56 protein-coding genes (2 of these 56 only partly in view) are annotated in these 54,342 nt (G+C 70.7%); 24 read left to right on the forward strand and 32 right to left on the reverse strand.

All coding sequences use genetic code 11. The features are described from left to right. Positions 1-140, reverse strand: the beginning of a protein-coding gene (locus ACAZ03_RS14240) for a hypothetical protein (RefSeq protein WP_373354607.1). It extends 415 nt beyond the left edge of the window; only the first 140 of its 555 coding nucleotides appear in the window; it begins with the start codon at positions 138-140; its stop codon lies off the left edge, out of view. A 144-nt stretch (positions 141-284) separates the two neighbouring features. Then, positions 285-2,225: a DUF5054 domain-containing protein gene (locus ACAZ03_RS14245; protein WP_373354609.1), complete on the reverse strand. Its 1,941-nt coding sequence runs from the start codon at positions 2,223-2,225 to the stop codon at positions 285-287. A 401-nt stretch (positions 2,226-2,626) separates the two neighbouring features. Between ACAZ03_RS14245 and ACAZ03_RS14250 the strand changes: the two genes are divergently transcribed. From ACAZ03_RS14250 to ACAZ03_RS14265, 4 genes are all read left to right on the forward strand, one after another. After that, on the forward strand, positions 2,627-3,409 hold the full coding sequence (locus ACAZ03_RS14250; protein ID WP_373354611.1) for a ZIP family metal transporter: 783 nt from the start codon (positions 2,627-2,629) through the stop codon (positions 3,407-3,409). Between the two features lie 179 nt (positions 3,410-3,588). Beyond that, positions 3,589-4,152: an AAA family ATPase gene (locus tag ACAZ03_RS14255; protein WP_373354613.1), complete on the forward strand. Its 564-nt coding sequence runs from the start codon at positions 3,589-3,591 to the stop codon at positions 4,150-4,152. Beyond that, the gene (locus tag ACAZ03_RS14260) at positions 4,149-4,760 is read left to right on the forward strand and encodes a uracil-DNA glycosylase family protein (RefSeq protein WP_373354615.1); all 612 of its coding nucleotides are present in this window, start codon (positions 4,149-4,151) and stop codon (positions 4,758-4,760) included. Before ACAZ03_RS14255 ends, ACAZ03_RS14260 begins: the two co-directional genes overlap by 4 nt. After that, positions 4,757-5,527: an SseB family protein gene (locus tag ACAZ03_RS14265; protein WP_373354617.1), complete on the forward strand. Its 771-nt coding sequence runs from the start codon at positions 4,757-4,759 to the stop codon at positions 5,525-5,527. Before ACAZ03_RS14260 ends, ACAZ03_RS14265 begins: the two co-directional genes overlap by 4 nt. A 305-nt stretch (positions 5,528-5,832) precedes the next feature. Here ACAZ03_RS14265 and ACAZ03_RS14270 read toward each other — a convergent pair whose 3' ends face one another. The 4 genes from ACAZ03_RS14270 to ACAZ03_RS14285 are packed head-to-tail and all read right to left on the reverse strand — an operon-like array spanning position 5,833 to position 9,850. Beyond that, the gene (locus tag ACAZ03_RS14270; RefSeq protein ID WP_373354619.1) at positions 5,833-6,948 is read right to left on the reverse strand and encodes an ABC transporter ATP-binding protein; all 1,116 of its coding nucleotides are present in this window, start codon (positions 6,946-6,948) and stop codon (positions 5,833-5,835) included. 1 nt (position 6,949) lies between these two features. Next, complete coding sequence (locus ACAZ03_RS14275; protein ID WP_373354621.1) at positions 6,950-7,747, reverse strand: ABC transporter permease; 798 nt, start codon at positions 7,745-7,747, stop codon at positions 6,950-6,952. Further along, positions 7,744-8,724, reverse strand: coding sequence for an ABC transporter permease (locus ACAZ03_RS14280; protein WP_373354622.1), 981 nt, complete (start codon positions 8,722-8,724; stop codon positions 7,744-7,746). Before ACAZ03_RS14280 ends, ACAZ03_RS14275 begins: the two co-directional genes overlap by 4 nt. A 4-nt stretch (positions 8,725-8,728) precedes the next feature. Next, on the reverse strand, positions 8,729-9,850 hold the full coding sequence (locus ACAZ03_RS14285) for a PotD/PotF family extracellular solute-binding protein (RefSeq protein WP_373354624.1): 1,122 nt from the start codon (positions 9,848-9,850) through the stop codon (positions 8,729-8,731). Positions 9,851-10,017: 167 nt separating this feature from the next. Here ACAZ03_RS14285 and ACAZ03_RS14290 point away from each other — a divergent pair, with 167 nt between their 5' ends. Continuing rightward, the gene (locus ACAZ03_RS14290) at positions 10,018-11,652 is read left to right on the forward strand and encodes an amidohydrolase (RefSeq protein ID WP_373354626.1); all 1,635 of its coding nucleotides are present in this window, start codon (positions 10,018-10,020) and stop codon (positions 11,650-11,652) included. A 90-nt stretch (positions 11,653-11,742) separates the two neighbouring features. Here ACAZ03_RS14290 and ACAZ03_RS14295 read toward each other — a convergent pair whose 3' ends face one another. Next, entirely contained in the window at positions 11,743-12,972 is a 1,230-nt protein-coding gene (locus tag ACAZ03_RS14295; RefSeq protein ID WP_373354628.1) for an asparaginase, read from the reverse strand. 389 nt (positions 12,973-13,361) lie between these two features. On the opposite strand from ACAZ03_RS14295, the gene ACAZ03_RS14300 reads away from it, so the two are divergent. The 4 genes from ACAZ03_RS14300 (at position 13,362) to ACAZ03_RS14315 (ending at position 17,272) form a co-directional block, all read left to right on the forward strand. Continuing rightward, a complete protein-coding gene (locus ACAZ03_RS14300) occupies positions 13,362-13,718 on the forward strand; it encodes an ArsR/SmtB family transcription factor (RefSeq protein WP_373354630.1) in 357 nt (118 codons plus the stop codon). Then, positions 13,696-14,817, forward strand: a complete 1,122-nt coding sequence (locus tag ACAZ03_RS14305) for a permease (protein ID WP_373354631.1) — start codon at positions 13,696-13,698, stop codon at positions 14,815-14,817. The genes ACAZ03_RS14300 and ACAZ03_RS14305 overlap by 23 nt, the downstream gene beginning before the upstream one ends. Before the next feature lie 183 nt (positions 14,818-15,000). Beyond that, the gene (locus ACAZ03_RS14310) at positions 15,001-15,654 is read left to right on the forward strand and encodes an ABC transporter ATP-binding protein (RefSeq protein ID WP_373354633.1); all 654 of its coding nucleotides are present in this window, start codon (positions 15,001-15,003) and stop codon (positions 15,652-15,654) included. Continuing rightward, entirely contained in the window at positions 15,638-17,272 is a 1,635-nt protein-coding gene (locus ACAZ03_RS14315; protein WP_373354634.1) for a capsule biosynthesis protein, read from the forward strand. Before ACAZ03_RS14310 ends, ACAZ03_RS14315 begins: the two co-directional genes overlap by 17 nt. 149 nt (positions 17,273-17,421) lie before the next feature. Here ACAZ03_RS14315 and ACAZ03_RS14320 read toward each other — a convergent pair whose 3' ends face one another. From ACAZ03_RS14320 to ACAZ03_RS14335, 4 genes are read right to left on the reverse strand one after another with little or no spacing between them, the layout of a single operon-like run. Next, entirely contained in the window at positions 17,422-18,171 is a 750-nt protein-coding gene (locus ACAZ03_RS14320; protein ID WP_373354636.1) for a phosphotransferase, read from the reverse strand. After that, a complete protein-coding gene (gene glcF, locus ACAZ03_RS14325) occupies positions 18,168-19,541 on the reverse strand; it encodes a glycolate oxidase subunit GlcF (RefSeq protein ID WP_373354638.1) in 1,374 nt (457 codons plus the stop codon). Before glcF ends, ACAZ03_RS14320 begins: the two co-directional genes overlap by 4 nt. Continuing rightward, on the reverse strand, positions 19,541-20,578 hold the full coding sequence (locus tag ACAZ03_RS14330) for an FAD-binding protein (RefSeq protein WP_373354640.1): 1,038 nt from the start codon (positions 20,576-20,578) through the stop codon (positions 19,541-19,543). The genes glcF and ACAZ03_RS14330 overlap by 1 nt, the downstream gene beginning before the upstream one ends. An 11-nt stretch (positions 20,579-20,589) precedes the next feature. Continuing rightward, a complete protein-coding gene (locus ACAZ03_RS14335; protein WP_373354642.1) occupies positions 20,590-22,068 on the reverse strand; it encodes an FAD-linked oxidase C-terminal domain-containing protein in 1,479 nt (492 codons plus the stop codon). Between the two features lie 196 nt (positions 22,069-22,264). On the opposite strand from ACAZ03_RS14335, the gene ACAZ03_RS14340 reads away from it, so the two are divergent. From ACAZ03_RS14340 to ACAZ03_RS14365, 6 genes are all read left to right on the forward strand, one after another. Beyond that, positions 22,265-22,981 carry a DUF599 domain-containing protein gene (locus ACAZ03_RS14340; protein WP_373354643.1) on the forward strand — a complete coding sequence of 239 codons (717 nt, stop codon included), beginning with the start codon at positions 22,265-22,267 and terminating at the stop codon, positions 22,979-22,981. A gap of 9 nt (positions 22,982-22,990) precedes the next feature. Continuing rightward, positions 22,991-23,422 (forward strand): Fur family transcriptional regulator, encoded by a 432-nt coding sequence (locus ACAZ03_RS14345; protein ID WP_373354644.1) that lies wholly within the window; start codon positions 22,991-22,993, stop codon positions 23,420-23,422. Positions 23,423-23,550: 128 nt separating this feature from the next. Continuing rightward, positions 23,551-24,756, forward strand: a complete 1,206-nt coding sequence (locus ACAZ03_RS14350; protein ID WP_373354646.1) for an ABC transporter substrate-binding protein — start codon at positions 23,551-23,553, stop codon at positions 24,754-24,756. Further along, positions 24,753-25,646 carry an ABC transporter permease subunit gene (locus ACAZ03_RS14355; RefSeq protein ID WP_373354647.1) on the forward strand — a complete coding sequence of 298 codons (894 nt, stop codon included), beginning with the start codon at positions 24,753-24,755 and terminating at the stop codon, positions 25,644-25,646. Before ACAZ03_RS14350 ends, ACAZ03_RS14355 begins: the two co-directional genes overlap by 4 nt. A gap of 316 nt (positions 25,647-25,962) precedes the next feature. Further along, positions 25,963-26,739, forward strand: coding sequence for an ABC transporter permease (locus tag ACAZ03_RS14360; protein ID WP_373354649.1), 777 nt, complete (start codon positions 25,963-25,965; stop codon positions 26,737-26,739). Continuing rightward, positions 26,736-27,761, forward strand: coding sequence for an ABC transporter ATP-binding protein (locus ACAZ03_RS14365; protein ID WP_373354651.1), 1,026 nt, complete (start codon positions 26,736-26,738; stop codon positions 27,759-27,761). The genes ACAZ03_RS14360 and ACAZ03_RS14365 overlap by 4 nt, the downstream gene beginning before the upstream one ends. Positions 27,762-27,784: 23 nt before the next feature. On the opposite strand, the gene ACAZ03_RS14370 is transcribed toward ACAZ03_RS14365, so the two are convergent. The 3 genes from ACAZ03_RS14370 to ACAZ03_RS14380 form a co-directional block, all read right to left on the reverse strand. Further along, on the reverse strand, positions 27,785-28,894 hold the full coding sequence (locus ACAZ03_RS14370; protein ID WP_373354653.1) for a DUF2235 domain-containing protein: 1,110 nt from the start codon (positions 28,892-28,894) through the stop codon (positions 27,785-27,787). Beyond that, positions 28,881-31,175, reverse strand: coding sequence for a xanthine dehydrogenase family protein molybdopterin-binding subunit (locus ACAZ03_RS14375; protein ID WP_373354654.1), 2,295 nt, complete (start codon positions 31,173-31,175; stop codon positions 28,881-28,883). The genes ACAZ03_RS14370 and ACAZ03_RS14375 overlap by 14 nt, the downstream gene beginning before the upstream one ends. A 97-nt stretch (positions 31,176-31,272) precedes the next feature. Continuing rightward, positions 31,273-32,397, reverse strand: a complete 1,125-nt coding sequence (locus ACAZ03_RS14380; protein ID WP_373354656.1) for a type III PLP-dependent enzyme — start codon at positions 32,395-32,397, stop codon at positions 31,273-31,275. A gap of 129 nt (positions 32,398-32,526) precedes the next feature. Here ACAZ03_RS14380 and ACAZ03_RS14385 point away from each other — a divergent pair, with 129 nt between their 5' ends. Continuing rightward, a complete protein-coding gene (locus ACAZ03_RS14385; protein ID WP_373354657.1) occupies positions 32,527-32,967 on the forward strand; it encodes an Lrp/AsnC family transcriptional regulator in 441 nt (146 codons plus the stop codon). A gap of 49 nt (positions 32,968-33,016) precedes the next feature. Here ACAZ03_RS14385 and ACAZ03_RS14390 read toward each other — a convergent pair whose 3' ends face one another. The 3 genes from ACAZ03_RS14390 to ACAZ03_RS14400 all read right to left on the reverse strand — a co-directional run bounded on the left by ACAZ03_RS14390 (position 33,017) and on the right by ACAZ03_RS14400 (position 35,948). Then, positions 33,017-34,303: a homoserine dehydrogenase gene (locus tag ACAZ03_RS14390; protein ID WP_373354659.1), complete on the reverse strand. Its 1,287-nt coding sequence runs from the start codon at positions 34,301-34,303 to the stop codon at positions 33,017-33,019. A gap of 30 nt (positions 34,304-34,333) precedes the next feature. Continuing rightward, a complete protein-coding gene (locus ACAZ03_RS14395) occupies positions 34,334-34,603 on the reverse strand; it encodes a hypothetical protein (protein WP_373354661.1) in 270 nt (89 codons plus the stop codon). 379 nt (positions 34,604-34,982) lie between these two features. Next, a complete protein-coding gene (locus ACAZ03_RS14400; RefSeq protein ID WP_373354663.1) occupies positions 34,983-35,948 on the reverse strand; it encodes a zinc ABC transporter substrate-binding protein in 966 nt (321 codons plus the stop codon). Between the two features lie 83 nt (positions 35,949-36,031). Between ACAZ03_RS14400 and ACAZ03_RS14405 the strand changes: the two genes are divergently transcribed. Genes ACAZ03_RS14405 through ACAZ03_RS14415 form a run of 3 tightly spaced genes read left to right on the forward strand, consistent with a single transcriptional unit; the run spans position 36,032 to position 38,048 of the window. Continuing rightward, positions 36,032-36,505 carry a transcriptional repressor gene (locus ACAZ03_RS14405; RefSeq protein ID WP_373354664.1) on the forward strand — a complete coding sequence of 158 codons (474 nt, stop codon included), beginning with the start codon at positions 36,032-36,034 and terminating at the stop codon, positions 36,503-36,505. Next, complete coding sequence (locus ACAZ03_RS14410) at positions 36,502-37,266, forward strand: ATP-binding cassette domain-containing protein (protein ID WP_373354666.1); 765 nt, start codon at positions 36,502-36,504, stop codon at positions 37,264-37,266. Before ACAZ03_RS14405 ends, ACAZ03_RS14410 begins: the two co-directional genes overlap by 4 nt. Beyond that, positions 37,266-38,048 carry a metal ABC transporter permease gene (locus ACAZ03_RS14415; RefSeq protein ID WP_373354667.1) on the forward strand — a complete coding sequence of 261 codons (783 nt, stop codon included), beginning with the start codon at positions 37,266-37,268 and terminating at the stop codon, positions 38,046-38,048. The genes ACAZ03_RS14410 and ACAZ03_RS14415 overlap by 1 nt, the downstream gene beginning before the upstream one ends. Before the next feature lie 335 nt (positions 38,049-38,383). Here ACAZ03_RS14415 and ACAZ03_RS14420 read toward each other — a convergent pair whose 3' ends face one another. After that, positions 38,384-39,637 (reverse strand): MGH1-like glycoside hydrolase domain-containing protein, encoded by a 1,254-nt coding sequence (locus tag ACAZ03_RS14420; protein ID WP_373354669.1) that lies wholly within the window; start codon positions 39,635-39,637, stop codon positions 38,384-38,386. A gap of 167 nt (positions 39,638-39,804) precedes the next feature. Here ACAZ03_RS14420 and ACAZ03_RS14425 point away from each other — a divergent pair, with 167 nt between their 5' ends. Continuing rightward, positions 39,805-40,416, forward strand: a complete 612-nt coding sequence (locus ACAZ03_RS14425; protein WP_373354670.1) for a CDP-alcohol phosphatidyltransferase family protein — start codon at positions 39,805-39,807, stop codon at positions 40,414-40,416. 119 nt (positions 40,417-40,535) lie between these two features. Beyond that, the gene (locus ACAZ03_RS14430; RefSeq protein WP_373354671.1) at positions 40,536-41,255 is read left to right on the forward strand and encodes a sugar transferase; all 720 of its coding nucleotides are present in this window, start codon (positions 40,536-40,538) and stop codon (positions 41,253-41,255) included. A 293-nt stretch (positions 41,256-41,548) separates the two neighbouring features. Here the strand turns inward: ACAZ03_RS14430 and metF are convergent, their stop codons facing one another. Further along, complete coding sequence (gene metF, locus ACAZ03_RS14435) at positions 41,549-42,409, reverse strand: methylenetetrahydrofolate reductase [NAD(P)H] (protein ID WP_373354672.1); 861 nt, start codon at positions 42,407-42,409, stop codon at positions 41,549-41,551. A gap of 98 nt (positions 42,410-42,507) precedes the next feature. Here metF and ACAZ03_RS14440 point away from each other — a divergent pair, with 98 nt between their 5' ends. Continuing rightward, positions 42,508-43,413, forward strand: coding sequence for a LysR family transcriptional regulator (locus ACAZ03_RS14440; RefSeq protein ID WP_373357087.1), 906 nt, complete (start codon positions 42,508-42,510; stop codon positions 43,411-43,413). Between the two features lie 38 nt (positions 43,414-43,451). Here ACAZ03_RS14440 and ACAZ03_RS14445 read toward each other — a convergent pair whose 3' ends face one another. The 10 genes from ACAZ03_RS14445 to ACAZ03_RS14490 form a co-directional block, all read right to left on the reverse strand. Then, positions 43,452-44,282, reverse strand: coding sequence for a purine-nucleoside phosphorylase (locus tag ACAZ03_RS14445; protein ID WP_373354674.1), 831 nt, complete (start codon positions 44,280-44,282; stop codon positions 43,452-43,454). A gap of 39 nt (positions 44,283-44,321) precedes the next feature. Further along, the gene (locus ACAZ03_RS14450; protein ID WP_373354676.1) at positions 44,322-45,293 is read right to left on the reverse strand and encodes an ABC transporter permease; all 972 of its coding nucleotides are present in this window, start codon (positions 45,291-45,293) and stop codon (positions 44,322-44,324) included. 4 nt (positions 45,294-45,297) lie between these two features. Next, positions 45,298-45,936 (reverse strand): LysE family translocator, encoded by a 639-nt coding sequence (locus tag ACAZ03_RS14455; RefSeq protein WP_373354678.1) that lies wholly within the window; start codon positions 45,934-45,936, stop codon positions 45,298-45,300. Beyond that, the gene (locus ACAZ03_RS14460; protein ID WP_373354679.1) at positions 45,933-47,054 is read right to left on the reverse strand and encodes an ABC transporter permease; all 1,122 of its coding nucleotides are present in this window, start codon (positions 47,052-47,054) and stop codon (positions 45,933-45,935) included. The genes ACAZ03_RS14455 and ACAZ03_RS14460 overlap by 4 nt, the downstream gene beginning before the upstream one ends. A 1-nt stretch (position 47,055) precedes the next feature. Beyond that, complete coding sequence (locus ACAZ03_RS14465) at positions 47,056-48,660, reverse strand: ABC transporter ATP-binding protein (RefSeq protein WP_373354681.1); 1,605 nt, start codon at positions 48,658-48,660, stop codon at positions 47,056-47,058. Positions 48,661-48,728: 68 nt separating this feature from the next. Then, positions 48,729-49,724 carry a BMP family protein gene (locus tag ACAZ03_RS14470; protein WP_373354683.1) on the reverse strand — a complete coding sequence of 332 codons (996 nt, stop codon included), beginning with the start codon at positions 49,722-49,724 and terminating at the stop codon, positions 48,729-48,731. A gap of 179 nt (positions 49,725-49,903) precedes the next feature. Continuing rightward, positions 49,904-50,314: a GNAT family N-acetyltransferase gene (locus tag ACAZ03_RS14475; protein WP_373354685.1), complete on the reverse strand. Its 411-nt coding sequence runs from the start codon at positions 50,312-50,314 to the stop codon at positions 49,904-49,906. Positions 50,315-50,323: 9 nt separating this feature from the next. Continuing rightward, positions 50,324-50,881, reverse strand: coding sequence for a tRNA (adenosine(37)-N6)-threonylcarbamoyltransferase complex dimerization subunit type 1 TsaB (gene tsaB, locus ACAZ03_RS14480; protein ID WP_373354687.1), 558 nt, complete (start codon positions 50,879-50,881; stop codon positions 50,324-50,326). Further along, a complete protein-coding gene (locus ACAZ03_RS14485) occupies positions 50,881-51,333 on the reverse strand; it encodes a GFA family protein (protein ID WP_373354688.1) in 453 nt (150 codons plus the stop codon). The genes tsaB and ACAZ03_RS14485 overlap by 1 nt, the downstream gene beginning before the upstream one ends. Then, positions 51,323-51,886 (reverse strand): NifU family protein, encoded by a 564-nt coding sequence (locus ACAZ03_RS14490; protein WP_373354689.1) that lies wholly within the window; start codon positions 51,884-51,886, stop codon positions 51,323-51,325. The genes ACAZ03_RS14485 and ACAZ03_RS14490 overlap by 11 nt, the downstream gene beginning before the upstream one ends. 183 nt (positions 51,887-52,069) lie before the next feature. Between ACAZ03_RS14490 and ACAZ03_RS14495 the strand changes: the two genes are divergently transcribed. Next, positions 52,070-52,414 carry a VOC family protein gene (locus tag ACAZ03_RS14495; protein ID WP_373354691.1) on the forward strand — a complete coding sequence of 115 codons (345 nt, stop codon included), beginning with the start codon at positions 52,070-52,072 and terminating at the stop codon, positions 52,412-52,414. On the opposite strand, the gene ACAZ03_RS14500 is transcribed toward ACAZ03_RS14495, so the two are convergent. The 3 genes from ACAZ03_RS14500 to ACAZ03_RS14510 all read right to left on the reverse strand — a co-directional run bounded on the left by ACAZ03_RS14500 (position 52,397) and on the right by ACAZ03_RS14510 (position 54,197). After that, a complete protein-coding gene (locus ACAZ03_RS14500) occupies positions 52,397-52,777 on the reverse strand; it encodes a VOC family protein (RefSeq protein WP_373354693.1) in 381 nt (126 codons plus the stop codon). The two genes, ACAZ03_RS14495 and ACAZ03_RS14500, sit on opposite strands and share 18 nt — an antisense overlap. Further along, positions 52,774-53,229, reverse strand: a complete 456-nt coding sequence (locus tag ACAZ03_RS14505) for a universal stress protein (RefSeq protein WP_373354695.1) — start codon at positions 53,227-53,229, stop codon at positions 52,774-52,776. The genes ACAZ03_RS14500 and ACAZ03_RS14505 overlap by 4 nt, the downstream gene beginning before the upstream one ends. A gap of 113 nt (positions 53,230-53,342) precedes the next feature. Beyond that, positions 53,343-54,197 (reverse strand): LysR family transcriptional regulator, encoded by an 855-nt coding sequence (locus ACAZ03_RS14510; protein WP_373354697.1) that lies wholly within the window; start codon positions 54,195-54,197, stop codon positions 53,343-53,345. A gap of 120 nt (positions 54,198-54,317) precedes the next feature. Between ACAZ03_RS14510 and ACAZ03_RS14515 the strand changes: the two genes are divergently transcribed. Continuing rightward, positions 54,318-54,342: the beginning of a DUF1127 domain-containing protein gene (locus ACAZ03_RS14515; protein ID WP_373354699.1), read on the forward strand. It continues 185 nt past the right edge of the window; the window shows 25 of its 210 coding nt (coding positions 1-25); its start codon is at positions 54,318-54,320; its stop codon lies beyond the right edge, outside the window.

Raw genomic sequence — 54,342 nt, forward strand, 5'->3', positions numbered from 1 at the left:
CGGGCCTTGGCCTCGCCGGAGACGCGGTCACGAACCTCGCCGGCGCGGGCCACGGCTTCGTCCTTCAGGGACGCGCCCGTCTGGCGAAGCTCGTCCAGCGCCTCTGAATGAGGTCCGGATTGTGATGTGTGATCTGTCATGATGTGTGCCCCCCTCAGGCCACGAGGTTGACGACGGCCAGGACAACGACGACCAGGCCAATGACGTAAATGATGGAATGCATGTGTGCCTCCCTCAGCGTGTGAGATTTGGCTCCACAACGTGCCGCCGGCGGCGTTTGTTCCTCAGAGGGTCGCGACCGCCGGGGCTTCGAGCGCCAGGGCGAAGCGGAACGAGAGGTCTCCCTCGCACCATTGCGGGTAGGCGCCCGCCGCCTTGTTGTTGTAAAGAACGAACCTCCCGCCCGCGCCGGAGGCCGGCAGGCCGGTGACATGCGGCAGGAAGGGCTGGCCGCCCGGGCAGTAGAGCGGCGCGTCGAAGGTCGTCAGCCGGTAGTGCCAGCCCGTCGCCGCGAGGCCGCGGACGCCGGTGATGGCATGGAGCTGGCGGTTGCCGTCGCTGACGACGTTCCGCGGCTCGATCTCCACCCCCATCTTGCACAGGAGCTTCGGTTCCAGCCCGTGATGCGGCGCGAAGGTGAAGAACCCGGCCTCCGGCAGGCGGTTCGCGCCCTTGCCGATCAGGTGCAGATCCACCTCGATGCCCTCGCCGCGGGCGCGATAGCCGATCAGCACCCGTTCGGGCGCGCCGAAGGCGGTGATGGCCTCGGGGGCGAGCCGGGCGCCCACCCAGAGCGTGTCGCCGACCATCGCCGCGCGCGGGTCCTGCATCTCGAAACGGCCGCTGGTGCCGGTCGCGGCGGCGGCGAGGCCGGCCTTCTCGTAGGCCGGGCGGAAGGCGTGCTCGGTGAGGAAGCTGGCGAGGTAGCCCTCGATATCCGCCGCCGAGAAGCCCTCGTGCACGAAGCCGAAGAGCCCCGGCCCGTCGGGCCGGGCGGCGAAGATCGTCTCGCTGCCGCGGCGGAGCGAGCGCAGGACGCCGCTCGACGTGTCGAAGCTCAGCGTCAGCGCGCCGAGCCGGTGCTCGCCGGCCAGCGGCGCCTCGGGGCGCAGATCGGGCGCGGCGGGCGGCGGCGAGAGGACGGCGCGGATCTCGGGCGGCAGGGCGCGCGTGGCTTTCAGGATCACCGCGTCCTTCTCGGCCCAACTGTCTTCCAGGAGCCGGAAGGCCCCGCCGGCAGCGCGGGCGGCCGAGAAGGCGCGCCGGTCCCAGGCATCGCTGTCGCGCAGGAACACGGCGGAATCGAGCCCCCAGCTCGGCTCGGCGAGTTCCAGCAGCGTCGCGCCCAGCCGGTGCCGCTCCTCCCCCTCCGGCAGGGCGGCATGGAGCCGCTGGGCCGCGAGGAAGGCGGCGAGCCGCTTCGGCGCGGCGCCCGGCCCGTGGATCATCGTGTCGCCGATTTCGGCGGTGACGAGCGGCAGCCGGTCGCGCACGGGGGCCAGCGCCTCCCAGAAATCCTCCAGCGTCGCGGCGCGCGGCTCGAGCCCGTAGCGCTCGCCGAGCGCCTGACAGGTGGCGATGACCTCGGCCACGTCGGGCGGCGCCCCGTTCGGCGCAACGCGGGCGCTGGCGAGGCCGATCTCCAGCCCCATCGGGCGGATGGTCGCGGCATCGTATCCGGCCATGGCGACGACGATCTCGGAGCCCTTGGGGCTCCGCCAGCGGAAGACCGGCGGCACGTCGGGCGTCGGCAGCGCCGGGTCGACCTGCAAATGCAGGAAGTCGACTCCTGCGGCGGCGAGGATGTCGACCGCGCCGATGGACAGGCCCTGCAGCCCGGTCATCGCGGCGCAGCGCGTCCGCCGGCCGAAGCGGCCGTCGAGGCGGAGCGCGATGCCCAAGGCTTCGGCAAAGAGTTCGGGCGAGGTCAGCTCGGCATGAAGCGTGAAGGGCAACGCGTGCCAGGCGACGCGGCCCTCCTCGATGGCCTGCTCGAGCCGGGCGACCTCCTCGGGCTCCTGCGTGGCGAGGTGATCGGCGATGACCCAGGCATCGACCGTCCAGACGAAGCCGGGGGCGCCATCGCCGTCGCGCGCGACGAGGGCGGCGGTATCGAGCGCCATGGGGATGATGTGCTCGTGCCAGCGGCGCCGGACATTCATGGCCAGTGCCGAGCGGCCGAGGCGCAGATCCGGCTTGAAGAGCACATATAACGGGCCAGACACCGGCGCCCCCTATCCCAGCAGCGGCGCCCTCTGTCACCGGGAAAAGGGCCCCGGCGACACCCCCTTGGCGGCCGCGAAACGCCGGGGTTCTGGCGAATCTCGTAGGCGGAACCGCAGGCTACGACAATCGGCAAGGCGACACTGACGCGATGGTCAATATGCTTTTGCGCCCGGCGCCGTGGCGCCGCGGCATCAGACCAGCGGCCCCGTGCGGGGGGATGTGATGGGCCTAGGCGCCGGGGCAGGCCCATATGTCGGCTGACATACGGCCGCCGGCGACGCCCGCCGCCGCGCCTGCCGCCCTCCCGCAGTCGTTCGTGCCCTTGCCCCTTGCGGCCCGCGGCGAAATTCGCCCTTTATCTGCTCACTTGGCACGGACCGGCCCGGATCGGAGGCACTTCTTGGACCATCTCTCGCCGATCCTTCTGGGATTTCTCGGCAGCCTTGCCGCGGGGCTCATGACCGCTCTCGGCGCGCTGCCCGTCCTCTTCGGCCGGGTGCCGGGGCGGGCGATGCGCGATGCGCTTCTCGGGTTCGCGGCCGGGGTCATGCTCTCCGCCTCGTTCTTCTCGCTCATCATCCCGGCTCTCGATGCGGGCACCGAGCGCTACGGCGACGGCGCGCTGCCGGCGGCGATCGTCGTGGTGGCGATCCTGCTCGGCATGGGGCTGGTGGCGCTGATGAACGAGAAGCTGCCGCACGAGCATTTCCGCTCGGGACGCGAGGGGCCGCAATCGGCGTCGCTCCGCCGCATCTGGCTCTTCATCATCGCCATCACCATCCACAACTTCCCCGAAGGGCTCGCCGTCGGCGTCGGCTTCGGGGCGGACGGCTTCGCCGGCGGGCTACCGCTCGCCACCGGCATCGGCCTGCAGAACGCGCCGGAGGGGCTGGCGGTCGCCGTGGCGCTCCTCGGCGAAGGCTATCCGCGCTGGCGCGCCTGGGGCATCGCGGCGCTGACCGGGCTGGTCGAGCCGCTCGGCGGCCTGATCGGCGCCGGCGTCATCACCGTCGCGGCGCCGCTCCTGCCCTGGGGGCTCGCCTTCGCCGCGGGCGCGATGCTCTACGTGATCTCGCACGAGATCATCCCCGAGACGCACCGCTCCGGCCACCAGAACAAGGCGACCCTCGGGCTCGCCATCGGTCTGGTCCTGATGCTCTTTCTCGACGTCTGGCTCGGCTGAGCCCGGCGCGAATCGGTGCGGCGGGCCGGCCTCCGGCGACGCCCGCGCCGAGCGATGGCCAGAGAAATCCGGCCCCGGGCCTTGCAGAGGGCCCCTATTTTCCGGCCCTTTCTTCAAAGGGTATAAAAACTGTTACACGCTGCTTGATTCCGAGGCGGCGATGCGCAAGCAAAGAGCTTGTGGGAACTCGGTTTCATATCACCGGCGCCTCGGGATCGGGCGTGACCACGCTGGGGCGCGCCCTGGCGCAGGCCCTCTCCTGCCCGTCCTTCGACACCGACGACTTCTTCTGGCTGCCGACCGATCCGCCCTATGCGGAGAAGCGGCCCGTCACCCGACGGCTGGCGCTGATGAACGAGCTGTTCCTCCGCCGGCCCGGCTGGGTGCTCTCCGGCTCGCTCAACGGATGGGGCGATCCGCTGATTCCGTTCTTCGATGCCGTCGTCTTCGTGACCCTGCCGCCGGAGGAGCGCCTGCGCCGCCTCGCGGCCCGCGAGGTGCGGCGCTACGGCACCGCGGCCCTGCAGCCCGGCGGGCGCGAGCATGTCGGCCACAAGGCCTTCATGGCCTGGGCCGAGCGCTATGACGACCCGACCTTCACCGGGCGCAGCCGGGCCCGGCACGAGGCCTGGTTGTCCGCCCTGCCCTGCCCGGTGATCGAGGTCTCCTCCGACCGGCCGGTGGAGGAGATGGTGCACGACGTCACGAGCGCCCTCACCCCGCGGGAGCGCATCTCGGCTTGACCGGCCCCAAAGAGCCCGAAACCGCGGACGACCTCGTCACCCAGATCGCCGCCTGCCGCCTCTGCGCCCCGCGCTTCGCCGCCACCGCCACGCAACATGCCCCGCGGCCCGTGCCGTGGTTCCGCTCGGGCGCCCGGATCCTCATCGCCGGGCAGGCGCCCGGCAAGCGCGTGCACGGCTCCGGGCGGCCCTTCACCGACCCGTCGGGAGACAGGCTCCGCGATTGGCTGGGCATAGGCGAGGAGGTCTTCTATGACCGCTCGCGCGTGGCCATCGTGCCGATGGCCTTCTGCTTCCCCGGCTACAATGCCGCGGGCGCCGACCTCCCGCCGCCGGCGATCTGCTCGGCCACCTGGCACGGGCGGGTCATGGCGGCGCTGCCCGAGGTGCGGCTGAAGGTGCTCGTCGGCGCGGCTGCGATCAACTGGCACCTTGGCCCCGGCGGGCGGATGTCCGATAGGGTGGCGGCGTGGCGCGACCACGCCCCGGAGGTCTTTCCGCTGCCGCATCCCTCGTGGCGCAACAACGCCTGGCTCCGGCGCAACCCCTGGCTCGCGGACGAGGTGCTGCCGGCGCTCCGCGCCCGGGTGAAGGAGATACTTGGATGACCGAGACGACCGAGCTCGATACCGCCTTCGCGGCGATGGAGGCCGGCGGCGATGCCGCAAGGCTGGCCTGGTACGGCACGCTCGCCAACCAGATCCTGCTCCTCCTGCTGGAGGGCGAGCCCGAGGGCGAGAGCGTCGAGCCCCGCATCGCCCGCGTCGAGGGCGCGCCCTATGCGCTCGCCTTCGACAGCGAGGAAAAGCTGGCGGAGTTCGCGGAGGAGGTCGCCTCGAGCGCCGCCCTGCCCGGCCGCGTGCTGGCGCAGATGCTGGCGGGGCAAGGGCTCGGCCTCGCGGTGAATCTCGGCGCCGCCTCGGCGCAGCTCCTGCCGCCCTCCGCCGTGACCTGGCTGGTGGAGACGCTGACGGAGGAGGCGGAGGAGATCGGCATCCACCCGGGCGTCCTCACCCCGCCGCGCGCGCTGCCCGAGGGGCTGGTCGCGGCGCTGGAGGGCAAGCTCGCGGGGCTCGCCGGCCTCGCCGCCTCGGCCTGGCTGGCGGAGGCGGAGGCGGGGCGGCTGGTGCTGGCCTTCCTTGCGACGCAGCCGGGGGCCGAGCGGGCGCTCGCCGGCGCCATGCGCGAGGCGCTGGCGTTCTCGGGCGCGGAGGTGGAGCTCGACGTGGCGTTCCTCTCGGGCCGCGACGGGCTCTCGGCGGCGGCCGAGGCGAATGGCGTGGAGCTCACGCTGACCGCGCCGCCGGAGCCGGAAGAGCCGGAGCCGGTCGTGCCGCCGGGGATGGACCCGTCGAAGCCGCCCAAGATCCGGTGAGCGGCCGCGAGGCGTAGGGTGGGCGTAGGGTGGGTTTTCAACCCACCGTGGCGCCACGGTGGCGCGGTGCCCCCGCCCGGTGCGCGCCGTAGGCGCAGGGCGAGCGCCGGCCCGTCCCGCGGGCTGGCGCTCCCGAGGGGCAGCGCAACGCTTCAAGCGAGGATGTGGCGGCACCATAAAGCGCGATGCGGCGACGGTAGGAGCGCCAACCCCCGGGCCGGCGCTCGCCCTGCGCGGCAGCGTTTGTCCCGGTTGAGATGTGGGCGGTGGGTTGAAAACCCACCCTACGCCGGCGGCCTCTCCCCCTAGCCTTCCAGCACCAGCCCCACATCCTCAGGCCAGGTGATCTCCACCGGCGCGCCGAGGCGCTCCAGCCGGGCGGTGTCATTGGCGGCAACCACGCGGAGGGGCGCGGCGAGGCCGGGCACCTCCACCAGATAGTGGATCCGGTCGCCGAGATAGACGGCCTCCTGCACCTTGCCCGCCAGCCGGTTGGCGGAGGTGCCGCCTCCTTCGGGCGCGCCCAGGCGCAGCCGCTCGGGGCGGAGCGCCAGATGCGCCTTCGCGCCGGCCGGCAGGGCCGCCGGCGCCACGATCGGGCCGAGCGGCCCGGAGTCAACCGCCCGGGGGCCGGTCACCGTCACCGGAATGAGGTTCATCGAGCCGAGGAACTCCGCCACCTCCCGGTTTGCCGGCCGCTCGTAGAGGTCCTGAGGGCTGCCCACCTGCAGGATCCGCCCGGCGGAGACGATGGCGATCCGGTCGGAGAGCGTCATCGCCTCCTCCTGGTCATGCGTCACGAAGACGAAGGTGATCCCGAGCGTCCGCTGCATGGCGCGGAGCTCGAGCTGCATCTCCTCGCGGAGCTTCTTGTCGAGCGCCGAGAGCGGCTCGTCGAGCAGCAGCACCTTCGGCCGCATCACCAGCGCCCGCGCCAGCGCCACCCGCTGCCGCTGCCCGCCCGAGAGCGCGTGCGAATTGCGACGGGCATAGCCCTCGAGCTTCACCAGCCGCAGCGCCTCCTCGATGCGGGCGCGGGCCTCGGCCTTGCCGATCTTGAGGTTCCTCAGGCCGTAGCCGATGTTCTCCTCGACATTGAGATGCGGGAAGATCGCATAGCTCTGGAAGACCATGTTGGTCGGCCGCCGGTTGGCCGGCACGCCGACCACATCCTGCCCGTCGATCAGCAGCCGCCCGGACGAGGGCGTCTCGATCCCCGCGAGAATGCGCAGCAGCGTGGTCTTGCCGCAGCCCGAGGCGCCGAGCAGCGAGAAGAACTCCCCGCGCGCGATGGCAAGGTCGATGCCGCTGAGCGCCGGCACGCCGCCGAAGCTCTTCGAGATCGCCTCGATGCGGATCAGCGGGTCGGCGCCCAGGGCCGCCTCGGCGACGGCATCGGTCAGGGCATCGGTCGGGGCCATGTCAGAGATCTCCGGGATTGTCGGATTGGACGCCCCGCCGGCGGATCACCTCGGCCAGGACGACGAGCGCCGTCGAGGCGACGAGGATGAGCGAGCCCAGGGCCAGCGTGCCGGGCAGCGAATTGGGGAAGCGGAGCTGCGAGTAGAGATAGACGGGCAGCGTGTTCTCGGTGCCCGTCAGGAAGAAGGCGATGACGAATTCATCGAAGGAGATGATGAAGCCGAGCAGCAGCGACGAGATGATCCCGGGCCCGGCGAGCGGGAAGGTCAGCCGCCAGAAGGTCTGCATCGGCGAGCAGCCGAGGTCGCGGCTCGCCTCCTCCAGCGCCGCATCGAAGCCCTCGAGCCGCGAGACGAGCACGGAGAGGCAGAAGGGCAGGCAGATGACGACATGGCCGGCCGCCACGGTCCAGAGCGAGAGCTGGATGCCGAGGAACCGCAGCACGATCACCAGAAGCGCCACCGCCATGACGATCGAGGGAATGACGAGCGGCAGCATCATGAACGACAGCACCGCCGGCTTGCCGGGGAAGCGGTGCCGCGTCACCGCGATTGCAGCAGGGACGGCGAGGGCGGTCGCCAGCACCGACACGCCGGCCGCGATCTTCAGCGAATTGACGAGCGCGTCGAGCAGCGGCTTCTGCCCCCAGAGCCCCGCGTAATGCCGGAGCGTGAAGCCGGCCATCGGGAAGGTGGCAAAATTGCTGTCGTTGACGCTGAAGAGCGGCAGGATCAGCACCGGCCCGTAGATGAAGGCGATGAAGAAGACGGCATAGACCGTCAGGCCCCAGCCCCTCACGACGCCCGCCTCGCCCGCATCCGCCAGTAGCCGATGAGGGTCAGGAAGATCAGCACCAGCGACCCGATGATGAGCATCATCACGATGGAGACGGCGGCCCCCATCGGCGCGTTGTTCTGCTTGGTGAAGAGCTGCTGCACGAGCGAGCCGATCATCGTCCCCCCCGGGCCGCCGACGAGCTCAGGCGTCACGTAATCCCCCACGGTGGGGATGAAGACGAGGAGCGCCGCCGAGATGGTGCCCGGCATCGAGAGCGGCAGCGTGATGCGGCGGAAGCGCTTCCACTTGCTGTCGCCGAGGTCGCTCGCCGCCTCCAGCATCGTCCGGTCGATCTTCTCGAGGCTGACGTAGATGGGCAGGACGATGAACGACACCCAGGAATGCGCCAGCGTGATCATCACGGCGCCCGGGTTGTAGAGCAGGAAGTCGAGCGGCTGGTCGATGATCCCGAGCGACATGAGCCCCGAGTTGATGGCGCCGTTGAAGCCAAGGACGACCTTCCACGAGAAGACGCGGAGGAGATACGACGTCCAGAACGGCACCGTCAGCAGGATGATCCAGGCCGCCTTGTTCCGCTTCACGCGGAAGGCGAGGAAATAGGCCATCGGATAGGCGAGAAGGATCGTCGCCACCGTTGCCGTCAGCGACATCACCAGCGACTTGATGATGAGGATCGCCGGCACCGGATAGGCGAGGTGGAAATGGATGCCCATCCACACGATCTCGCGGTCCGACGGCTCGATGAGCCGCCAGTAATTGGCGAGCGTCGGCGTCCGGTCGAGCGTGAAGCCCGATTGCGTCCAGAAGCTGAGGACGATCAGCGCCGCCAGCGGCAGCGCCAGCATGGCGATCATCAGAAGGAGGGCGGGGGACAGAAGGCCGAAGCCGGTCAGCGCCTCGCGCCGCCGGCCCGGATCCCTGCCGCGGCGGGGGCCGAGAAGCCCGGCCCGCGCCGCCGTGTCTGCAACTTCGACCATGGTTCTAGAAGTGCAGGGCCTTCAGATCCTCCCAGATGCGGGTCTGCTCCTCCTGCACCGCGTCGGGCGGGGTCAGGAAGACGAGCGAGGTCTCCATCATCGCCACCGGATCGGTCAGGCCCATGTTGGCCACCGCCTCGGGGTCGGAGATCTCGAAGCTCTTCATGTTGGCATGGCCATAGCCCGATTCCTCGATCAGGAGCTTGCCGGTCTCCGGCGCCAGCCAGGCATCGAGGAAGTCATAGGCCGCCGCCTCGTCCGCCGAGCCGGTGTTGAGCAGCGTCAGCCCGCAGAACCAGGTGAACATGCCCTCCTTGGGGTTGGCATAGGCGATCGGCACGCCCTCGGCGCGCAGGTTGCCGACGAGGTCGTTCCAGGCATAGGCGGCGACGATCTCGCCGGAGGCCATGGCCTGCTGCAGCGTCGTCGCATCCGTCCAGAGGAAGCGCGCGGTATCGAGCCCACGCTTGCCCCATTCCTGGGCGGCGGCTTCGAACTCGGGGCCGGTCAGGTCGTAGACGTCCTCGTATTTCTGCCCGGCGACCATCAGGCCGATCTGGATGACGAGCTCGTTGTCGAGCGTCGAGACGCGGCCCGCATAGGCCGGATCGTAGAGGATCTCCCAGCTCTCGTTTTCGAGGAAGGACGGGTCCACGAGGTCGGGCCGATAGGCGATGGAGGAATTGCCCCAGTCAGCGGGGACCATCACCACATCGCCGTTCATGACGACGCCGTCGGCCTCTTTGAGCACGGGGAACACGTCGTTCCAGTGCGTCAGGCGCGAGGTGTCGATCGGCACCGTCAGCCCGGCGGAAACGAAGCGGCCGACCGAGTAGTTGCAGGGGTGCATGACGTCGGCGGCGAAGCCGGCGAGCACCTTGGCGAGCGCCTCTTCCTCGCCGGCGAAGATCGAGAAGTTCGGGGCCTCGCCGTACTTCTCCATGAAGGGCTGGAAGTACGACGGATCGTCATATCCGCCCCATTCGAGGCAGGTCAGGATGTCGGCGGCCGTGGCGGCGCGCGGCAGCATCGTCGCGCCGATCCCGAAGGCCCCGGCGGCCTTCATCATGTCTCGGCGGCTGACCTTGCCCTGGTACATTCGGTCAATGAACTTGTGACGTTGCATGGTGGCTCCCCTTCACGCGGCCTGCGCCGCCCCGAAGATGTTCGCCCGATTTCCGCCCGTGCCTGAGCCAAAAACGACATCGGGATGCTGAATTGTCGTTTAAGTCACTTGCTCCGCCGTTTTTCCGGGCGGAGCATCGGCCTGCCAGGCCTTCAGGAGGACCCCAAGTGACCGACACCCGACTCACCGCCGACACCATTCTCGTCAATGCCGCGATCCGCACGATGGACCCGCTGAACCCCGAGGCGGAGGCGCTGGCCATCGCCGGCGGGCGGGTGCTGGCAGTGGGCAGCGAGGCCGAGATCCGCGCCCTCGCGGCGGAGGGGGCGGAGGTGCTCGACGCCGGCGGGCGACTCGTCCTGCCCGGCTTTCACGATACGCATATCCACCTGCAGGACGGCGGCCACCACTACGTGGAGAGCGCCGATCTGACGCGCGCCGACACGCCGGAGCTGCTGGTCGACGGCATGAAGAGCTTCGCGGCCACCCACAACCGCCCCTGGGTCTTCGGCGCCTTCTACAATTCGGCGCTTCTGAACGACAAGAATCTCTCCGCCGAGGTGCTCGACCGCGCCATTCCCGACCGGCCGGCGATGGTGACGGCGGCGGATGCGCATAATGCCTGCATCAACACCGCCGCCATGCGCGAACTGGGGTTGACGGCCGAGACGCCCGACCCGCCGGAGGGGCATTTCGTCCGCGATGCCGACGGCAATCCCACCGGCCTTCTCTACGAGCGCGCTGTCACCTGGGTGAACAACCGGCGGCCCCAGCCGGTAGACGAGGAATACCGCGAGGGCGTTCTCTGGGCGCAGAAGCACGCCAATGAGCATGGAATCACCGGCGTCCTCGACGCGCTGGTGGAGGAGCGCCATCGCCGCATCTACGCCGCCATGGCCGAGGCGGGCGAGCTGACGGTGCGCGTGGTGGCCACGGCCCTCGTCAAGCCGGGCGAGCCGGCGGCCGAGGCGGTGGCGCGGGTCAGCGAGCTGCGCGCCAAGGCGCAATACGACATGTTCCGCATCCATTCGGCGAAGTTCTTCTTCGACGGCGTGGTCGAGAACCGCACCGCCGCGATGATCGAGGATTATTCCGACGAGATCGGCGGCAACTTCCCCGTAATGTTCCCGAAGGAGGAGATCGCGGAGCTCTTCCCCGCCTTCGACGCGGCGCGCTTCCAGATCCACGTCCATTGCATCGGCGACGGCGCGGTGCGCGCCGCGCTCGACGGGATGGAGCTGGCCCGGCAGCAGAACGGCCCCTGGCCGAGCCGCCACCAGATCGCCCATATCCAGTTCATCGACCCCGCCGACATCCCCCGCTTCGCCGAGCTCGGCGTCGTCGCCAACGTCCAGCCGCTCTGGGCGCGGATGGAGGCGCCGGTCACCGAGGCGTCGATCCCCGTCGTCGGGCCGGAGAGATCCAAGTACATCTACGCCTTCGGGGCGCTGACCCGGGCGCGGGCGGAGCTGGTGCTCTCCTCCGACTGGACGGTGAGTACCCTCAACCCGTTCGAGATCATCGAGACGGCCATCACCCGCCAGCCGGGCCGCGAGGAGTCGAATGTCGAGCCGCTCCTCCCCGAGGAGGCGCTGACCATCGAGCAATGCGTCGCCGGCTACACGATTCTCGCCGCCCATACCGGCTGGCGCGAGACCGAGACCGGCAGCCTCGCTCCCGGCAAGCTGGCGGATCTCATCGTGCTCGACCGCGACATCTTCACCTGCAATCCCAAGGACATCGGCGAGACGAAGGTGCTGCTCACGCTCCTCGGCGGCAAGGCGGTGCACGGCGGCCTCTAGGCCCGGGCAGAAAGAGGACGCCGGCGGACAGGTGGCCGCCGGCGCCCGTATGTCAAAGGGCGAGGCCCCTCGGGGCCCCGCCGCGGAGGCTTACTCGAAGGAGTAGTTGTCGAACTCCGCCGTGCCGATCGTGGTGAACCACTCGCGGATCTGCTCCTTGTCGTCCGAGAAGGCGAGGCCGAGCATCAGCAGCATCCGGGCCTTCAGGGGCTGCAGGTCGGCGGAGTTGATGACGTCGCCGCCATTGTCGTAGCTGCCTTCGCCGCCCGTCCGCGTGGTGCTGACGAGGATCACGCCGTCTTCCAGCGCCGCGTCACGCGCTTCGGTCTGGAAGTTGGAGATGCCGCCCGGGCCATGGCCCGCCAGCACGATGCCCTCGGCGCCACCGGCGACCGAGCCCTCGATCAGCGCGGGGGAGGCCTCGATATGGGTCATGATCAGATCGACGATGGGCAGATCCTCGACGGTGATCTCGCTGAGGTCGAACGGCCGGGCCCAGGCGTCGGTGCCGCAATCCTGCACGCGGGCCGGGGCACGCATGACGCGGATGTGGTCCTGGTTGACGACGCCGAGCGGGCCGTAGAGCCGCGCATCGAACGTGTTCATGTGGAAGCCGTCGGTCTTGGTGACCTCCCGCGCCGGGTAGAAATTGTCGTTGAGCAGAACCACGGTGCCGAAGCAGGTGGTGCCGCCATCGGCCGCGAGGCGGATCGAGCTGAAGAGGTTCGTCGCGCCGTCATAGGTGAAGGCGTTGTACTGGTGCATCGAGCCGGTGAGCACGACCGGCTTCGGCGATTGCACGGTAAGGTCGAAGAAATAGGCGTCTTCCTCCAGCACGTTCGTGCCCGCCGTCAGCACCAGCCCATCGACCTCGGGATCGGCCAGGTACTGGTCGATGATCCGCGAGATGACGTAGAGCTTCTCGTTGGTCAGGCTGCCGGAACTGCCGATGGAATAGCCGTTGGCCGCGAGGTTCACGACGGTGAGGTTGGCGATGTCGTCGATCTCGGGGGAGACATCCTCGAGGATCGACTGCACGCCGTTCTCCGGCCCGTTGTCGCCGCCGTAATCGAGGTAGCTGATGCGGGTCTGCGCCGAGGAGGTGATCGTGCCGCCGGTGTCGAGCACGATGATGTTGGCGCGGTCGGGGCTGTGCTGGCCGAGGATCGTCTCGGGGAATTCGGGCAGCGCCGCCGGCTCTTCAGCCGTGGCGGCCTCCTGGGCGAGGGCGGGGGCGGCGAGGCCGACGGCTGCGGAGGTCAGCGTCGCCAGCGACATCACCTTCATGGCGCGGCCGAAGGAAGTGGGGAAGTGCGTCATCGGATAGGTCTTTCATTGGACAATCGGAGCGCCCTCGAGCGAGGACAGGGCAAGGGGAAGACGGCCCCCTGCCTCCTCCCACGCGGCGGACTGACGCATGCCCCGGCATCGCCTTCGGCCAAGCCTTTGATTTTCCTCCGCCCGCCCGCTGCGGTGCAGCATTCGCGGGCAGTTTGCGAACCGGGTGGATCCCTGCCGTTTGCTGCATTTGACCGCGCCCTGACCATTGATCGGGCAGGACTGGAAAATCCGCGATGCGGGTGACCAAGGGGCAACCCACTGAATCAAAATGCCTTTCCGCTGGGGCGCTTGCCCCCGTGATCGCGCCCGGCCGGGCGGGCCGCGCGCGACGCTTGACTCCGCATCCTCATTTCGACATTTCTACAAATATGAAAACGAATCCCCCTCCCTCGGTCGATTTCGACCTCACGCTGATGGCCACCCGCTTTGCCGCGCTCGGCTCCGAGCAGCGGCTCGGCGTTCTCCAGGCGCTTGTCCGCGCCGGCCCCGAGGGCTTGCCGATGGGCGAGCTCGGCGCGCGCACCGGCATCTCCGGATCGACGCTGACGCATCATCTCAAGATCCTCGCCCAGGCCGGCCTCGCCCGGCAGGTGCGCCAGGGGCGGCAGATCATCTGCATGGGCGCGGATCTCGACATCATCGACCGGCTTTCCGGCTTCCTCTTCGACCAGTGCTGCGCCGACGCGCCGAAAGGACATGACCATGACGGACATTCACACGGCTGACGCGCCGCCGCGGCTGAGGCCGGAGCAGGGCCACGATCACGACCATGACCACCCCCACGGCCCCGCGCAGGGGACGTCTCCCCGCGCCCGGCTCGCCGGGGTCGACAGGGTCTGGGCGGCGCTGGCCGCCGGCGCGGCCATCCTCGTGATCTTCGCCCCGGCCGAGGCCGGCCCGATGTTCCGCCAGACGGGCGCCTCGCTTCTCGGCACCCTGCCCTTCATCGCCTTCGCCACGATCGCCATCGCCTGGCTCAAGGCCTCCGAGGCGGAAGAGCTCGTCACCCGCGCCTTCGTGGGCCGGGAATCGCTCGCCATCGTGCTCGCCGCGCTGGCCGGGGGGCTGTCGCCCTTCTGCTCCTGCGAGGTCATCCCCCTCGTCGCCGCGCTCCTTGCCGCCGGCGCCCCGATCTCGGCGATCATGGCCTTCTGGTTGGCCTCGCCGCTGATGGACCCGGCCGCCTTCGCGCTCACCGCCGGCGCCATCTCGCCCGAAATGGCCGTCGCCAAGCTCGTCGCCGCCATCGGCATCGCGCTCGCGGCCGGTTTCGCCACCAAGGCGCTCATGGCCACCGGTGCGCTCGGCACGCCGCTGCGCGCCCGGCCCGGCAGCACCGGCTGCAACACCGGCTCCAGCTGCGGCTGCGGCAGCAAATCCGCGCCCGTCCCGGCCTTCCGCTTCTGGCAGAAGCCCGGCGGCACCGCCATCTTCAGCCAGACGGCGGCGGAGAACGGGCTCTTCCTCGTGAAATGGCTGACCCTCGCCTATTTCATCGAGGCGCTGATGCTGCGCTACATCCCGGCCGAGACCATCGCGAGCTTCGTCGGCGGCGACGGCATCCTGCCGATCCTCGCCGCCACGCTCCTCGGCGTGCCCGCCTATCTCAACGGCTATGCCGCTCCGGCGCTGGTCGGCGGGTTGATGGAGCAGGGCATGAGCCCGGGCGCGGGGCTCGCCTTCATGATCGCCGGCGGCGTAACCTGCATCCCCGCCGTGGCCGCCGTCTGGGCGCTGGTCCGCCCGCCGCTCTTCGCGGCCTATCTGGGCTTCGGCACCGCCGGCGCGCTTGCCGCCGGGCTCATCGCGGGCGCGGTGCTCTAGCGCCCGCCCGGGCCGCCCCGGCCCACCCGTTCACCACAATTCCATCGCTCCCCTCCAGAATCCCCGTGAGGGGGGCGATCTTTTGCCATATTCTGTGGCTACGCCCCCTTGGCAAATGAAAGGTAAATTGTCTGCAAGCCGGGGCGCGAACGAAAATCGCCAGGGGCGGCGGACGGAACGGACATGCTTGAGTTCATCAATGTCTCGAAGAGTTTCTGGACGGGCAAGCGCCGCAAGGTGATCCTCGATCAGGCTTCCTTCCGGGTAGAGCTCGGCCAGTCGCTCGGCATCCTCGCGCCGAACGGCACGGGGAAGACGACGCTCATCAACATGATGGCCGGGCTCGAGAAGCCCGACGAGGGCAAGATCGTCCGCTCCTGCCGCATCTCCTTCCCGCTCGGCTTCATGGGCGGCGTGAACACCAAGCACTCGGCCCGCGAGAATGCGCGCTACATCGCGCGGCTCTACGGGCTAGACCCCGATTACGTCGAGGCCTTCTGCCGCTGGCTGACGGGGATCGAGGAGTATTTCGACATGCCGGTCGGCACTTATTCCGCCGGCATGCGGTCGCGTTTCACATTCTCGCTGCTCCTCGCCCTCGATTTCGACATGTATCTGATCGACGAAGGCATGCCGCAGACGACGGATGCCGAGTTCAACCGCAAGGCGGGCGACATCCTGCGCGAGCGGCTGGAGACGACGACGGTCATCATCGTCAGCCATCTGCCCGACGTGCTGGAGCGCTTCGCGCGCTCGGCCGCCGTGCTGAAGGACGGGCGGCTGACGATGTTCGACACGCTGGAAGAGGCAAGGGCGCTCTATGACTACCAAGCCTAAGGTCCGCAAGTTTCGCCTGCGCCGCGACGCGCCGCTGACTTTGGGCAATGCGGCTCTCGCCGTCGACCGGGCGGCGGTGCCGCAGGGCAATGCCGCCGAGGCGATCGACGAGATCCGCGCCGAGGGGCTGACCGGCCGGCAGCTGCGCATGGCCCGCCGGGTCGCGCAGAAGCACGGGCTGGCGGTGACCTCCGATTTCGATGCCGTGCGCCAGCTCCGCGACCAGGGGATCGACCCGTTCCAGCGCTCGAACGTCCTCGAGCTGATCGTGCCGGAGGAAAGCGGCGCGGCGACCGCGGCGCCGGGGCATGACTTCGCCGAGGGCCTGCCCTCGCGCCGCCGCGCGGCCGGCCCGCCGGCGACGGCCGAAGCGGCGGTGCAGCTGCCGCAGACCGTCCCCTCGAAGAAGACCCTGCCCTCGACCGAGACGGTGGAGCCGGCGCCCGAACCGAAGAAGAAGCCGGCCTCCGGCTTCGCCGAGGTCCAGAAGATCCAGCGCGACATGGCCAAGCGCCGGCGCCGGCGCATGGCGCTGCTCATCGTCCGGCTCGCGGTGCTCGTCGGCCTGCCGACGCTGATCGCCGGCATCTATTTCACCTCCATCGCCACGCCGATGTATGCGACGCATTCGGAATTCGTGATCCAGCAGGCCGAGCCCGCCTCGGCCGGCGCCGGGCTCGGAGGGCTCCTGCAGGGCACCTCGATGGCGACCCAGCAGGATTCGATCACGGTGCAGAGCTACCTCACCAGCCGCGCCGCGCTCCGCCGGCTCGACGAGGATCACGCCTTCCGCGAGGTCTTCTCCGACCCGGCGATCGACCCGATCCAGCGGCTGCCGGAGGATGCGAGCAACGAGCAGCTCTACAGCGTCTACCAGGATCACGTGAAGATCAGCTACGACCCGACCGAGGGCATCGTGAAGATGGAGGTGGTCGCCCCCGACCCCGACACCAGCCAGGCCTTCTCCGAGGCGCTGATCGCCTATGCGGAGGATCAGGTCGACCAGCTCACCTCGCGGCTCCGCGACGATTCCATGTCCGGCGCCCGCGCGGCCTACGAGCAGGCGGAAGAGCGGCGGAGCGAGGCGCTGGAAGACTGGCTCGCCATCCAGGCCGAGGTGCAGCAGATCGATCCCGTGGGCGAGACGGCGGCACGGACGCAGCAGATCTCGACGCTCGAGACCCAGCGCCAGCAGCTTCAGCTCGAACTGCAGACAAGGCTCTCCGTCGCCCGGCCGAACCAGGCACAGGTGGAGGCGGTGCGCAGCCAGATTGCCGGCATCGAGGACCTCATCGCCGGCCTCCGCGAGGAGATGACCGACGCGACCATCGCCGGCGGCTCGCTCGCCGCCAAGAACACCGAGCTCCGCACGGCGGAAGAGAACTACACGTTCCAGACGCTGATGGTGCAGCAGGCGCTCCAGGCGATGGAGATCGCCCGGCAGGAGGCGAACCGCCAGGTGCGCTATCTTTCGCTCGGGGTTGAACCCGTCGCGCCCGACGAGCCCTCCTACCCGCGCGCCTTCGAGAACACGCTTCTGGCCTTCCTGCTCTTCGCGGGCATCTACCTGATGGTGTCGCTGACCGCCTCGATCTTGAGAGAGCAGATCACCGCCTGACCTTGGGGGGCGTGCGGGGGGCCGCGCGCGATGTTCGGTCTCTGACATTGCTGGCGAGTGCGGGAGTGGGGGCCAGCCCCCACACCCCCGAGGTATTTTTGGCCAGATGAAAGGGGATGCCGGGCGCGCGCCTTTGCGCGCGGGCCGGTTTACCCCAGGCCCAATGCCGCCTCGATGCGCGGCATCGCCGCCGCGAAGGCCGCCGCCTCGCGGTGCCAATAGGCAAAATGCCCACCCTTCATCAGCCGCGCCGCCGGTTGCGGCCCGAGTGCGGCGGCGGCGCGGGCGGGGTCGGCCATGCGGGTGAGGACGGCGTGGATTTCGGAGACGAGCCCCGCATCGGTCGGGGCGCCATAGGCCGCGCAGAGGAGGCGGAGGCGGGGGAGACCGGCAGTGATCGCGGCCTCGGTCTCCGCCGCCTTGTCCGATGCGAGCGCGAGGGGCGCCATCCACCAGGCCAGGTACGCGAGGTCGGTGACTCGTGCGCCGGGGCCGGAGAGGTCGAAATCCACCACGCCGGTCGGCACGCCGCTCTCCCACATCAGGTTGTAGGGCGCGAAATCGTGGTGGCAGATGACCTCCGCCCGGCGCGGGTCGGCCATCGGCCAGTCCTCCGGCGCGCCGAAATCGAAGCCCGCCGAGGCGTCATGCAGCCGGCGGAGGAGGCGCCCCGCGGCGGCCACGGCATCCTCCCCCGGCGCCTCCGGCGGCGGCCCGCCGGGCAGGAGGCTCAGCACCTCCTCGCCCGCGTCGATGCCGATGAGCCGGGGGACGCCGGGCGTCCCGTCCAGATGCCTCAGCCAGCGGTGCACCGCCGCCCGCCGCGGCCCGAGCGAGCGGCGCACCGTCTCGCCCTCCCGCCGGACGGCGCTAGTATTGCCGCCGAGATCCTCGCTCATCCAGGCCCCGCGCCCAGCGCCGCCGGGCGCGGCCCGCCCGTCGCCCAGTCGAGCAGCTCGACCGTATGCACCACCGGCACCCCGGCCGCGCTGCCGATCTGCATCATGCAGCCGATGTTGCCGGCGGCGATGACATCGGGCCGCCTGGCGCGGAGCGTCTCGACCTTGCGGGCCTTCAGTTCGGCGGAGATCGCCGGCTGCATCAGGTTGTACGTCCCCGCCGAGCCGCAGCAGAGGTGACTGTCCGCCGGCTCGACCACCTCGAAGCCGGCGGCGGCAAGGAGCCCCTTCGGCGGCGCCTTCACCTTCTGCCCGTGCTGCAGCGAGCAGGCGGCGTGATAGGCGACCCGCAGCCCCTCCGGCCCGGCGGGCGGCCCCGCCACGCCGGGCTCCCGCCCGTCCACCCCGGCCACGCCGGCCCGGGCCGTCTGCACCGTCCGCGCCTCCGCCACCGGCATCAGCTCGGCGAGAAGCTCCGTCACGTCGCGGGCCAGCGCCGCCACCTCGGCCGCCTCTTTCGCCAGCTCGCCCCCGGCGAACATGTGCCCATAATCCTTCACCGTCGTGCCGCAGCCGGAGGTGTTGATGACCACCGCGTCGAGCCCCTCGCCCGCCATCTCCGCCGACCAGGCGCGGATGTTGCGGGCGGCGGAGCGCCTGGCCTCGCCGTCCTTCCCCATGTGGTGGGTCAGCGCCCCGCAGCATCCGGCCCCCTTCGCCACGACCACCTCGCAGCCGAGCCGCCTGAGGAGCCGGATCGTGGCGTCGTTGATGTCGGTGTTGAGCGCCCTTTGCGCGCAGCCGGTCATCAGCGCCACCCGGCGCCGGCGGACCCCCTCCGCCGGGAAGACCTGCGCATCGTCGTTGCGGCTGACGGGGGGGAGGCGCTTCGGCGCCATCTCGACCATGGCGCGGAGCCGCGCATCGGGCAGGAGCCGCCGGACCGGCCGCGCCAGCTTCGCCGCAAGCAGCGCGGCGCGGAAGCGCGTCGGATAGGGCAGCACCTTCGCCAGCACGAAGCGGAGCGTCCGCTCCGGCCAGGGCCGCCGGTAGCGCGCCTCGATATAGGCGCGGGCGTGGTCGACGAGATGCATGTAATGCACCCCGGACGGGCAGGTGGTCATGCAGGCGAGGCAGCTCAGGCAGCGGTCGATATGGAGGACCGTCTTGGCATCGGGCTCGCGTTCGTTCTCCAGCATGTCCTTCATCAGGTAGATGCGGCCGCGGGGGGAATCGAGCTCGTCGCCGAGCACCTGATAGGTCGGGCAGGTCGCCGTGCAGAAGCCGCAATGGACGCAGGCGCGCAGGATCTCGTTGGCCCGGGCGGTGCCGGGATCCTGAAGCTGCTCTGGGGTGAAGGTGGTTTGCATCAGAGGCTCCCGAAAAGGCCGCGCGGGTCGAACCGCGCCTTGAGCCCGGCGGAGAGGGCGGCGACGGCCGGCGCCTCGGCGCTGCGGGCCGCCCCGCCGCGGACGCAGGTCGCATGGCCGCCCGCCTTCGCCACCTCGCCGAGAAGCGCCTCCCCCGGCGCCCTCAGCCAGAGGAGCCCGCCGCCCCAGTCGATCACCGCCTCCGGCCCGCCGAGCGCCGCGAGCAGCCCCTCCGCCCGCGAGGGCCGGAGGTGCACGCGCCAGACCTCTCCCGCGAGCCCGTGAAAGGGGCCGACGTCGCGCACCTGCCGCCAGAGCGCCCGGCTCTCCTCCTCCGCCGCCACCCGCCAGTCCCCGCCGAGGCGCGAGGCGAGCGCGCCCTGCCGATAGGCGACGGAAGCCTCGAGCCCCTCGAGCCTCAGGAGCGTCTCGCCCCCCATCACCGCCGCCCCCGTCACCTCGAAGGGCGTGCCCAGCCCCGCCGCCAGCACCGGCACCCCGCCGCCGCCCACCAGCGTCACCTCCGTCTCCGGCACCGGCAGCACCTTCAGGGCGACCTCGGTGATCGCCCCGAGCCGGCCCCGGCTGCCGCAGAAGAGCTTCGGCAGGTCATAGCCGGTGACGTTCTTCATGACGCGCCCGCCGGCCTTCAGCACCCGGCCGCCGCCGTCCACCACGCGGAGCCCCAGGCAGAAGTCTCGCGCCGCCCCGGCGACCACCCGCCGCGGGCCGGAGACATTGCCGGCCATCACCCCGCCGATCGTGGGCTCGCCGGAGGTCCCGAGGAGCCCCCGATGATCCATCGGCTCGAAGGCCAGCCGCTGTCCCTCGCCGGCCAGAAGCGCCTCCACCTCGGCGAGCGGCGTCCCGGCGCCCGCCACCAGCGTCAGCGCGCCCGGCTCGTAGAGCCTGACGCCGGCGAGCCCGGCGAGGCTCAGCCGCTCCCCCTCCGCCGCCATGCCCCGCGTGAAGCCGCCGCCCAGCGCCAGCGGCGCATTGGCCCCGGCGATCCGCTCCGCCAGCTCCTGCTCCTCCATCTCGCTTTTCCTCAAATACCGCGGGGGGAGTCGGCCCGCAGGGGCCGGCGGGGGGCAGCGCCCCCCATCCTCCGCCCTTCGGATATGGCGAGCGGGAACACCTTGGCGGGGTTCAGAAGCCAGCCGGGATCGAAGACATCCTTCACCGCCATCTGCGCCTCCAGATCCTCCGCCGCGAACTGCACCTCCATGAGGTCCCGCTTCTCGACGCCCACTCCGTGCTCGCCCGAGAGGCACCCTCCGGCCTCGACGCAGAGCGTCAGGATCTCTGCGCCGAGCGCCTCCGCCTCTTCGAGCTGGCCCGGCGCATTGGCGTCGAAGAGGATCAGCGGATGCATGTTCCCGTCCCCGGCGTGGAAGACATTGGCCACCTTCAGCCCCCGCGCCGCCGAGAGCTCGCTGATGCGGCGGAGCACCATCGGCAGCTCCGAGACCGGGATCGTGCCGTCGAGGCAGAGGTAGTCGCCGAGCTGGCCCATGGCCCCGAAGGCGCTCTTCCGCCCCGCCCAGATGCGCGCCGCCTCGCCCGCATCGGCGGCCTCCCTCAGCTCCACCGGGTCGAAGCCCCGCGCGATCCCGGCGATCTTCGCCAGCTGTGCGTCGATCTCCGCCGGGGAGCCCTCGACCTCGACGATGAGCAGCGCCTCGCACATCGGATAGCCGGCGCCGGAGAAGGCCTCCGTCGCCTCGATGCAGGGGCGGTCCATGAGTTCGATGGCGACGGGCAGGAGCCCCGCCCGGATGATGGCCGAGACGCAGGCGCCCGCGACCTCGGAGCTGTCGAAGCCGATCAGCACCGGCCGCGCCCCCTCGGGCTTCGGCAGGATGCGGAGCCAGGCCTCCGTCACCACGCCGAGCTGGCCCTCCGAGCCGCAGACGAGGCCCAACAGGTCGAGCCCGCCGGCATCCATCCAGGGCCCGCCGATCTCCACCACCTCGCCCGCCATCGTGACCATCGTCACGCCGAGGAGGTTGTTGGTCGTCACCCCGTATTTCAGGCAATGCGCCCCGCCGGAATTCATGGCGATATTGCCGGCGATGGCGCAGGCGAGCTGGCTCGAGGGGTCGGGGGCGTAGAAGAAGCCCGCCTCCTCCACCGCGCCGGTGACGGAGAGGTTCGTCCGCCCCGCCTCCACCCGGATCACCCGGTCGGCATAGTCGACCTCCAGCACCTTCGTCATCCGGGCGAGGCCGAGGATCACGCTGTCCGCCGTCGGCAGCGCCCCGCCCGCGAGCGACGTGCCGGAGCCGCGGGGGACGACCGGCACGCCCTCCTCCGCGCAGACCTTGAGCGCCGCCGCCACCTCGGCCGTCGTCCGCGGCAGGAGCGCGGCGAGCGGCGGGCAGCGATAGGCGGTCAGCGCGTCGCATTCATAGGCGCGGAGCTCCACGGGGTCGGAGATCACCGCCCCCGGCACCGCCGCCTCCAGCCGGGCGACGATCTCGGCCTTGCGCGCGATCAGCGCGGCATCGGGCTTGGGCATCTGCATGTCGGGCCTCCCTCAGACCCCGAAGGCTAGGCGCGCCGGCAGGCGGCGGCAAGCGAGACGCGCCCCGAAGGGAGCGGCGAGCGACGTCAGAGCCGCTTGCGCCCCGCCGCCGCCTGCCGTCAACTGCACGCATGGAACACGCCCTCCGCCGAGACCCCGCCCCGATCCCCCGCTGCCAGGGAGCAATCCCCCGGTGATGCATGTCGAGACAGCCCTCGCCCTCACGACGCCCTGGGACCTCGCGGCCCTCGCCTTCCTGGCGCTCGCCTGGCTGGCCATCGGCTGGCGGATCGAGCATCCTGGGCGCACGCCCTCCGTCACCGTCCTGATGGCCGATTACCGGCGCGACTGGATGCGGCAATACGCGGCCCGCGACAATCGCATCTTCGATGCGCAGCTCCTCGGCACGCTCCGGCAGGGCACCAGCTTCTTCGCCTCCACCTCGCTTCTCGCCATCGGCGCCGTGCTCGCCGTCGTCGGCAACACCGCGCCCTTGCAGAGCGTCGCCGAAGATCTCGGCGGCGGCCCGGCCCCGGCGCTCGTGTGGCAAATGAAGCTCCTCGTCGTCGCGCTCTTCCTCGCGCAGGCCTTCCTGAAATTCGTCTGGTCGCACCGACTCTTCGGCTATTGCGCCGTGGTCATGGGCGCCGTCCCGGCCCCCGGCGAGCCCGGGGGAGAGGCGCGCGCCGGCCAGGCGGCCGAGCTCAACATCCGCGCGGCGTGGAACTTCAACCGCGGGTTGCGCGCCATGTATTTCGCCCTCGCCGCCACCGCCTGGCTGCTTGGCGCCGCGGCGCTGGCTTTGGCCATCGCGCTGACAGTCTGGGTGCTCTGGTCGCGCGAATTCGCCTCGCAGTCGCGCAAGCTCCTTCAGCGGGAAAACCCCATGGCTCCGCGCGCCCCCTCGCCCTAGACTGGCGCCATGACCCGGCCCGACCGCATCCCGGCCCCTGACGACGCCCATGACGACGCGCTGCGCGCCGCCGGGCTGCGCGTGACGCGCCAGCGCCGCGCCATCATGGCGGCGCTGATGAGCGCCGATGACCACCCCGACGTGCCCGAACTCCACCGCCGCGTCCGCGCCGAGGAGCCCACCGTCTCGCTCGCCACCGTCTACCGGACCCTCGCCGCGCTGTCCAAAAAGGGCGTCGTGCAGCGGCTCTCCTTCGAGGGCGAGCCGGCGCGGTTCGAGACCTCGGACGCGCCGCATCACGACCATATCGTCGATCTCGACACGGGCGCCGTCATCGAATTCGTCTCGCCCGAGATCGAGCGCCTGCAACGCGAGATCGCCCGCCGCCACGGCTACGAGATCGTCAGCCACAAGCTGGAGCTCTATTGCCGCAAGCGCTGAGCGCCGTTGTTCTTTCCCGCTGCCGAGCCCCGTCGCCGAGCCCCGTTCACGAAACCGGCATCGCCCCGGTCTTGCACCAAGGCCCGGCCCATGCGCCCTTGGCCCCACGTCCAGCACAAAGGCACGCCATGACCCGTATCGCCCTGCCCCTCGCCCTCTGCCTCCTCCCCCTCGCCGCGCCGGCCGAGGAGCTCACCGACCTCTCCTGGGAGGAGATCGTGGAAGAGGCCCGGGGCGGCGAGGTGAACTTCTTCCTCTGGGGCGGGGCCGACAACATCAACCGCTATGTCAGCGAGTATCTGGGCGGGCTCCTCGCGCCCTATGACATCACGCTGAACCGCGTCGGGCTGACCGACACGACCGAGGCGGTGAATCTGGTCTTGGGCGAGAAGGCGGCCGGCAACGACGAGGGCGGCGCCGTCGACCTCATCTGGATCAACGGCGAGAACTTCCGCACGATGATGGAGGCCGATCTGGCCTATTGCGGCTACACGGGCCTTCTGCCCAACGCGCAATATGTCGACTGGCAGAGCCCCGCCGTCGCCTGGGATTTCGGGCTGGAAACGGCGGGCTGCGAGGTCCCCTGGTCCGGCGCGCAATTCGCCTTCGCCTATGACAGCGCCCGGATGGACGAGCCGCCCCGCTCGATCGAGGCGATCCTCGACTTCGCCCGCGCGAACCCCGGCCAGTTCACCTATCCCGCCCCGCCCGATTTCAACGGCGCCGCCTTCGTGCGCCATGTCTTCTACGAGGTGGCGGGGGGGCCGGAGCCCCTTCTCGGGCCCTTCGATCGGGAGGTCTTCGACGCCGTGGCGGAAGAGACCTGGGCGCTTCTCAACGATCTGGAGCCCTATCTCTGGCGCGAGGGGCGGACCTATCCGACCTCGATCACCCAGCTCCAGACGCTCTTCGCCAATGGCGAGGTGGCCCTCAGCTTCGAATACAACCCCAGCCAGTTCGGCGCCGGGGTGGAGGCGGGGCAATTCCCCGACACGATCCGCAGCTACGGGCTGGAGGGCGGCACGCTCGCCAACACCAGCTTCACGCTCATCCCCTACAATGCCGCCAACAAGGCTGCCGCGCTCGTCCTGCAGAACCTGATCCTCTCCCCCGAGGCGCAGCTCGAGAAGGCTCGGCCGGAGGTCTGGGGCGCCGCCCCGGTGCTGGTGGAGGAGCGCCTGCCGGAGGAGATGCAAGCCGCCTTCGCCGCCCTGCCCTCCCACCCCTCGGTGGTGCCTGTCGCCGAGCTCGCCGAGCATGCCCTTCCGGAGCTCTCGGCCGACTGGATCGCCGCCATCGAGGCCGGCTGGATCGCAAGGGTCGGCAACGAGTGAGGCGGCCCGGGGGGCATCGGGGCGGGCGTCGCGGGGGGCATCCGGGCCATCTGGGGCGGGCGCCGACGCTCCTCCTCCTCGCGCCCGTGCTCCTCGTCCTCGGGCCGCTCTTCGGCGGCGCGCTGGTCTTCGGCCTGACCCGCAGCCTCGGCCACATGCCGGAGATCGGCATGACAGGCTGGTCGCTCGCCCCTTGGGCGGCGGTGCTCACCGAGCGCGAGACCTGGCGCGCCCTCGCCCTCTCGCTCTGGATCGCCAGCGCCGCGACGGCGCTCTCGGCCATCATCGGCACCGCCCTCGCGCTCGGCCTCGCCCGGCCCTTCCGGGGCGCGGCGTTCGCGCGGCTCCTCGTGCAGGTGAACCTGACGGTGCCGCATCTCCTCGCCGGGGCGGGTGTGCTCCTCCTCCTCTCCGGCTCGGGGTTGGTCTCGCGCCTCGCCGCCGCCCTCGGCTGGATCGACGCACCCGGCGACTTCCCCGCCCTGGTCTGGGACCGGACGGCCATCGGCGTGATCGCGGCCTATGCGGTGAAGGAGATCCCCTTCATCGCGCTCGTCACCCTCGCCGCCCTCGCCGCCCGCGGCCCCGGGCCGGAGGAGGCGGCGCGCAGCCTCGGCGCGACGCCCTGGCAGGCCACACGCCGCATCACGCTGCCGGCGCTCGCCCCGACCATCACCGCCGCCTCGGCCATCACCTTCGCCTTCGCCTTCGGCGCCTACGAGCTGCCGGCGCTGCTCGGCGCCTCGCATCCGCTCGCCCTGCCCGTCCTCGCCTGGCAGGATTACACCGCCACCTCCCTCGCCGCCCGCCCCGAGGCGATGGCGCTGGCGCTCCTGACGGCGCTGATCGCCGCAGCGCTCATCGCCCTCATTGCAAAGGTGCGGCAATGAGCGGCGCGGCCGACCGGCGGCACGGCGGGCCGTCCCGGCGCCCGGCAGAGGCCCGGCCGGCCTCCCCTGCGCATCCTCTTCCGATAGAGGCGGCACAGCGCGCGCCCGGCCGCCCCGTGCCTGCCTCCGCCCGCCGCCCGCCCTCCCCTTCGCGCCTCTCCGCAGGCCGCCCCGGCGCGGGGGAGACCCCCCAGGCCCTCACGCCCACCCCCCGAGACGGGCACCCCCTCTCCCTCTCGCTTTTCTCCGGATACCCGCGGTTGTGTGGAGGCTGGCCCCCACTCCCTCCCGTGCCTCCCGCGCCGGACGCCGCGCCATGAGGCCCGCTCTTATCTGGCTCGCCGCCGCGCTCCTCCTCCTGCCGCTCCTGCCGTTCTTCCCTCACGCTTTCGCCCGGGGGTGGTTCTTCCCGAGCCTCCTGCCGCAGGGCTGGAGCCTCGACGCCTGGGGCTATGCGCTCTCGCCCACCGGCGGGCTCCTCGCCGCGCTGGGGACGACGACGCTGATCGCCGCCCTCGCCTCCACTGCCGCCGTGGCCCTGGCCCTGCCCGCCGCCCGGGCGCTCGGGCAGCGCGCCTTCCCCGGCCGCGGCGCGATGCTCATGGGGCTCCTCGCCCCCGTCATCGTCCCCGGCCTCGCCGTGACCATGGGGCTGCAGGGCGTCCTCGCCCGGACAGGGCTCACCGGCACGATCGCCGGGGTGACGCTCGTCCACCTGATCCCCGTCCTGCCCTATGCGACGCTCCTCCTCACCGCGCTCTTCGCCGGGCTCGACCAGGAGGAGGAGGCCGCGGCCCGCTCGCTCGGCGCCTCGCCCGCCGCCGCCTTCACGCGCATCACGCTCCCCGCCCTCGCCCCGGGCCTCGCCGCCGCCTGGGCGCTCGGCTTCCTCGTCTCGTGGAGCCAGTATGCGCCGACGCTGGTCGCGGGGGCCGGGCAGGTGCAGACCCTGCCGCTCCTCCTCTTCGCCTTTCTCGGCTCGGGGCGGAGCGACATCGCCGGCGTCCTCGGGCTCGTCTATCTGGCGCCGGGGCTGATCGTGCTCATGGGCGCTTCGCGCACGATCACCCGCGCCCTGCCGAGGCCGGCATGAGCGGGCTGGAGCTGAGGGAGATCGCGCTCGCCTACGGGGGCACGAAAGTGCTCGAGAGCTTCTCGCTCACCGCAGAGGCAGGGGAGCTCACCGCCCTCCTCGGCCCCTCGGGCTCCGGCAAGAGCACCGCCCTGCGCACCGCCGCCGGGCTGCTGGCGCCGGATCGGGGGCAGGTGCTGATCGGCGGGCGGGACGTCACCGACACGCCGCCCGAGCGGCGCGGCGCGGTGATGGTCTTCCAGTCGCCCCATCTCTTCCCCCGCATGACGCTGGCAGAGAATGTCGGCTTCGGGCTGAGGATGCGCCGCCGCCCGGCGGAGGAGATCGCCCGCAAGGTGGACCTTATGCTCGAGCGCACCGGCCTCGCCGGGCTGGGGGCGCGGCACCCGGCGGAGCTCTCGGGGGGGCAGGCGCAGCGGGCGGCGCTGGCGCGGGCGCTGGTGCTGGCGCCGGAGGTGCTTCTGCTCGACGAGCCGCTCTCGAGCCTCGATGCCGGGCTCCGCGCCGAGATGCGCGCGCTCATCCGGGCGCTGCAGCGCGAGACCGGCACGACCATGCTCGTCGTCACCCACGACCAGGCGGAGGCGGCGGCGCTTGCCTCCCGCGTCGCGCTGACATTGGGCGGGCGCATCGCACAGGCCGGCCCGCCGGAAGAGATCTATGCCCGCCCCGCCACCCGCGAGGTCGCGCGGTTCTTCGGGATCGAGACGTTCCTGACCGGCACCGCGACGGGCCAGACGGCCGAGACGCCGCTCGGCCCCCTGACCCTCGCCGCCCCGGCGGAGGGCCCCGTCACGCTGGCGATCCGGCCGGAGTCGATCCGCCCCGGGCCGGGGGAAAACGGGGTGACGGCGCGGCTCCTCGAGGCCGAATATCTCGGCACGGCCACCCGCTTGACGCTGGACGCCGCCGGCCAGCGGCTCGTCGCGCTCTGGCCCCCGGCGGAGGCGGCGGGGCTGGCCCCCGGGGCGCGGGTCGAGCTGCATCTGCCGCCGGCGGCGCTCTGGGTGCTGCCCGGATAGCGGAGGGGTGCCGCCCTGGCGCGCTATTCGCCCGGCGGCGCCACGAGGCCGGCCGGAGCGCGGGCGCGGCGGCCGGGCGGCGCAGGCACCGCATGGGCGGTCGGGTGCAGATGCTCCGAGGGGCCGGTGAGGGCCACGCGGCGGCGCCGGTGGAGGAGCAGCTTGCTCCACCCCTGCCAGGTGCCGAGCGAGGGCGCCGCCGGATCCGTCGGAAAGCGCGCCTCATAGCCCTCCGGCAGGGGAACGCCGTGATGCGCCAGCTTCTCGAGCATCCACAGGAGCGGGATATTGGCGAGCGGCCGCGCGGCGTCGAACCCGTCGAGCTGACCGCCGATGTCGCCATGCGTGCCGCGGAACCACATCTGCTCCAGATGCCCCTGCCACGCCGGATCCTCGGGGAAGAGCACGGGGTGAAAGGCCTCGCGGGTCTCGTCCAGCGCCAGCGCGTGCCAGGCGTTGCGGATATGCGGGGCGAGCCCGACGCGGTGATAGGCCTGCGGATCGCCCGCGGCGCTGCGGAGCCCCGGCAGCCCCGTGCCCAGAGCCTTCACGCAATCCCAGGCGGCCAGCGCCTCGATCTGCACGCTCTCGTGGCAATGATGCGCGCGGAAGGCCGCCGCCGCCTCGCTCGACGCGCCGGCGCGATAATGGCGGAAGGCCTGGCGGATGTTGCGCACATTGGCGGCGTCCATCCGCAGGAGCCCGACGCTGCCGATCATCCCCGCAAGCGAGCGGATGGCGAAACCGCCGCGCGAGAAGCCGACGAGCACGATGCGGTCGCCGGGGCGGAAGCGGCTGGCCAGCACGCCATAGGCCCGGGCGATCTGCCGCTCGATGCCGCGGCCCGTCAGCACATCCCAGGTGGAGCGCCAGGTCGGCCACTGGATGCCGGCGGAATACCAGGCGGTGACGGCGGCGGAGGCACCGGCGCCCGCCACCGCCTCGCGGATCAGCTTGAAGGTGATGCCGGCATGGGTCTCGCGCCCCTCGCGCAGCGAGGAAAGCGTGCCGTCGAGCACGATGACATGGCAGGTCCGTGCGCGCACGCCCTGGGCGACGCGGCCGGGGCTGCGCGTCTCGGCGGTGCGGGCGCCGCGTTGGAAGATCCGGCGCAGGCCATCAAGCAGCGGCAACCCTTCTCTCCTCGATCGCCCGCCAGACCTTTTCCGGCGTGAAGGGCATGGCGATGTCGCGCACGCCGAGCGGCCAGAGCGCATCCAGCACCGCGTTGGAAATCGCCGCCAGCGCGCCGACCGTGCCGGCCTCGCCGCAGCCCTTCATGCCCATGGCATTGTTGGTCGACGGCGTGCCCTCGTGGTGGAAGGCGATCATCGGCAGATCCTCGGCGCGCGGCATGGCGTAATCCATGAAGGAGGCGCTGAGGAGCTGGCCGTCGGCATCGTAGACCATCCGCTCGCGGAGCGCCTGGCCGAGCCCCTGCGCCACGCCACCATGCACCTGCCCCTCGGCCAGCATCGGGTTGATGAGCACGCCGAAATCGTCGGTGACGGTGTAGCGGACGACCTCGACCACCCCGGTCTCGGGGTCGATCTCGATCTCGGTCAGATGCGCGCCATTGGGGAAGGACATGCTCTTGAGCTGGCCTTTGTGGGTCTGCTTCAGAAGATCGTCGCGCCCGGCCTCGCGGGCCAGCTCGGCCACCTCGAGCATGGTGGGCGAGAGGTTCGAGCCCGCCACGCGGAAGCGTTCGTCATCGAAGGAGACATCGCCCGCATCCACGCCCTCGCGCTCGGCGAGGAAAGCGGCGAAGCTCTCCACGATGCCGTCGCGCGCCGCGAGCGTCGCGGTGTTCTGCATGGTGACGGAGCGCGAGCCGCCCGTGCCGCCGCCCCAGGAGATCACGTCGCTGTCGCCCTGGATGACGCGGATCTTCGCCATCGGGATGCCCGTCTGGTCAGACAGGAACTTGGCGAATACCGTCTCATGCCCCTGTCCGTTCGACTGGGTGCCGACATGCAGCTCGACGTCGCTCTCGCCGAAGACCACGGTGGCGAACTCCTTTTTGTCGCCGAGGATAGACTCGATGTAATAACAAAGCCCGAGGCCCCGGAGTTTCCCGGCCTTCTCGGATTCTGCGCGCCGGCCCGCGAAGCCGGCGATATCCGCCTCCGCCTCGGCCCGGGTAAGGACCTTGGCGAAATTGCCGATGTCGTAGGTGACGCCGGTGGCGGAGGTGTAGGGGAACTTGTCGGGCGCGATGAAGTTGCGGCGGCGGAGCTCGAGCGGGTCGATGCCGAGCCGCCGGGCGGCATGGCCCATGGCGTGCTCGAGAACGAAGATCGCCTCCGGCCGGCCGGCGCCGCGATAGGCCTCGACGGGGGCGGAGTTGGTGTAGATGCCCTTCACCTTCAGTAGCGCGTGGGCAATGTCATAGGTACCGGGCATGACCTTGGCGAAGAGCTCCGACTGGATGAACTGCCCGTAGCTGGCGTTGTAGGCGCCGAGGTTCGAGACGGTCTCGACCTTGTAGGCGGTGATCTTGCCGCCCTCGTCGAAGCCCAGCGTGGCGGTCGAGACGAGGTCACGCCCGCCATTGTCGGCCAGGAAGGCCTCCGACCGGTCGGACATCCAGTGCACCGGCCGGCCGAGGAGCTTCGTGGCCGCCGCGACGCAGATATATTCGGGATAGGTGTTCGCCTTCATGCCGAAGCCGCCGCCGACATCGGGATTGGTGACGCGCAGCACCTCCGTCTCGATACCGAGGCAGCCGGCCACCTCGTCGCGCGTGCCCCAGACGCCCTGGCCGTTGACGCAAAGATGCATCCGGCCCTCGCCCATCGGCTCGGCGAAGCAGCCACGCGGCTCCATCGGGGCGGCGGTGACGCGGTTGTCGGGGATCTCGACCGTCACCACTTGCGCGGAGCCGGCGAGCGCCGCCTCGACCGCCGCCTCGTCGCCGAGCGACCAGTCATAGGCCAGGTTGTCCGGCGCCTCGGGGTGGATCGCCTCGCCGCCTTGGGTCTGGCCGACCCAGACGGGCAGGTCCTCGACATCGAGCGAGATCATCTCGACCGCATCGCGGGCGGCGGCGGGGCTGTCGGCGACGACGACGGCCACCACCTCGCCGATGAAGCGCACGCGATCCTCGGCGAGCACCGGGCGGCGCGGCGCGGCGGCCTCGCCCTCGTCGAGCTCGAGGAGGTCGAAATCCATGGCATTGGTGAAGCCGGCGGCGGTGTAGCTGTCGGCGGTCATGACCAGCGCGACGCCCTCCGCCTCTTCCGCCATCGAGGTATCGAGCTCGGTGATCTGGCCGTGCCCGACGGGCGCGCGCAGGAAGGCGGCATAGAGCGTGCCTTCGGGCGCGATGTCATCGACGTAGCGGCCCTTGCCGGTCAGGAAGCGCTGGTCCTCGACGCGGGCGACGGGCTGGCTCTTGCCGAATTTTTCCATTGTCGGGCCTCCGGTTGGCGGGCCGGCAGGGGGCCGGCGCTTCGGGAGGCAGCCTATCCTCGCGGCGGCGCTTGTCCAGCGCTCGCCGCGGCGGATCTCAGGTCAAAGACGCGACGCTCACCTCGTCCCAGGTGCCATAGCCGTTGAAGGCGGTGTTCACCCCGAAGAGATAGGCCCCCATGGCCGAGAACAGGAGCCAGTCGCCCTCTTCCACATCGGCGGGCAGGTCGGGCTCGCCGGGCAGCCGGTCGAGGCTGTCGCAGGTGGGGCCCCAAAGCCGGTGCTGCGCGCCGGTATCGCTCATCTCGCGCCCGTCATGCGGGATGACCTCGAAGGCGGAGAGGCCGAGATGCGGGAATTCGCTGAGCCCGCCGTAGATGCCGTCGTTCAGGATGGCATCGCCGAGGTCGAGCGACTTGATGCGCACGGCATAGGCGAAAGCATCGGCGACGAGGCCGCGGCCGGGCTCGCAGACGAGCCGGGCACCGGGGAAGCGCGGCGCGAACTCCGCGATGGTGGCGAAGATCGGCGCCAGGTCGACCGGCGTGCCATTCCGGGCCGAAGGGAAGCCACCGCCGACATTGACGGAGGCGAGGCGGATGCCGGTTTCCTCCACCAGCCGCGCGGCCTCCTCCAGATAGGCGGCCCAAGCGGAGGGCTCGTCGCATTGCGTGCCCACGTGGAAGGTGATCGACACGCGACGCCCCTCGGCGGCAGCGCGGCGCAAGAGCTTCGCCGCCACATCCGGCCCCGCGCCGAACTTGGCCGAGAAGGCATAGGCGGCGCCCTCGACGGGCAGGTCGAGCCGGACGGCGAACTCGGCCTCGCGCGGCAGGTCGGCGGCGAGCAGCTTGTCGAGCTCGCCCGGCCGGTCGACGGCATAGGAGGCGACGCCGGCCTCGCGGGCCATGGCGATCTCACCGGGGCTGCGGACGGGATTGTGGTAATGGAGCTTGGCGCCGGGCGCGAGGCGGCTGACGAGCGCGATCTCGGCCGGGGAGGCGACGTCGAAGGCCGCCATGCCACCGGCATGAAGCTGGGTGATGACGCTTTCCGCCGGGTTGGACTTCACGGCGAAGGTCACCTCGCCGGGGAAGCCCTCGCGGAAGGCGCGGTGCTTGGCCTCGAGCGCCGCGGGGCAGAAGAACTGCACCGGTTGCTCGCCGCCGCGCGACATCAGCCAGTCCTGCGGCCTGTCGGCCAGAATCGTCCGCTCGAGCATCTGCCTCTTTCCTCGCTGCCTGCCTGTTCGGCGATGGCGGTTAACATATGGCTAATCGCCGCCAGATCGACGCGTCTGCCTGCTCGAATCGCTTCCGATTCTCGGCGCTTCGCCGTTAATGTCGGCGCAATGACCAATCTTGATGACAAAGACCGCGCCCTGATCGCCGTTCTGGCGGAAAACGCCCGGCTGCCCGTCGCCGCGCTCGCCAAGAAGCTCGGCCTTGCGCGCACCACCGTGCAGGCCCGGCTCGACCGGCTGGAGCGGCAGGGCGTCATCGCCGGCTACACGCTCCGCCTCGGCGACGGGGCGCTGCCGGGGGAGATTCATGCGACCGTGCTGATCGCCATCACCCCCGCCGCCCAGGGCGCCGTGCTGACGGGCCTCAGGAAGCTGACGGCGGTGGAGCGGGTCTTCACCACGGCGGGGCGGTTCGACTTCTGCTGCCAGCTCCGGGTGGCGACGCCGCTGAAGCTCGACGAGGCGCTCGACGAGATCGGCGAGATCGACGGCGTGGTGACGCTGGAATCGCTCATCCATCTCTCGACGCGGATCGACCGGGCCCTCTGAGCCCTGAGGAACTCGCGGGCGGAAACCACATGGTTTCCGCGCTCCGACGTCAGACGTTCTCGATGCGGATCGCGACCGGCGTGCCTTCCAGAACCCCGGTATCCGAGAAGGCGGCCACGGCCTCGTCGAGCGCACTGCGGGTCGTCTTGTGGGTGACGATCAGCACGGGCGCCACGCCCTCCTGATGGCCGTACTGGCGCATCCGGTCGATCGAGATGCCGGCCTCGCCGAGGCAGGCGGCGATCTTGGCGAGCGCCCCCGGCTTGTCGGCCAGCGCCATGCGCAGGTAGTAGGGTGCCGGCACCGCGGCGCGGGCGGCCCGCACCTTCCTGAGCGAGGCGGCCGGCTGCCCGAAGGCCGGCAGGCGGAAGCCGCGCGCCACGTCAATGATGTCGCCGAGCACGGCCGAGGCGGTAGGCCCGGCCCCCGCGCCAGCGCCCCGGAGCACGATCTGCCCCACGGCATCGCCCTCGATCACCACCATGTTGGTGCCGCCGTCCAACTGGCCGAGCGGCGAGGTGTCGGGCACCAGGCAGGGCGACATGCGCTGCTCGAGCCCCCGGCCGGTCATCTGCGCGACGCCGAGAAGCTTGATCTTGTAGCCCATATCCGCCGCCTGGCGGATGTCCTCCAGCGTGATCGACTGGATGCCCTCGAGCTCCACCGCATCGAAATCGACGGCGGTGCCGAAGGCGATGGCGGCGAGGAGGCTGAGCTTGTGGCCGGCGTCGATGCCGCCGACATCGAGGTTCGGATCGGCCTCGAGATAGCCGAGCCGGGCGCATTCCTCGAAGAGGGCATTATAGCCCTGCCCCGTCTCCTCCATCTTGGTGAGGATGTAGTTGCAGGTGCCGTTCATGACCCCGAGGACACGGCGAATCTCGTTGCCGGCGAGCCCCTCCGTCAGCGCCTTGATGACCGGGATACCGCCCGCGACGGCCGCCTCGAAGCGCAGCGCGACGCCGGCCTCCTCCGCCGCCGCGGCGATGGCATTGCCGTGATGGGCAAGGAGCGCCTTGTTCGCGGTCACCACATGGTGGCCGGCCTTGAGCGCGGCCTCCGTCGCCTCCCGCGCGGCGCCCTCATGGCCGCCCATGACCTCGACGAAGAGGTCGATGTCGGGGCGCTTGGCCAGCGCGACCGGATCGTCCTCCCAGGCGTAGGCGGAGAGATCGGCGCCACGGTCCTTGTCCTTCGACCGGGCAGAGACGGCGGCGATCTCGACGGGGCGCCCGGCGCGGGCGGCGATCATTTCGGGATGCGTCTGCAGGATGCGGACCAGCCCGATGCCGACGGTGCCGAGACCGGCGATGGCGATGCGGAAGGGGGCGGTCATGTCATCCTCGCGAGCAGCTGCCGGAGCGGGTTATCGCGTCGGGGGCTGCGGTTCAACGGCCAGCGCGGCGGCATCGGCGCGCCGGGCGCGGATCGCGGCGGCACGGGCGGCGAGCGCGGCGGCCTCGGCGGAGAGCCCGGGGCCCGGGTCCGCGGCCGGCGGCGCGTCGGCCTCGGCGAGAAGCGGGCCGAGCGGCGTGAGCTCGGTGGCCGGAAGCTGTGACAGATCGGGCGCGGGGCCTGGCAGCTCCGGCGGAGCGGCGCAAGCGGCGAGAAGCAGAAGGGCGGCGAGGTGGCGCATGGGGGAAGAGGTAGCGGGGCGGTGGCGGGGAGTCTACGGCGCGCCGGGGGGCTGGGGGGTACGCGGACGGGACTTGCAAGGCGTAGGGTGGGTTTACAACCCACCGTGGCGCAACGCATGTGCTGTGCCCCCGCCCGGAACGCGCCGAAGGCGCAGGGCGAGCGCCGGCCCGTCCCGCGGGCTGGCGCTCTGGTGAGGCTTGGCATGAGCTCGGAGCGAGGACGGAGTTGCACCATAAAGCGCGCCGTCTCACCGGCAGGAGCGCCACCCCCCGGGCCGGCGCTCGCCCTGCGCGGCGCCGTGGCGCCCGGATGCCACGAATTCCGTATCGGAATTCGTGCACGGAAATCGCACGATTTCCGCGGCCCGGCGCCGCCCGTCAGCCCTCCAGGCAGCCGGCTATCCCCTCCGCCAGGTCGAGGATCAGCGCCGGATAGAGCCCCGCGCCCGGCTCCAGATCGCCGCCGAGCGGGTCGAGCACGGCGGTGCCGGCCTCCGTTCCGTCGAGCAGGGTCTCGGCGAGGCCAGGGTCGAAGGCGGGCTCGGTGAAGACGCAGGCGATGCCGCCCTCCGTCACCTCCGCCCGGAGCGCCGCCAGACGCGCCGGCCCGGGCGCCGCGCCGTCGCCGAGCGAGATCGCGCCGGCATCGGCGAGGGCGAAGGCCTCGGTGTAATAGCCATAGGCATCGTGGAAGGTGACGAAGCGCGCGCCCGCCACCGGGGCGAGCCGGGCACGGGCCACCTCGGTGGCCTCCGCGATGGCGGCGGCACCGGCGGCGGCATTGGCGCGGTAGGTCGCCTCGTTTTCGGGGTCGAGGGCGGAGAGGCTGTCGGCGATGGCCTCGAGCCAGACCGCGCCGTTCTGCGGCGCCAGCCAGGCATGGGGGTCGGTGCCCTCGTGGTGGTGCCCGTGGTCGTCGTCGTCGTCGTGCGCGCCGTGGTCTTCGTGCTCGTCGTGCTCCTCGTGATCCTCCTCATGGTCGTCGTCATGGCCCTCCTCATGCGCCTCCTCGGCGAAGGCCCTGAGCGTGGTGCCCTCGGCGGCGAGCAGCGGCAGCGACACCGCGCCAGCCCCGAGCGAGTCCAGCGCCCGGCCGAGGCCGGGCGTCAGCTCCGGCCCGACCCAGACCACCAGATCCGCGCGCTCCAGCGCCGCCGCCTCGGAGGGGCGGAGCGCGTGGTCATGCGGACTGGCACCGGGGGGCAGCACCTGCACCGGCGCGCCGAGCTCCCCCATCACCTGCGCCACCAGCGACTGGACGGGCGCGATGTCGGTGGCCACCTGGGGAACCTCCGCCAGGGCGGGCGCGGCGAGCAGGGCGAGGGCGGAGGGGAGGAGGCGCATGGCAGGTCCTGTTATGTTATAACGATCCGGCGCACTTGTTAGCCCCGCTGTTACATTATATCAACCCCTCGAAAGGGGGCCTAATGACACTCGGCTTCGAGACGCATGATCACCGCGGCTGCATCCGCGAGGGCGTGGCCCAGGCGGAGGAGACCTGCCTGTCCGAGGGCCTGCAGTTCACGCCGCACCGCCGGCGGGTGCTGGAGATCCTGCTGGCCGAACACCGGGCGCTCGGCGCCTACGAGATCCTGGACCAGCTCCGCGAGGAGGGCCTCGCCGCCCAGCCCCCCGTCGCCTACCGGGCGCTCGATTTCCTCGTGAAGCACGGCTTTGCCCACCGGATCGAGCGGCTGAACGCCTTCATCGCCTGCACCCATATGGACGAGGCCCATACGCCCGCCTTCCTCATCTGCCGGGGCTGCAAATCGGTGGCGGAGGCGACGGCCGAGCTCTCCCGCGGGCGGCTCGGGCAGGTGGCGGGCGAGGCGGGCTTCGAGATCGAGCGCGTGGTGGTGGAGGCCGAGGGGCTCTGCCCGGCCTGTCAGGCGTCGGCATGAGCCTCGTCGCCCTCAGGGACGTCAGCCTCGCGCGGGGCGGCCAGCCGGTGCTGGAGCGGGTGACGCTCGCCATCGAGGCCGGCGAGATCGTGACGCTGGTCGGCCCCAACGGCTCAGGCAAGACGACGCTGCTGAAGCTGGTGATCGGCGCGCTGAAACCCGACACGGGGGTGGTGGAGCGGGCGCCCGGCCTGCGCATCGGCTATGTGCCGCAGAAGCTGCATATCGAGCCGGCGCTGCCGATGACCGCCCGCCGCTTCCTCTCCCTCCCCGCGCCGGTCGGCCGGGCGGAGGCCGCGGCGGCGCTGGAGGAGGCGGGCGTCGCCCATCTGGCGGCGCGGCAGATGACCGAGCTCTCGGGCGGGCAGGCCCAGCGCGTGATGCTGGCCCGGGCGCTGATCGGGCGCCCGCAGCTCCTCATCCTCGACGAGCCGACGCAGGGGCTCGACCAGCAGGGCGCCGCCGCCTTCTACCGCCAGATCGAGACGGTGCGGCAGCGGCTCGGCTGCGGGATCCTCCTCGTCAGCCACGACCTGCATGTGGTCATGGCCGCAACCGACCGGGTGATCTGCCTCAATGGCCATGTCTGCTGCGAGGGCGCGCCGGAGCATGTGGCGAGCGCGCCGGAATACCGGGCGCTCTTCGGCACCGGCACGGGCGGCGCGCTGGCGCTCTACCGGCACGAGCATGACCACGGGCATGAGGGCGGGCACGGGGGCGCCCATGGCCACATGCATGAACACGGGGACGGGGCCGCCTGATGCTCGACAGCTTCCTGATGCGCGCCGCCCTCGCGGGGCTCGGCGTGGCGCTGGTGACGGCGCCGCTCGGCTGCTTCGTCGTCTGGCGGCGGATGGCCTATTTCGGCCATGCGACGGCCCATGCCTCGGTGCTGGGCGTGGCGCTGGGGCTGGCGCTCTCGATCTCGGTCGTCTGGGGGGCGCTGGCGGTGGCGCTGGTGATGGGCGGGCTCGTCGCCTGGCTCGGCCGCCGCGGCCATTCGAGCGACGCCGCCATCGGCGTCATCAGCCATGCGGCGCTGGCCTTCGGGTTGGTGGCGGTGGCCCTGACCCCGGGCCTGAGGGGAGACCTCACCGCCTGGCTCTTCGGCGACATCCTCGCGGTGACGCGGGGAGACCTCGCGGTGATCTGGGGCAGCGCGGCGGCGGTCGTGGCGCTCCTCGCCTGGCGCTGGCGGCGGCTCCTGACGGCAACGCTGGGAGACGACCTCGCCCGCGCGGCGGGCATCGACCCGCGGCGGGAGGAGCTGGTGCTCGTCCTCGCGCTCGCCGTCGTGGTGGCCGTGGCACTGAAGGTCGTGGGCGCACTCCTCATCAGTGCCTTGCTGGTGATCCCGGCGGCGGCGGCCCGGCCCCTGGCGCGGACGCCGGAGGCGATGGCCGCCGTGGCGGCGGCGATCGGCGTGACCTCGGCGCTCGGCGGGCTCTGGGTCGCCTTCCTCCTCGACACGCCGGCGGGGCCGAGCATCGTCTGCCTGTCGTCAGTGATCTTCGCCGTGACGAGCTTCGTGCCCCGGCGGTGAGGGGCGGTGGGGTGAGGCCCCGCCTGGCCCCCTGGCTTAGGGTGGGTTTTCAACCCACCTTGGCGTGTCGTGAGGGGTCTCCCTCGTCTTGTTCGTCGGAACGTCCGAACGGTGCCCCCGCCCGATACGCGCCGGAACGGCGCAGGGCGAGCGCCGGCCCGTCCCGCGGGTCGGCGCTCCGGTGAGGCCTGGCCCGGCCTCTGGACGGGGGATCGGTTGCACCATAAAGCGCGCCGTCTCACCGGCAGGAGCGCCAACCCACGGGCCGGCGCTCGCCCCGCGCGGCACCGGTTTGCCCGGTTGATGGGACAGCGGCGGGGTGCCACCCCACCCCCCTAAAGCCGCCCCCGCGCATGCGGCCCGGCCCAGGCCAGCCAGATCGCCGCCGTCCAGGTGAAGGACTTGCCGCCCGCCGGCGCCCCGTCGAGGGGCGAGAAATATTCGTAGAACCCGTGCTCGGCGATCAGCCGCTGGGTGTCGCGCCTCAGCTTCGCTGCCAGCAAGGTATGCCCCATCTCCGCCAGCCCCAGGCCGATCATGGCGTTCAGCACCGCCCAGATCGGCCCCCGCCAGTAACGCAGCGCATCGAAGCGCCGCCGCCGCGGGTCGAGCGAGGCGACGCCGAAGGCCGTCCGGTCGAGGATATCGGTCAGGAGTTGCAGGAGCCCCTCGTTCTCCACCCCCGCATACCAGGCGAGGAAGGAGGCCGAGCCCGGCGCGCCGGAGAACGCACCCGTCCGCAGATCGAGCGAATCGTAGAAGCCCTCGGGGTTCCAGTGCCGGGCCACCCCGGCCTCCAGCACCTTGATCCAGCCCTCGATCTCGCCCGTGTAATGGTCGAGCTCGGCGGCGATGTGCAGAAGGTCGCGGCAGGCGCGCAGAAGCATGAAGGTCATGCCCACATCCGCCACGCGGAAAGGGCCGTCCTTCGCGATCACCGCCTCGTCCCAGTTCGCGCCCCGGCTGAACTGGACGATGGCGAGATAGCGGTCGCAATCCTCCTTCGAGGGCCGCATCGCGGCATCGACATGCGCCGTGTCGCAGCGCGTGTACTCGCCGACATTCGAGCCGTCGACATTCTCCAGCGCCGCGTCCCAGTCGGCCGCATTGTCGCGCCCCGATTCCCAAGGGTGGGTGATGGCGACCATGCCCTCCTCCACCCGGTGGGTCATGAACCAGCGGTGCCAGGAAACGAGCCGGCCGTAGACCAGCTCCATATGCACCCGGCCGTAATGCTTGTCGGCCTCGTAGACCGAGCGGATCAGCGTCGCCGCCACCGGCGGCTGGGTGATGCCCGAGGTATGCGGCACCCGCGGCACCTGCCAGACATCGGGCCCCGGGAAGTACCCGTCCGCCCGCTTGTGGAAGATGATGTGCGGGACCATGCCGTTGTCCCACTGGCCGGTGAAGAGCGTGTGGATCTCGAACCAGGCGCGCTTCACGTCGAAGGTCGAGAAGCCCCAGGCGGCGAAGCAGCTGTCCCAGTTCCACTGGTAGGGATAGAGCCCGGCGGTCGGCACCGTGTAGCCGCCCCGGTCGTTGCCGCGCAGGATCCGCCGTGCCTGCCTGTCGATCTTGTCCGCATCCATCCCCCGATCCTTGGCCCGGAGCCCGCCCGCAGGGCAAGCCCGGGGCGGGCCGGGGGGCGCCCTGATGCCCCCCGCCCGGTAGGTTTGCGCGATTTCGCGGCAGCCCCTGTCGCCCGGGCGGGCTTTGCGCTTATGAGGGCGGGTGCCGCCCCCCGAAGGCCAAGGACATGTTCGACGCCGCCCTCCGCCGCCTGATCGACCCGCCCCTGGGCCGCGCCGGCCGCCGCCTCGCCGCCGCCGGCTGGACGGCGAATGCCATGACCGGCGCCGGCCTCGCCGCCGGTCTGATCTCCGCCGCGCTCATCGCTCTCGGGCTCGAGGCGCTGGCGCTGATCCCCTTCGCCGCCCGATGCCTCGCCGACGGGCTCGACGGCGCCATCGCCCGGGCGGCGGACCGAAAGACGGCGCTCGGCGGCTATCTCGACATCTCGGCGGATTTCCTCTTCTACGGCGCCGTGCCGCTCGGCTTCGTCCTCGCCGACCCCTCGGGCCGTGGCGCCGCCGGCGCCTTCCTCCTCGCCAGCTTCTATTTCAACGGCGCCACCTTCCTCGGCTATGCCGTCCTCGCCGAGCGCCGGGGGCTTCAGACCTCGGCCCAGGGCGAGAAGACGCTCTACTACTCGAACGGCCTCCTCGAGGGCGGCGAGACGCTGGCCTTCTTCACGCTCATCATCCTCTTTCCGCCCATCTTCGCGCCGATGGCCTGGGCCTTCGGGCTTGCCTGTTTCCTTACGGGCACATTACGGCTGGTTGCGGCGGCGCGGCGCTTCCGGGGCTGACAAGACGGCGCCGATCGGATAGCCAAGTCCAAACAGGCTTGGCTGCCAGACCGCTCCGGGGGCTTCTTGGGGGTCGGCCGGCGCCGCACCAAGACCCGGAAGTGAGGGAAAGCGCGTCAATGTCGCAAGTTTCGGAGGCCGCGCTTCCTGTCGATCGCAGCCGCGGCCTCGAGCTCTGGCGCCGCCCTGCCTCCCGCAGCCGCTCCCGCGATCCGCGCCCCGTCACCCCCGCCAAGCGGCTGATGGACATCGTCTTCGCGCTCCTGCTCTTCGCGCTGCTCTGGCCGGTGATGCTGGTCTTCGCGTTGGTGCTGCTGCTCGCCGAGGGCCGGCCGCTCTTCTTCATCTCCGAGCGGATGCGGACGCCGACGCAGAGCTTCCGGCTCATCAAGATGCGCACCATGCGCACCGATCCCAAGAGCGCCGAAGGCGTGACCGGCGGTGACAAGGCGCGGCGCATCTCGAAGCTGCAGCGCTTCGTCCGCCGCACAAGGATCGACGAGCTGCCGCAATTGTGGAACGTGATCCGCGGCGACATCTCGCTGGTCGGGCCGCGCCCGCCGCTGCGCAAATATGTCGAGAGCTTTCCCGAGATCTACGGCGAGGTCCTGAAAAGCCGCCCCGGCATCACCGGCCTCGCGACGATCGTCTACTACCCGACGGAGGAAAAGCTCCTCGCCGCCTGCAAGACGCCGCCGGAATCGGACCGCGTCTACCGGACGCGCTGCATCCCCCGAAAGGCGCGGCTCGATCTGATCTACCAGAAGAACCGCACGATCTGGATGGATCTCTGGCTGATCGGCCGCACGGCCATGACCCCCTTCCGTCGCAAGGGCTGAGCCTCCGCCAGACGCGGCCCCGGCCGCCCGCCCTCCGGCCCCGCCACGTCCCCACTCACCCATGTCTTTGCTCCCGGGCATCCTCCGGGGGGAGTCGCCAAAGGCGACGGGGGGCAGACAGCCCCCCGGTCCCCAATCTCAACCTGGACAGACGCCGCCGCAGGAGCCCCAAAATTCTTCGCAGAAGAATTTTGCCCCCGGTCGCGCCCCACCCAAAATTCTTCGTAGAAGAATTTTGGGCCTCACCCGTCCCCGCGCCCTCCTCCCGTGGCGGCGCGGAGACGGCCGGGCCCTCAGGCAACCTGCTGGAGTGCAGGCCGGGGCACGAGGCCGAGCGCGTGACAGATGTCGCGGCTCATCTCGGGCTTGTTGAGCGTGTAGAAATGCAGCGCCTCCGCGCCGCCGGCGACCAGCGCCTCGCAGAGCTCCGTCGCCAGCGCGGTCGCCAGCAGATCGCTCGCCCCCGCGGCCTCGGCATTTTCGAAGGCGCGGGCAATGTCATCGGGGATATGCGCCCCGCAGGCGGCGGCGAAGCGGCGGGCGCCGGACCAGTTCTCCACCGGCAGGATGCCGGGCACGATGGGCTTGTCGATCCCCGCCGCCGCGCAGGCATCGCGAAAGCGGAAGAAGGTCTCCGCCTCGAAGAAGAACTGCGTGATCGCCTCGTCGGCCCCGGCATCGAGCTTGCGCTTCAGCCAGTCGATGTCGGCCGCGCCGCTCGCCGCCTCGGGATGCGCCTCGGGATAGGCGCCGACCCGCAGCCGGAAGCGCCCGGTTTCCGCCAGCGCCTCGATCAGCTCGACGGAGGAGCCGAAGCCCTCGGGATGCGGCCGGAAGGCACCGGAGCCCTTCGGCGGGTCGCCTCTGAGGGCCACGATGTCGGTGATGCCGGCCTCGGCATAGGCCTCCGCCACCGCCAGCGTCTCCTCCCGGCTCGCCTCGACGCAGGTCAGGTGCGCGGCGGCGCGCAGGCCCGTGGTGCGGTGGATCGCCGTCACCGCTTCATGGGTGAGCTGCCGGGTGGTGCCGCCGGCGCCGTACGTCACGGAGACGAAATCTGGCGCCAGCGGCTGAAGCACCTGCACGCAATGCCATAGGCGAAACGAACCCTCGATGTTCTTCGGCGGGAAGAATTCGAAACTGATACGCGGCATGAGGCAGGACTCCATTCGGGAACGGCTCCTTGTGCCAGCCCGGCGTCCGTGAGACAAACTCATAACTTTCACCACAATCATGAGCCGTGTTCATGGCGATGCATATCGAGTTCCGTCACCTGCGCACCATCCGCGCCATCCACCAGACGGGCGGGCTCGCCCGGGCGGCCGATCAGCTCGGCATGACGCAGAGCGCGCTATCCCATCAGATCAAGGGGATCGAGGATCAGGCGGGGGTCGAGCTCTTCGTGCGGCGCTCGAAGCCGCTCCGGCTCTCCGCGGCCGGCATGAAGCTCCTCGCCGCGGCCGAGGACATCCTGCCCCGCATGGCGGCCCTCGAGGAGGAATTCGCCGGCCTCGTCTCCGGCAAGGCCGGGCGGCTCCATATCGCCATCGAGTGCCATGCCTGTTTCGAATGGCTGCTGCCGGTCCTGGAAGCGTTCCGCAAAACCTGGCCCGACGTGGACGTCGACATCCGCCCCGGGCTCGCCTTCGAGGCGCTGCCGGCGCTCCGGCGGGAGGAGGTCGACCTCGTCGTCTCCTCCGATCCCGAGGTGCTCCCCGGCGTCGAGTTCGCGCCGCTCTTCGATTACGAGCCGGTCTTCCTCTGCGCCGCCGGGCATCCGCTGGCGTCCAAGAGCTTCGTCGAGGCGGAGGATTTCCGCGGCGAGACGCTGATCACCTATCCGGTGGATCGCGCCCGGCTCGACATCTTCAGCCAGCTCCTGACGCCCGCAAAGGTCGAGCCCGCCGCCGTGCGGCAGGTGGAGCTGACGGCGATGATCCTGCTTCTGGTCGCCTCCGGCCGCGGCGTCGCGGTGCTGCCAGACTGGGTCGTGCGCCAGCTCAAGGGCTCGAGCGACCTCGTGACCAAGCCGGTCACAAAGGGCGGCCTCACCCGCCGGCTCTATGCCGCGGTGCGGGAGGAGGAGGCGGGGCTACCTTACGTCGCCCATGTGATCCGCCTCGCCCGGCAGGAGGCCGTGAAGCTGCAACGCGGCTGATGGCGCGAAACGGCCCGGCAGGGCCGGTGAGCAGAGCCCTAGCCGAGCGCCGGCAGCGCCGCGCGCAGCACGGTCTCGAGCTTCGCCGCCCCGACCGGCGCCATGGCCTTCGTGTGCTCGTGGCTGATCTTCTCGTCGCTCATGCCCGCGGCCATGTTGGTGATGGCAGAAATTGCCGCCACCTTCAGGCCGAGGAACCGCGCGAGGATCACCTCGGGCACCGTCGACATGCCGACGGCATCGGCGCCGAGCGTGCGGATCGCCTTGATCTCCGCCGGCGTCTCGAAGGAGGGGCCGGAATACCAAGCATAGGTGCCGCGGTGCATCTCCGTCCCCGTCTTCCGCGCCGCCTCGAACAGCGCGACGCGAAGCGCCGGATCATAAGCATCCGTCATCGGCACGAACCGCGCGTCGCTCGGCTCGCCGATCAGCGGATTGAGGCCCGAGAAGTTGATATGGTCGTTGAGCGCCATGATCGAGCCCGTCGGCATGTCGGGCCTAAGCGAGCCGGCGGCATTCGTCAGCACCAGCGTCTTCGCGCCGAGCGCCGTCAGCACCTCGAGCGGCAGGCGCATCGCCCTGGGATCGCCCTTCTCGTAGTAATGCGCCCGCCCGCCGAGCACGGCGACGCGCATGCCTTCCAGCGTGCCAATCACCAGCTCGGGCACATGGCCCGAGACCCCGGCATGGGGAAAGCCCGGCAGCTCGGAATAGGGGATCCGCGGGCCGTCGACGGCCTCCGCCAGATGGCCGAGGCCGGAGCCGAGGACGAGCCCGATGCGCACGCCCTCCCGCCCGCCGATCTGGCGGCGGATCTGGGCGGCGAGGTCCTTGGCGGGTTGCGAAATGGCGCTGGCGGGCAGGTTCATGGATGGGGTTCTTCCTTGCGGCGCGAGGGGGTCCGCCCCTCAGCGCTCCTTCACATAGGGCTCGCCCCCGGCGCGGGGCGGGATCGCCTTGCCGACGAAGCCGGCGAGGATGACGACCGTCATGATATAGGGCAGCGCCGAGAGGAACTGGCCCTGCACCCGCATGCCGATCACCGCCTGGATGACGTCCGGCCGCAGCTCCAGCGCCTGCAAAAAGCCGAAGAGCAGGCAGGCCATCAGCGCATACCAGGGCCGCCATTTGGCGAAAATGAGCGCGGCGAGGGCGATATAGCCCCGCCCGGCGGTCATGTCCTTGATGAAGCCGGCCGCCGGCTCGGCGGTGGCGAGCTGGGCGCCGGCGATGCCGGTGAGCACGCCGCAGATGACGATGGCCGAGTAGCGCAGGCCGCGGACGGAGATGCCGGCGGTATCGACCGCCGCCGGGTTCTCGCCGACGGCGCGCAGGCGCAGGCCGTAGCGCGTCCGGTAGAGCACCCACCAGGAGAGCGGCACGATGAGGAAGGCGATATAGACGAGGATCGTATGGCCCGAGATCAGCTCGTAATAGATCGGCCCGATCACCGGCACGTCCCGCAGCGCCTCGGCCCCCGGAAGGGTGATGGAGGCAAAGCGCGAGCCGGTGCCGAGCTGCGGCGTCCGCCCGCCCTGGCCGAACCAGCTCTGCGCGATGACGACCGTCAGGCCTTGGGCGAAGAAGTTGATGGCGACGCCCGAGATGAGCTGATTGCCGCGGAAGGTGATCGAGGCGAGCCCGTGGATCGCCGAGAGCAGCAGCGAGGCGCCGATGCCGGCGAGAAGGCCGATCCAGACCGATCCGGTGATGGCGGCGATCGCGGCGGCGAGGAAGGCCCCGCCCAGCATCTTGCCCTCGAGCCCGATGTCGAAGATCCCCGCCCGCTCCGAGAAGAGCCCGGCGAGGCAGGCGAGGAGCAGGGGCGTCGCGAGCCGCACCGTGGCGTCGAGCACCGTCAGGAGTGTCAGGAGGTCCATAAGCTCAGCTCCGGGCCAGGGCCATCTTGAGGGCGGCGAAGGCGAAGAAGGCGCCGAGCGCGCCCTCGATCCGCCGGCGGAAACGGCCGTAGAGCACGCGCACCGGGCTGGACGACAGCGCCAGCGCCCAGGCGCCGTGGATCACGAAGGAGATCGCGAAGGCCCCGGCGAGGAAGGCGGCATGGGTCAGGGCCCCGCCACCGGCCGTCGCGCCGACGGCGGCGATGGCCAGCCAGAAGACGATGGCCTTGGGATTGGTGACCTGCAGAAGGAAGCCCGTCGACCAGAGCGCCCCCGCGCTGCGGATCGGCTGCGGCGCGGCCTCCGGCACGGCGGCACCGGAGCGCGCCTTGCGGAAGGCGCCCCAGGCCAGCCAGAGCAGGTAGCCGGCGCCGAGGAGGCGCAGCAGCGTCATCGCCCAGGCCGCCTCGGCAAGGAGGAGGCCGACGCCCACCATGGTCGCCGCGTTGATGACGACCGATCCGCAGGCGATGCCGGTGGCCGTCAGCAGCGCCGCGCGCCGCCCCTGCCCCAGGCCGATGCCGAGCAGCAGCGCCACCGCCGGCCCCGGGCTCGCGGCCGCGACGACGAGGATCGCATAGGCCGCGGCGAAGAGCGGCAGGTGCTGGACGAGATCGCTCATTCTGCCGGCTCCAGTTTCGTCTCGGGCTTCGGCGGGCGGCGCAGGGCCATCCAGATCTTCTCGATCGGCATCCGCACCATGTTGTCGAGCGCCCCGGTGAAGAGGATCACCAGCGCCTGGATGACAACGATCATCTCGCGGGGGATCGAGGTCCAGAGCGCCAGCTCTGCGCCGCCCTGGTAGAGGAAGCCGAAAAGCAGCGCGGCGAGGAAGATGCCGAACGGATGCGACCGCCCCATCAGCGCCACGGCGATGCCGATGAAGCCGGCGCCCTCGACGGCGTTCAGCACGAGCCGCTCGCTGTAGCCCATGACGTTGTTGATCGCCATGCAGCCCGCAAGCCCGCCGGAGATCAGCATGGTCACCATGATGATCTTCGTGGGACTGATGCCCGCGTATTTGGCGCCGCTCTCGGAAAAGCCGAAGGCGCGGATCTGGTAGCCGAGCCGCGTCCGCCAGATCAGCGCCCAGACGCCGACGCAGGCGGCGAGCGCCACGAAGAAGCTGACATTCGCCGGCGTGCCGCGGAAGCGGATGGTCTCTTCGCTCGAGAACATCGTGCGGAAGTCCGGCAGATGCGCGGTCTCGGGGAAGAGCCCGGTGGCCGGCTCGGAAGAGCCCATGGGCTTCAGCACGTTGACGAGCAGATAGACCAGCAGCGCATTGGCGATGAAGTTGAACATGATCGTCGTGATGACGATGTGGCTGCCCCGCCGCGCCTGCAGGAAGGCCGGGATCGCCGCCCAGGCGGCCCCGAAGAGCGCCCCGGCGCAGATCGCGACGAGAAGCGCCACCGACCAGTGCGGGAAGGGCAGGTAGAGGCAGGCCAGCGCGACGCCGAGCCCGCCGAGCCCGGCCTGGCCCTCGGCGCCAATGTTGAAGAGCCGCGCATGGTTGGCCACGCCCACGGCGAGGCCGGTGAAGATGAAGTTCGTCGCGTAATAGAGCGTGTAGCCCCAGCCGTAGGTGGAACCCACGGCGCCAGTGACCATCAGCTTCAGCGCCTCCCAGGGGTTCTCGCCGATGGCCAGGATCACGATGGCCGAGAAGAGCGCCGCCAGCAGCAGCGAGAAGAGCGGCACAAGCACGACATCGGCCCAGGCGGGGATGCGGGTCATCTCAGGTCTCCTTCGCCGCGCTGCCGCTGCGGCGGGCGAGGGCGGCCTCGACCTCGGCGGCGGAATGCGGGGAATCGGTGTCGGTGATGCCGGCCATGAGCAGGCCGAGCTCGCCGGCATCCGTCTCGTCCGGCTTGCGCTCGCCCATGATCCGGCCGTCGAACATCACGGCGATCCGGTCGGAGAGCGACATGATCTCGTCGAGCTCCACCGAGACGAGGAGGATCGCCTTGCCGCGGTCGCGGAGGGCCACGATCTGCTGGTGGATGAACTCGATGGCGCCGATATCGACGCCGCGCGTCGGCTGGCCGACGAGGAGGAGGTCGGGGTCGCGCTCGATCTCGCGGGCGACGACGATCTTCTGCTGGTTGCCGCCGGAGAAGCTCTTCGCGAGCAGCATCGGGTCCGGCGGGCGGACGTCGAACTTCTCCATCTTCGCGGCGCAATCGGCGCGGATGGCGCTGTTCTTCATGAAGAGCGCATTGGCCTGGTACTTGTGGTCGTGGTGGTAGCCGAAGGCCACGTTCTCCCACGCCGTGTAATCCATGATGAGGCCCTCGGCCTGCCGGTCTTCGGGCACATGGGCGATGCCCCGGGCCCGGCGCGACTGGCCGTCGGACTTCGACCCGGTGAGGTCGATCTCCTTGCCGTTCAGCTTCACCTCGCCGGTGGCGGCGCGGTAGCCGCCGAGCACCTCGAGCAGCTCCGACTGGCCGTTGCCGGCCACCCCGGCGAGCCCGAGGATCTCGCCCGCGCGGATGTCGAAATCGATGCCGCGGATCCGCTCGACGCCCTGCTCGTCGACGACGCGAAGGCCGCGGACCTCCAGCACCTTGTCGCCGAGCTTCGCGGGCTTCTTTTCGACGCGCAGCAGCACCTTGCGGCCGACCATGAGCTCGGCGAGCTCGGGCGGCGAGGTCTCTGCCGTCGTCACGGTCGCCACCATCTCGCCGCGCCGCATGACGCTCACCTCGTCGGTGATGTCCATGATCTCGCGCAGCTTGTGGGTGATGAGGATGATGGTCTTCCCCTCTTCCTTGAGCCGGGCGAGGATGCGGAAGAGCTGGTCCGCCTCCGCCGGGGTCAGCACCCCGGTCGGCTCGTCGAGGATGAGGATGTCGCAGCCGCGATAGAGCGCCTTCAGGATCTCGACCCGCTGCTGCATGCCGACGCCGATTTCCTCGATCACCGCATCGGGATCGACGGACAGCTCGTATTCATCCGCCAGCGCCTTCAGCTCCTTGCGGGCGCGGGCGAGGCTGGGGCGCAGCATGGCGCTGTCCTCGGCGCCAAGGACGATGTTCTCCAGAACGGTGAAGTTCTCGACGAGCTTGAAATGCTGGAAGACCATGCCGATGCCGGCGGCGATGGCCGCCTGGCTGTCGGGGATCTCGACGGGCTTGCCGCCGATGAAGATCTCCCCCGCATCGGCCTTGTAGAAGCCGTAGAGGATCGACATGAGCGTCGACTTGCCGGCGCCGTTCTCGCCGATAATCCCGTGGATCGTGCCGGGCCGAACGCGGATCGAGATGTCCTTGTTGGCCTTAACCGGCCCGAAGGACTTCGAGATGCCCTTCAGCTCGATGGCGGCTGCCGCCTCTGCCATGCCCCCTGCCCCCTTCTGCCGGGCCGCGCCGGTCCCCCGGCGCGGCCCGTTTGTCATTGCCGGTCAGATCAGAACTGGATCGCCGGGCAGGTCTCGTCCGAGGTGTAGTCGTGCACCATGATCTCGCCCGAGGCGATGCCGGCGGCGGCTTCGTCGACCGCGGCCTTCATCTCGTCGGTGATCAGGCTCTCGTTGTTCTCGTCGAGCGCATAGCCGACGCCGCCGTTGTCGGCGCCCATGATGACGAGGCCGGTCTCGACCTCCGGGCCCGCCATGAAGGCGTCATAGACGGCATTGTCGACGCGCTTGAGCATCGAGGTCAGCACCTGGCCCGGGTGCAGGTAGTTCTGGTTGCTGTCGACGCCGATGCTGAGGATGTCCTCGTCAGCGGCGGTCTGCAGCACGCCCACGCCGGAGCCGCCGGCGGCGGCATAGACGACATCGGCGCCCTGGCTGATCTGCGCGAGGGTCAGCTCGGAGCCCTTGCCCGGGTCGTTCCAGGCGTCGGGCGTGGTGCCGACGAAGTTGGCGACGACAGTGGCATCGGGGTTGGTGTCGAGCACGCCCTGGGCATAGCCGCAGCCGAACTTGCGGATGGTCGGGATGTCCATGCCGCCGACGAAGCCGACGGTATCGGATTCGGAGGCCATCGCGGCGAGAACGCCGACGAAGTAGGAGCCGACATGCTCATCGAAGATCACCGAGCGGACGTTCGGCTGGTCGACGACGGCGTCGATCACGACGAAGGTCGTGTCGGGATAGTCGGGCGCCACCTGGTTGAGGGCGGTCTCGAACGAGAAGCCGGCCATGACGATCGGGTTGTTGCCCGCCTCGGCAAAGCGGCGGAGCGCCTGCTCGCGCTGCGCGTCGTTCTGCAGCTCGACCTCGTTGAACGCTTCGCCGGTTTCCTCGGCCCACATGGTGGCGCCATTGAAGGCGGATTCGTTGAAGGATTTGTCGAATTTGCCGCCGAGGTCGTAGATGATGGCCGGATCGGCGAGGGCGGCGCCGGTGGACAGGGCCAGCGCGGCGCAGGCGCCGAAGAGTTTCGTCATGTGGGTCATTGAAAATCTCCCAGGTCGTTTTTTGCGGCCACCTCCGACCCTCGGAGGCACGCCTTATGGAGAGCCGGCGCGGGGCGCCGGTTCATCGCCCGATAAGGCAACGGGGGGCTGGGGCGGTCAACTGCTTTTTGGGAGTGGCGCGGCAGGACGCCGCGGGACAGGCCCGGAGCGGGCCCCAATCAAAGAGGCTTGATGAGGATAAGGGCAGAAACGGCACCGCCGGGCCTCGGATAATAGGCGGGCCGCCGCCCGGCCCGGGTGTAGCCGGCCCCGCCGTAGAGCGCGCGCGCCGGCGCATTGTCCTCCGCCACCTCGAGGAAGGCGCTGGCCGCGCCGCGGGCGCGGGCCTCTTCCTCGAAACCTTGGAGGAGCGCCGCGGCATGGCCCTGCCGGCGGTGATCGGGATGGGTCGCGAGCATCAGAACTTCCGCCTCGCCGGCGATGGCCCGGCCGAGGAGGAAGGCGGTGCCGGCCTCGCCGAGGACGAAGGCGCCGGGGCTCGCCAGCATCTCGCCGATCTCGGCAGCCGACCACGGCCGCTCGGGGCCGGCGGAGGCATGGTGGATGGCGGCGATCTCGTCGGGGGTCATGACCCCGGATTAGGGCAGCATCGGCGGCGGCGCCAGCTTCGGCGGCGCGGCATCGGGGGCGCGGATGTAGAGCGGCACGGGTCGGGGCGCGGCGGCGCCCTCCGCCAGGCGGGCGGCGGCGATGCGGGCGATGGCGGCGATGGCGGCCTCGGGGGAGGCGGGGCCGGCGGCCCCGGGCGGGACCTCCGCCTCCGGCACCAGCATTGCCGCGCCGCCTGCGGGCCGGAGGTAAGCCATGCCGCGCGGCGCCGGCAGCGCCACGTCGCCCTCCCCCGCCGCCGCGAAGAGATCGACCCCGATGGCGGGGATGCCGAGCCCGATCGCGAGGCCCCTTGCGGCAGAGACGGAGAGGCGGATGCCGGTGAAATTCCCCGGGCCGATGCCGACGCCGATGGCGGTGAGGTCGCCCCAGACGAGCCCGGCCTCGGCCAGAAGCTCTTCCAGAAGCCCCATCAGCCGCTCGGCCTGCCCCCGCGCCATGGGCTCAACGCGGGTGGTGAGCGCCCCGCCGGCAAGGAGCGCGGCGGAGAGCTGGGGGCCGGAGGTGTCGAAGGCGAGGACGGTCATCAGCCGCAGGTCTGCAAGCTGGCCCGCCCGCTGGCGGCATGGCGGGGCGCGTCGTCCTCGATATGCAGCCAGGGGAGGCCGGATTCCACATGGGTTTGGAGCTGCGGCGGAAGCTCCGCCGCCTGGTCGATGACGCCGAGCGGCACGTGGACCTGCCCGGGCAGGTAATCGAAGGTGGCGGCGAGCGGCGAGCCGCAGCCCGCGCAGAACCAGCGCCGGCCCCCGGGCGCCGCCGAGACGGCCCGCCCGGCCGGCGACCAATGCGCTTGCCCTTCCGGGAAGGCCGCAAAGGCCGCGACCGGCGCGCCGGTCGCCCGGCGGCAGTCGCTGCAATGGCAGTAGGAGAGGCGCTCCGGCCAGGATGCGGCGGCGAGCCGGCTCTGGCCGCAATAGCAGCGCCCCGTGATGGCCGGGCTCTTGCTGGCCGAATCCGTGGCCGGATCAGACGGCAACCGGCCGCACCTCGGTCACCTCGGGGATGTAGTGGCGCAGGAGGTTCTCGATGCCCATCTTCAGCGTCAGCGTCGAGGAGGGGCAGCCGGCGCAGGCGCCCTGCATGTGCAGGTAGACGACGCCCCGCTCGAAGCCGTGGAAGGTGATGTCGCCGCCGTCCTGCGCCACCGCCGGGCGGACGCGCGTGTCGAGCAGCTCCTTGATCTGGCCGACGATCTCGCCATCCTCGCCGTCATGCGCGGCATGGCCGTCGGAGGGGGCGCCGGCGCCCTCGATCAGGGGCGCGCCGGACTGGAAGTGATCCATCACCGCGCCGAGGATGCCGGGCTTGATGTGATCCCATTCCGTGGCTTCGCTCTTGGTGACGGTCACGAAATCGTTGCCGAAGAAGACGCCGGTCACCCCGCCGATGCCGAAGATGGCCCGGGCGAGCGGCGAGACCTCCGCCGCTTCGGCGCTGGCGAAATCCGCGGTGCCGCTGTCCATAACCGACTGGCCGGGCAGGAATTTCAGCGTCGCAGGATTCGGCGTCGATTCGGTCTGGATGAACATGTCGGCTTCCCTTCGTTCGGACAGGTCCGATATGCGCCCCCACCCCGGTCCGGTCAAGGGATCTGGAATGATTCTAAGCGGGCGGGGTTTCCCTATGGTAAGGTTTCATTCACCGGCCTCCGGGAAAGTTTTGGGGAACCGCTCGGCGCCGTGAGGCGTTCTGCACGTGGGGGAGGATCATCCTTGGACAGCTCGGACGTTTTTGCCCATCTCTCGATCGCCCGGCTCGATCAGGCCGAGGCGTGGTACACCGCGCTCATCGGCCGCGCGCCCGACGCCCGGCCGAAATACAACCTCATGGAATGGCACGAGCACGAGGGGCGCTTTCAGCTCCGCGAGGATCGCGACCACGCCGGCTCCGGCACGATCACGCTCAAGGTCGATGACCTCGCGGCGGAGCGGGCGCGCATCGTCGAGGCCGGCATCCGCGCCGGCAAGCTCGAGAATTCCTCCGGCCGGCGGCATCTGCGGCTCGTCGACCCGTCCGGCAATCTCGTCGTGCTCGAGGCCTCAGCGGCGCTCGAGTAGGTCCCACAGATTGCCGAAGGCATCGCGGAAGACGGCGACGCGGCCGTAGGGCTCGTCGCGCGGCTCTTCCATGAAGGCGACGCCGGCGGCCTGCATCCGGGCATGATCGCCGACAAAATCCTCCGTCTCGAGGAAGAGGAACACCCGGCCCCCGGTCTGCGCGCCGATGGCGGCCTCCTGCGCCGGGCCCTTGGCCTTGGCGAGAAGCAGCCCCGTCTCGCCGCCCTTCGGCCGCACGACGACCCAGCGCTTGCCCTCCTGGGGCTGATCCTCGATCAGCTCGAAGCCGAGATCGCCGGTATAATGCGCGATGGCCGCGTCGTAATCCGGCACCACCAGGGTGACGAGGCCGATGCGGCTCACGTGATCGATTCCAGCCGTTCCTTGGACAGGTCGCCCGGCACGATGGTCAGCGGCACCGGCAGCGAGCCGGAGGCGCGGGTGAGCTGCGTGATGAGCGGCCCCGGGCCCTTCTTGTCCGCCGCCGCGCCGAGCACGACGACGCCGATGTTCCCGTCCTCGGTGATATGGGCGAGGAGCTCCTGCAGGATCTCGCCCTCGCGGATCACCAGCTCGGGCTCGATGCCCTGCTTGTCGCGCATCCACTTGGCATAGACCTCGAAATGCACCTCGATCCGCTCGCGCGCCTCGGCCCGCATGATCTCGCCCACGCCCACCCAATGGGCGAATTCCTCGGGCGGGATGATGGAGAGGATCGTCACGCCGCCGCCGGTATGCGCCGCACGCATCGCGGCAAAGCGCATGGCGTTGAGGCACTCGCGGCTGTCGTCGAGAATGACCAGAAACTTGCGCATGTGCTCCCCCTGCCCCGGCCTTGCGGCCCCCGAAAACCGGCCCCTGAACCGGCGGGCCATCATCGCAAGCCCCCAGGGCCCTGTCCATGCCCGCGACGCATGTCGCCGCGGGGTCAGCCCGCCAGATAGGCCTGGCGCAGCATCTCCGCCAGCGCGCGGACGGGCGGGCCGCCGCCCTGGTCGGAGGCATACATGTTGACCTTGACGGGCCAGAGCTCCGGCAGCGCGCCGCCATGCTGGATGCGCTCGAAATGCCGGGGCTCGGTGCCCTCGATCATCGTGTGCACGGCGAGGTCGGCGCTGACCGTCGCCTCGATCGTGCGCGAGGAATTGCTGCTCACTGCCATCTCCCATTCGATGCCCGCGGCATCGAGCCGCTCCTGCACGCCGAGGCGGAAGATGCACTCCTGCTCATAGGCGAGCCGGAGCGGCCGGCGCTTCCAGGCCTCGCCGGCCGGGGCGCCGAGCCAGGTCAGCGGCCGCTCGACAAGGGTCTCGCCGCCCTCGCGCAGGTCGCTTTCGGTGGTCAGGATCACATCGGCCTCGCCGCGCGCATACTGGCTGACCAGCCGCCGGGTGAAGGACGATAGGAGCTGCACCCGCACCCGCGGGAAATCGGCCGCGAATCTCTGCAGGACGAGCGGGATGGCGGGATAGACGACGTCATGCGGCACGCCGAGCACCACCTCGCCCTCGTATTCCTGCGCCGTCAGCCGCGCATAGATCTCGTCGTTGAGCCTGAGCATCCGGCGGGCGTAGGAGAGGAGCTGCTCTCCGGCGGCGGTCAGCGCCACGCCGCGGCCGGCCCGCTCGAAGAGCGACAGGGCGAGCGACTCCTCCAGCCGCTTGAGCTGCATCGAGACCGCCGATTGCGTGAGGTTGAGAAAGCCCGCCGCCCGCGTGACGCCGCCGGTTTCCGCCACCGCGACGAAGCTGCGGAGCGCCACCATGTCGATATTCCTGGGCATATCACCGCTCCTGATGAGTCAGATGCTGAGCATTCGTTTTTCTTCTGCCACCCGACGCTCCATATATCAAGCATCGAAATATGAACCGCGTTAACCATCAAGAAGACCATGGAGTCCGCCATGCCCTCCCTCCTGCATTCCCTCA

This window comes from Pseudoroseicyclus sp. CXY001 (assembly GCF_041714655.1).
GTDB lineage: Bacteria > Pseudomonadota > Alphaproteobacteria > Rhodobacterales > Rhodobacteraceae > Pseudoroseicyclus_A.

Bases quoted from the DNA above. Each gene is read 5' to 3' on its own strand.
- ACAZ03_RS14265 (WP_373354617.1), top strand. From the start codon at position 4,757: ATGACCGAGACGACCGAGCTCGATACCGCCTTCGCGGCGATGGAGGCC.
- ACAZ03_RS14270 (WP_373354619.1), bottom strand. From the start codon at position 6,948: ATGGCCCCGACCGATGCCCTGACCGATGCCGTCGCCGAGGCGGCCCTG.
- ACAZ03_RS14280 (WP_373354622.1), bottom strand. From the start codon at position 8,724: ATGGTCGAAGTTGCAGACACGGCGGCGCGGGCCGGGCTTCTCGGCCCC.
- ACAZ03_RS14285 (WP_373354624.1), bottom strand. From the start codon at position 9,850: ATGCAACGTCACAAGTTCATTGACCGAATGTACCAGGGCAAGGTCAGC.
- ACAZ03_RS14295 (WP_373354628.1), bottom strand. From the start codon at position 12,972: ATGACGCACTTCCCCACTTCCTTCGGCCGCGCCATGAAGGTGATGTCG.
- ACAZ03_RS14300 (WP_373354630.1), top strand. From the start codon at position 13,362: ATGAAAACGAATCCCCCTCCCTCGGTCGATTTCGACCTCACGCTGATG.
- ACAZ03_RS14305 (WP_373354631.1), top strand. From the start codon at position 13,696: ATGACGGACATTCACACGGCTGACGCGCCGCCGCGGCTGAGGCCGGAG.
- ACAZ03_RS14310 (WP_373354633.1), top strand. From the start codon at position 15,001: ATGCTTGAGTTCATCAATGTCTCGAAGAGTTTCTGGACGGGCAAGCGC.
- ACAZ03_RS14315 (WP_373354634.1), top strand. From the start codon at position 15,638: ATGACTACCAAGCCTAAGGTCCGCAAGTTTCGCCTGCGCCGCGACGCG.
- ACAZ03_RS14320 (WP_373354636.1), bottom strand. From the start codon at position 18,171: ATGAGCGAGGATCTCGGCGGCAATACTAGCGCCGTCCGGCGGGAGGGC.
- glcF (WP_373354638.1), bottom strand. From the start codon at position 19,541: ATGCAAACCACCTTCACCCCAGAGCAGCTTCAGGATCCCGGCACCGCC.
- ACAZ03_RS14330 (WP_373354640.1), bottom strand. From the start codon at position 20,578: ATGGAGGAGCAGGAGCTGGCGGAGCGGATCGCCGGGGCCAATGCGCCG.
- ACAZ03_RS14335 (WP_373354642.1), bottom strand. From the start codon at position 22,068: ATGCAGATGCCCAAGCCCGATGCCGCGCTGATCGCGCGCAAGGCCGAG.
- ACAZ03_RS14340 (WP_373354643.1), top strand. From the start codon at position 22,265: ATGCATGTCGAGACAGCCCTCGCCCTCACGACGCCCTGGGACCTCGCG.
- ACAZ03_RS14345 (WP_373354644.1), top strand. From the start codon at position 22,991: ATGACCCGGCCCGACCGCATCCCGGCCCCTGACGACGCCCATGACGAC.
- ACAZ03_RS14350 (WP_373354646.1), top strand. From the start codon at position 23,551: ATGACCCGTATCGCCCTGCCCCTCGCCCTCTGCCTCCTCCCCCTCGCC.
- ACAZ03_RS14360 (WP_373354649.1), top strand. From the start codon at position 25,963: ATGAGGCCCGCTCTTATCTGGCTCGCCGCCGCGCTCCTCCTCCTGCCG.
- ACAZ03_RS14365 (WP_373354651.1), top strand. From the start codon at position 26,736: ATGAGCGGGCTGGAGCTGAGGGAGATCGCGCTCGCCTACGGGGGCACG.
- ACAZ03_RS14375 (WP_373354654.1), bottom strand. From the start codon at position 31,175: ATGGAAAAATTCGGCAAGAGCCAGCCCGTCGCCCGCGTCGAGGACCAG.
- ACAZ03_RS14380 (WP_373354656.1), bottom strand. From the start codon at position 32,397: ATGCTCGAGCGGACGATTCTGGCCGACAGGCCGCAGGACTGGCTGATG.
- ACAZ03_RS14385 (WP_373354657.1), top strand. From the start codon at position 32,527: ATGACCAATCTTGATGACAAAGACCGCGCCCTGATCGCCGTTCTGGCG.
- ACAZ03_RS14390 (WP_373354659.1), bottom strand. From the start codon at position 34,303: ATGACCGCCCCCTTCCGCATCGCCATCGCCGGTCTCGGCACCGTCGGC.
- ACAZ03_RS14395 (WP_373354661.1), bottom strand. From the start codon at position 34,603: ATGCGCCACCTCGCCGCCCTTCTGCTTCTCGCCGCTTGCGCCGCTCCG.
- ACAZ03_RS14400 (WP_373354663.1), bottom strand. From the start codon at position 35,948: ATGCGCCTCCTCCCCTCCGCCCTCGCCCTGCTCGCCGCGCCCGCCCTG.
- ACAZ03_RS14405 (WP_373354664.1), top strand. From the start codon at position 36,032: ATGACACTCGGCTTCGAGACGCATGATCACCGCGGCTGCATCCGCGAG.
- ACAZ03_RS14410 (WP_373354666.1), top strand. From the start codon at position 36,502: ATGAGCCTCGTCGCCCTCAGGGACGTCAGCCTCGCGCGGGGCGGCCAG.
- ACAZ03_RS14415 (WP_373354667.1), top strand. From the start codon at position 37,266: ATGCTCGACAGCTTCCTGATGCGCGCCGCCCTCGCGGGGCTCGGCGTG.
- ACAZ03_RS14420 (WP_373354669.1), bottom strand. From the start codon at position 39,637: ATGGATGCGGACAAGATCGACAGGCAGGCACGGCGGATCCTGCGCGGC.
- ACAZ03_RS14425 (WP_373354670.1), top strand. From the start codon at position 39,805: ATGTTCGACGCCGCCCTCCGCCGCCTGATCGACCCGCCCCTGGGCCGC.
- ACAZ03_RS14430 (WP_373354671.1), top strand. From the start codon at position 40,536: ATGTCGCAAGTTTCGGAGGCCGCGCTTCCTGTCGATCGCAGCCGCGGC.
- metF (WP_373354672.1), bottom strand. From the start codon at position 42,409: ATGCCGCGTATCAGTTTCGAATTCTTCCCGCCGAAGAACATCGAGGGT.
- ACAZ03_RS14440 (WP_373357087.1), top strand. From the start codon at position 42,508: ATGCATATCGAGTTCCGTCACCTGCGCACCATCCGCGCCATCCACCAG.
- ACAZ03_RS14445 (WP_373354674.1), bottom strand. From the start codon at position 44,282: ATGAACCTGCCCGCCAGCGCCATTTCGCAACCCGCCAAGGACCTCGCC.
- ACAZ03_RS14450 (WP_373354676.1), bottom strand. From the start codon at position 45,293: ATGGACCTCCTGACACTCCTGACGGTGCTCGACGCCACGGTGCGGCTC.
- ACAZ03_RS14455 (WP_373354678.1), bottom strand. From the start codon at position 45,936: ATGAGCGATCTCGTCCAGCACCTGCCGCTCTTCGCCGCGGCCTATGCG.
- ACAZ03_RS14460 (WP_373354679.1), bottom strand. From the start codon at position 47,054: ATGACCCGCATCCCCGCCTGGGCCGATGTCGTGCTTGTGCCGCTCTTC.
- ACAZ03_RS14465 (WP_373354681.1), bottom strand. From the start codon at position 48,660: ATGGCAGAGGCGGCAGCCGCCATCGAGCTGAAGGGCATCTCGAAGTCC.
- ACAZ03_RS14470 (WP_373354683.1), bottom strand. From the start codon at position 49,724: ATGACCCACATGACGAAACTCTTCGGCGCCTGCGCCGCGCTGGCCCTG.
- ACAZ03_RS14475 (WP_373354685.1), bottom strand. From the start codon at position 50,314: ATGACCCCCGACGAGATCGCCGCCATCCACCATGCCTCCGCCGGCCCC.
- tsaB (WP_373354687.1), bottom strand. From the start codon at position 50,881: ATGACCGTCCTCGCCTTCGACACCTCCGGCCCCCAGCTCTCCGCCGCG.
- ACAZ03_RS14490 (WP_373354689.1), bottom strand. From the start codon at position 51,886: ATGTTCATCCAGACCGAATCGACGCCGAATCCTGCGACGCTGAAATTC.
- ACAZ03_RS14505 (WP_373354695.1), bottom strand. From the start codon at position 53,229: ATGCGCAAGTTTCTGGTCATTCTCGACGACAGCCGCGAGTGCCTCAAC.
- ACAZ03_RS14510 (WP_373354697.1), bottom strand. From the start codon at position 54,197: ATGCCCAGGAATATCGACATGGTGGCGCTCCGCAGCTTCGTCGCGGTG.